The following is a 57,671-nucleotide window of genomic DNA, read 5'->3' as shown; positions in this document are numbered from 1 at the left end:
ATTTTAACGAAAGCTTCTTCGGCCGTTTTGCTGTCACGGATTTTTGCTGGGTCGTTTTTAGGGCCAAGTACTACGAAATCATTTTCCATAATGCCACGGGGCTCAACACCAAAACCATCGGCTACGAATTTAGCTTCGGCGCTAGGCGCGTGAGTCATGACTAAATCCACGTCACCTTGCTCACCTAGTTTCAGGGCTTTACCTGTACCTGTGGCGATGACTTGAACCTTGTAGCCTGATTCACTTTCGAACTTAGGTAACAGTTCTTTCAATAGGCCTGAGTTTTCTGTGCTGGTGGTGGTGGCTAACTTGATAATTTCAGTCGAGTGAGCGGGTAAAACAGTGAACATACTGGCTGCAACAACCAGTCCCAGTAATGACTTCATATGAGATTTCATGTTTAGCATGGGTACTCCTTGGCGGAAAATAGGATTCCAACTCAAATGCCTACTGAGTGGAAGGTCTCGTAAATTGTAATACGTTCGGTTGAAAGCAAGTTAGATGCCAAGCTGAGAATGCGGTCATTTTCTTCACAGCTTAACCTAATTTGTGAGCTTGATCCCAAGCTTAACAAATACTCTACAGACAAATTGTCTCAGGACAAACTTCTGATGGTTCATAGTGACCTATTCATCTATTTTCAGTGCTAGAATTGGTCGCAAATGAGTCAAAATGTCCAGAAGCAGACAATATGAGCCAGATAGATAATAACCTCAAGCCCCTTCCATCGGCAGTATCGGTACTGATTGTTGATGATGAACCCGGAATGCGGAGTTTTTTAAATAAGGCACTCTCGAAGAAATTTGCCTTAGTCGAAACGGCGGGCAGTATCGAAGATGCGGAGCAGCTGCGTAGCCGTTGCCATTTCGATTTGCTTATCGTCGACATTCGTCTGCCTGGTCGTTCGGGTATCGAATGGCATGAAGCGTTGGATGAGCAGGGGCGTCGTTCGGACATCATATTCATGACTGGCTATGCTGACATGGAAGTCGCGATTACTGCGCTACGTGCGGGTGCTTCTGACTTCATCATGAAACCTTTCCATCTCGAACAGATGATGACTGCGGTCGATCGCTGTATCGAACGTCGCTTGCTTAAACGTGAAAACTTGATGCTGCGTCGTGAGGTTTCAATCGGTTATTCATCGACCATTATTGGCAGCAGTGAAGCCATGAAGTCGGTGAAACATATCATCGAACGTGTGGCGCCGACCAATGCCGTCGTCTTGATCCAAGGTGAGTCGGGCACGGGTAAGGAATTAGTCGCACGGCAATTACATTTGCTTAGTGGACGTCAGGGACCTTTTGTCCCAGTTAACTGTGGCTCTATCGCCCCTGAACTGCTCGAAAGTGAATTGTTTGGCCATACCGCCGGTGCCTTTACGGGTGCGAAAGGCAATCGTGAAGGTTTATTCAGTTTTGCTTCTGGCGGGACGATTTTTCTCGATGAAATTGGCGAAATGCCACTGAAAATGCAAACGGCATTGCTCAGAGTATTAGAGCAAAAAGCGATTCGTCCTGTGGGCAGCGAGAAAGAAGTTAACATCGATGTGCGAGTGATCGCGGCCACTAACCGTACTCTGATTGATGAAGTGGATGCAGGGAATTTCCGTCGAGACTTATATTATCGGCTGAATGTGCTCGATATTTTAATCCCGCCATTACGTGATAGACCCGAAGATGTAGTGGAGTTAACCCATCATTTCACTCGCCAACTTGCCGCTGAATTAGGGGTAAGAGAAGTCGTGTGGAGCCATGAAGATATGGTGAAACTACAGCAACACGAGTGGCCTGGTAACATTCGTGAACTGCGCAACATGATTGAGCGTTGTATTTTGCTGGGCAAACCGCCAGCGGAATATTGGAAGCAACAGCTGAAGAGTGAGTCTTTATCTACATCGGGTTATCCATTGGATTGGCCATTGAAAGACGTGGAAAAACACCATGTGACCAGTGTTGTGGACTTACATTCTGGCAATAAGTCTGCTGCGGCGAGGGATTTAGGCGTATCGCGCAAGACCTTAGATCGCAAGTATAAAGAGTGGTTTGATTTTAGTGGCGAACAGGAGTCATAGGGTGTCATTCTTCACTCACTTTTTTGGTGTCAGTTGGCAGCAAATGCAGGCCAAGGTGCGCTATCGCATATTAATCCTGACGTTACTGCCCATTCTACTGACACTGGTGAGTTTAGTGTTTATCACTATTTACTGGAACATCAGTTATACAGGTAAGCAGCTGTTTATGAAGGTTAAAGCTGACTTGTCTGTTGCCGAAAACACTTTGCAGCAAGTGCAAGTACGCCAAGAAAAACAACTTGAACGTGTGGTGACGTCTTGGACCTTTCAAAATGACTTTAGGCCACTTTTCAGTGGTAAAGAATTAAGTGGCGAAGTCAGCTACCGAGCCAGTATTGATGCTTTTCTCCTTGAACAGAAAAAACAGCTAAATCTCGATTATCTGCGTTTAGTCAGTGTTGCCGAAGCGGCCGCAGACCCAGATTTACGCCAAATCCTTCCTAAGTTAGACGGTTTATTACCTTACTCCGGCTTGATGGTGCTGCCGCCCGAGCGTTTAGCACGTATCGACCCCGAATTGGCTATCACTGCGAGCATTCCGATAGTTGCAACCTTGCGGGCGCAGAGCCCCGTTAAAACCGTTGAAGAACGTGGTTTATTGAGCCGTAGCCTATTGCCCGTCCCTGATATGGAAGGCAAAGTGGCTTGGTATCTCGATGGTGGGATCTTGTTTAATCGCGATACTCGAATTGTCGACCACATTCGCGATCTGGTATACGACAAAGGCACCTTGCCCGAGCGTTCCATCGGTACTGTGACCATCTTCTTAGATAACATCCGTATTTCCACCAACGTGCCGCTGCATTTTTATCCCACAGGCAATGAGACGCTGGGCCGCGCGCTTGGCAGTTTAGTGTCGGAGGAAGTGAAAGACAAAGTGTTAACTCAAGGCGAGCAGTGGGTCGATCGCGCTTTCGTATTTAACGATTGGTTTATTTCCGCTTATGCCCCCTTGGAAGATGTTCGCGGCCAACGTGTCGGTATGATCTATACCGGCTTTTCTGAATCGCCATTTATCCATAATTATTTACTCAATATCATAGAGCTAGGCACGATTCTAATGTTAGTGCTGTTGGTCTCTGGCCTGCTGGTTTATCGCGGTGCTTATAGTTTATTGCAGCCCATTGAACGTATTCACCATGTTGTACAAGCAGTGCAGTCGGGGCGCAATATTCGTATCGGCGCCTTAGGATTAGATAGGGATAATGAGTTATCGAACTTAGCCGAGCAATTTGACAGTATGCTTGACTTGCTACAGCGTCGAAATGCCCAAATTCAAGCGGCGGCAGAACAGCTTGAAATGAAGGTTGAAGAGCGTACTCGTAGCCTGCAGGATAAAACCTTAGAGCTGCAACGTAACGTGGCATTACTAAACGAAACGCGTCAACAGCTCGTCACTAACGAGAAGCTCACTGCTCTTGGCGAATTGACCGCAGGTATCGCCCATGAAATCAATAATCCGACTGCCGTAATTCTTGGCAATATGGAGTTACTGCGCTACGAACTTGGTGATAATGCTGAAGTAGTAAAAGAAGAAATTGATCTAGTCATTCAACAGGTTGGGCGGATCAGCACTATCATCCGCAGCCTGTTGCAATACAGCCGACCTGGCGAATTCAACGCGCCACTAGAAATGCATCCGATGACTCCTATTATCGAAGAAATGTTGGTGTTGGTGCGACATTCGATTCAGAAACAAGAAGTCGTGCTGATCACTGAGTTAAACGCCAGTTGTCCTGTACAGGTTAATCGTCCGCAGTTGCTGCAAGTCTTGATTAATCTTGTAGTGAATGCGGCGCATGCGATGGACGGTAAAGGACGTATTTGGGTGCGAACCTATGACTGGGTGCAGCAAGATATGCCGATTGGCGTCAAAATCGAAGTGGAAGATGAAGGCTCAGGGATAGCGCCAGAGCAGCTTGGACGGATTTTCGACCCTTTTTATACCACACGTAAGGATGGCACTGGTTTAGGTCTTTCGCTTAGTTACGGCATTATCAAGCGGATTGGTGGCACGATAGAAGTGAGTTCAACTTTGGGTAAAGGGTCTTTATTTACCATAGGTTTGTATCATGAAGCGAAGGAAGATCAGCAAAATAATCCCTACGATGGCTTACACTTTGCGGGCAATTACAGCGATATGTCTGCAGATTAGTCTTATCCCGTTAGATAGACATTGTGTTATATTTGGCTGATTAGGTTTGAATTAAAATATGTCTAGCGATTGCTGGCTTTGTATTATGTGGCTTTGCATTACTGATTTTTAGGCAAAAAAAAGCCGGATGATGAGTCCGGCCACAAAGAGTGTGTGTGAGCAATGTCGTGCTTGCAAACTCAGGAGCTCCATAACAACGTCGATTACCAGTCATCGTTGTTAAAGATGAGTTTTGGAACGCACGTTAACGATAATCATTCTCAATTGTGTTTGCAAGCTATTTATTGCAAAAAGTGCACATCTTTACAAATATCGTTTTGCTCTCATCCATTAACGGTTTAGATCGACTTGCACAGATACAGTTTATGATCGACTAAGCTTTTAGGATCGGCTGTCAGTTCAGTAATTAAATATTGATTACTGATCAATAAATTAAGCATCGCAGGGAAGCGGTTCAGCGTATTCACTTGAATATGATTATATCCTTGGCGGCGCGCCCAAGTTTCTTGATATTCGAGTAGACTCTGCGCTAAGCCTAAACGTCTAAAGTCGGATGCAACGCCACCTAACCAGCTATAAAATATAGCCTCTTCTTGCTCATAACCCAGTTTAAACCCTGCCAATTCACCTTCTACATATGCGACTAAGATCAAACATGTCTTGCCCTGTAAGCGCTGGTCCAACACATCGTTTGTGAGTGGGTGATCGAGCTCAGGGATTTGTTGGCTAAGTTCGATAAGCTGAGCGGCTAACTCGGGAGTCAAACTTGACTCTGCTTTAATTTCAATAGAATACATAGTTTACTCTCATAAAAAATCAGCCCCACTCGCGCGTTAACAGGAGCAGGGCTGAGCTATTAACTGGTTAAATTATAACAGGTCTGGCCAGTTGAGTTAATCAGGAAATTGATTCTTGCGGATTGGCTCGCAAAATCTTGTCCTGTAAGACTTTTAGCAAAACACCGTATGCCGGTAGGAAAAGGCCTAAGCTCACAATTAGCTTAAAGCCGTAATCGACTGTAGCGATTTCGGGCCAATTGGCAGCCATAAAGCTATCGGAAGAGGCGTAAAAGGCGATACTGAAAAAGACTAGAGTATCGACCAGATTTCCGACTAAGGTGGAGGCTGCTGGGGCGACCCACCAAGAGCGACTGGCTCGAATACGGGCAAAAACCTTAATATCCATCAACTGACCAATCAAATAAGCCGCGAAGCTGGCAAAGGCAATTCGGAACACAAAGGTATTCCACTGTGCAAGTGAATCAGCACCTTGAAAGCTGCCTTGATGGAACATCACTCCCATCACGTAGGAGATCATCAAAGCGGGAATCATAGCTTTGAGTATGATGCTGCGTGCGGCTTGTTGGCCAAAAATACGGACAGTGAGATCTGTAGCTAAGTACACGAACGGAAAGCTGAATGCCCCCCAAGTTGTGTGGTAGCCAAACAGTTGAAATGGCAATTGTACTAAGTAGTTGCTGACGCAAATAATCAGTATGTGAAATCCTACTAATAGGAATAAAGCGCGACGAAGCTGCGCTGTGGTTAACATTAACATATGTGGCCTTTTTAGTTGTGTAGGGCGGGGTGAGGGAACCCGCTAATATTCAATTTATTATGTTTACGACTTTATTGCCGGTGACAGCGTGCTGAAATCGGGTCGCCATTATAGTGGTCGAGTTTTAAGATGCAAGTCTGCTGTTTAAATGTGCACATAGAATGAAAACTCTTCTACACTTTGAATACGTCGAAGGAGGATAGCCATGAGACGATTTTTTGCTACTTTTTGCTTATTTTTAGCTGTGTTACCTGTATCTGTTTCCGCCGCTCAGCCGATAGTGGTCAATGTTGCAACGTCAACGTGGGAGGGATTTGCCAATCGTGATAAAACGGGTTACTACTTCGAGTTACTTCAGCGGATTTTCCCTGAGCCAGAATGGCAACTCAATGTACAGTTTATGCCTTTTGCCCGCAGTTTATATCTTGTTGAGCACAATCGTACCGATATCACGCTCAGCGTTTATAAGGGTGATATTAAAAAGGGGCTATTAACAGAGAATATGGTTGAAGTGGACTCTATCGATGTGGCTGTTACTGCCGAGGTGGCAGCAGGCTGGACTGGTATTGAAAGCCTATCCCACAAGAAGGTTCAGGCCATGCTGGCCTACAGATACAATATGCTGACACCTGTGCCTATGTATTACGAAGAAAGTAGCGATATGTTGACTATGCTCAATAGCTTAAATGCTGGACGTATAGATGCCGTGCTAGATTACAAACCTAATTTACTTACGTTTGTTCCTAAATTAAAGGCGCCACAAAATTTTGTGATTATTCAAGGTGTACTCAAGGCCGAAACCTATTTTGTTTTCGCTAACACCGAGAAAGGCCAGATGTTGAAACAACATTTTGACCTTGCACATAAGCGCTTAATCGATTCGGGTGAACAGGACAGGCTTTACCTTGAAACGATTGAAAAACGAAGGGCTGATGGCGCTGAATAGTCTTAATGTTTACTAGGCTTATTACATTTCGAATAAAATCGACATTATGGTTGCGAGTTTATTTTCAAGCTCTTGCCACTCAGCTTCGGGCTCAGAACCTGCAATAATTCCCGCACCCGCAAATAGGTTAATCCGACCGGGTTCGATCAGCGCACTGCGGATCGCTACCGAAAACTCACTCTCATATTTATTGAAATAGCCGCAGGCACCGGCGTACCAACCACGAATATAACCTTCACGTTGACGAATAAAGTTTAGCGCTGAATATCGCGGCAAGCCGCCAACTGCAGGAGTAGGATGCAGGGCTTGCAACAGTTGGAAATCATTCACGCCCGGCTTCAATTCGGCTCGAATTGCACGGTGTAAATGTTGAATATGGTTCAGTTTAAAAATAGTCGCTAATTCATCGGCGCCAACATAATTGCTCAGCGGCGTGAGCATATTCACTATGTGGCTACGAACAAGTTGGTTTTCAACGCTATTTTTGTTGTCTTCTAATAAAGCGTTCGCCAGCGCAATATCTTCTTCTTGATTGAGACCGCGTACCGTTGTACCAGCAAGTGCCTCGGTAAATAGCTCCTGCTGACGGCGGCGGAATAAACGCTCTGGTGAGCAAGAGATAAAAGTGCGATCTGGGCTAAATTGAAAGCCAAACTGGAAACTATTGGGATTACGGCCCTGCCAGCAAGCCAGTACCATCCAAGGATCGATAGGTTCGTTGACTTCAAGTTGTGTTAAGCGGGATAACACGACTTTTGGGGTATCTTGATTGAACTTAGGATCCACCACTTGCTCGACTAATGTCTTCCAACGTTCAAAATCAGGTTTGTCACTGCGCCCAAGTGGAACGATCTTTTTAGGTGGCGAGAGTGGCTTAGCTGGCATGACGGCTTCGATAGCGCCGATGGCTTTATCTATCTCGCTATGGTGATCATTATCAGCAAAATTAAGATTCACTAATAGGTTAAATTTGTTACCACTGCGTCTAAATTCAATGCGCGGCAGGATAAAGCGGCTATTACCGAACTCAGGCCAAGACTCTATAGTGCGATCGAAGGCAACACCGCCATAGTAGCGAATATTCTGATTCGTCGATAAGGCTCGCTGCTCTTGGTAGGCCATGGCCAGTTGCTGATCATTGATTCCGGTTTCAAATCTAAAGTCTTTGCACGCCCCTATCGCCGCGACTTCTTCGATTCTGTCGCGCCCATGCCAGTAGATCCTTGGGTATTGAGTCTGGGATGCCAGCCATGAAATTAAAGGCATAGCGACAGTGTTTAGTGACAACTGCACTATCGGTTCCGTCGGTGGAACTTGCTTTAATTGAATGAGTTTGTCGATGAGAGACTTAAGGTCTTCAGACAGGGCGTGAGCGGGCAAATAGAACTCCAAAGATAACGGATGAAGGCGAAAGCTGAAGGTCACTCTGTCAGCGTCAGTAAATTCGACTCAGGTTAATGTCCTCTTTTACAAGCCATTTACCTGTAGTGATTTTAGTCTGTAAATAAGAATCTTTCGCTCAAATTAAAGGCCACGGTCGAGTGTGTCAAGATGTAAGGCCCTATCGTGTGACTTTCGCCATAGTCTCATTTTACGCTGATAAAAAATGTGACTTGAGTGGGTCTTTTTGTCGGGCAAGTCACCCTCGGTGGACATTTTGTCTCTTAGTCGCTAAATGTACTTTCCCTTTGTCGTGATTAGTCGATCTAGGTTGGTTTTTAAACGTTTTTCGGTTGAGACAGAATAATCGCGGTCCACAATAGCTGGCACATCTTAAATTTTCTACGTGACAAGTTAGATGTCTATTAACGTATGACTCGCCGTGGGAATGAAAAGACGACTAGGGTGAAGCCTTGTCATAGGCTGTTCGTTAGATCTTTATAGGCAGATATAGCATGAAACTCTTAGATCTCGAAGGCGTTAGCTTCAACTATGGCAGCCAGTTACCGACGGTATTACAGGAAATTAACTTGGCGATTGGTACCGGCCAATGCCATTGCGTGAGCGGTCCTACGGGCTCAGGAAAATCGAGTCTGCTAAACCTACTGGCGGGCGTGTTAAATCGCCCGCATGAAGGTGACATCTGGCGTTATCCTCAATTGGTTACGGGTCTGGTAATGCAAGACCCACAAACTCAGCTACTAAGGCAAACCGTTGGTGCCGAGGTGGCTCTCGCCTTAGAAAACCTCGGTATTCCCGCCGAGCAAATGCTACCTAAAGTGCAATTAGCACTGCGGCGTGTGGGCTTGTATCTGCGCCTCGATACCCAAGTCAGCACGCTTTCCCTCGGTCAAAAATATCGCTTAATGATCGCCGCCCAACTAGTGTCAGAGCCGCATTTACTGCTGCTCGATGAACCTTGGGCACAACTCGATGATCACGGTGTGAGTGAGCTGCTGGTCGTGCTTCGCAATCTTATCCAAGATGGTATGGCGCTAGTATTAGTTGAGCATAACGCCTCGGCATTCGCCGAGATTATTCAGCATTATTGGCAGTTAGAGGCTGGCAAGTTGTCCGAAGGCATCTATACAGTGAGCGATGCGCCACAAATTGAAGCGCCTGCGTGGCGACATCAAGCTAAATTTGAGCATTTAGGCAAAGTCTTGGTCAGCGCCGAAGCCTTTGATTTTGGGTTCGATGCTTGTCCCACGTTATTTGCGTGTCCGCAAGGATTCCAATTACAGGCGGGGGAGATCGTGACCTTAGTGGGCGACAACGGCTCTGGTAAAACGAGTCTATTGAAAACTATAGCGGGCGTGCACAGTTTAAGGCAGCGTCTTCCCCTTAAAGTGCTAGGGCGAAGGCCTAAATTGGGGATTTATGGCGCGGAATTGGGACTGTTGATGCAAAGGCCGAGTCGACAATTATTCGAGTCTAACGTGTTAGCCGAAATGCAGTTTAGCCTTCGGCGCTTTGAACTCCCCAAAGAGCGAGCGGTGCAAATGTTGGACGAGTTGGATTTATTTAGCTTAGCCCATCTGTCGCCCCACAAATTATCCTACGGCCAACAGCACTTGATTGCCTTAGCGTCACTCGCCTGTCTACGCCCTAAGGTGCTGCTTTTGGACGATCCATTGGCAGGGATGGATAAGCATTACTACGGCAAAGTATGGTACTTGCTAAAGCGGTTAAGCTCCCAAGGTTGCGCTATTTTGCTCAGCACTCACAGAAGCATTGAACACAGTGCTGTGTCACGGCAACTGAGTTTACGTAATGGTTTATTGGTGGAAGAGTCAACTGAAATGGCTGAGCGTTATGTGGGGTAGTTGTGAGCTTTTCGCGCGTGAGGGTCGCTGGTTTTGAATGCCTAGCCCTTAGGCATTTGTTGACATAATGAGAGATTGAAATGAGTCTAATCGACACCTTAAGCTCTGATTTCATCGTATCTTGTTTAAGCCCCTTTATTTACCAAGAAAGTCTATGGTGATTTTCTAATCCTCGTCTTAGAATGCCCCTCACGTCTGTTCTATAATAATCAAAAATAACAACAGAACATTTGAGCGTAAGTCGCTTTAATGTCGTATGGTTAAGTTGATATTTTATTCAGGCACATCATCCTTGGGGTTGTAGATATGAGTGAGTCGGCAGAATCAGTTGAACTTATCAAATTACCAGTGTCACAGCTGACATTGGGTATGTTTGTCAGTGCCATAGACAAAAATGATAAAGGTCAACTTGCTATTGCAAATGCAGGACAAATTAAACACAAGGATGCGATTTTAAAGTTAGCTAAAAGTGGTATTAAATTTGTTTGGGTAGACGCTGAACGTTCGGCTGAACATTGTGGGTTAAAGAAAAAAATCACTAACGATAATCAAACCGACAATAAAAAAGCACTCATTAGCCGCGATAAGCAACAAGCTCAAGCTAAAGTCATGCTTACCGAGGCGAAAGACCTCATTCGTAAAGTCTTATCTGAGACCTTCGAAGGTAAAGCCATCGAAGTTGCCCCCTTCGAAGCGTTAGCCGATACCATGATAGAGTCAGTGATGTTGGATGCTGATGCGCTTAAATGTATGTCTGCACTCCGTTCAAAAGATGCCTATCTACTTGAACATTCAGTGAATGTCGCCTTTCTACTGGTTACCTTTGGTAAATACTTAAAGCTAGATCGCGTCATGCTACGGGAAATGGCGGTCGGCGGGATTTTGCACGATATTGGCAAGATTAAAGTCGACAATAAAGTGCTGCACAAGCCGGGCAAACTGACGCCGGAAGAATTTGAACATATGAAGTTGCATCAAGTGTATGCGCTTGAAATTATGAACGAAACTACTGGTCTGTCGCAGATCAGTAAAGATATCTGCTTAATGCACCATGAAAAATTAGATGGCAGAGGTTATCCAAGGGGTTTGAAGGGTGATGAAATCCCCCGCCATGGCCGTATGAGTTGTATAGTCGATATCTTCGATGCTTTAACAGCAACGCGATGTTATAAAGAGGCGATGAGCCCTGCCGCGGCCTTTAAAATTTTACTCAGTCTGACGCCATTCCATTTGGATCAAGAATTGGTCTATGAGTTTATTCGTTGTATTGGTGTTTACCCTGTGGGTTCCTTAGTTGAATTATCGGATGGTCGTGTTGGTATTGTTTGGGCCTCGAAAGATAGGGATGCGCTACATCCAATCGTAAAGTGTTTTTATTCTTTAAAAGTAAAACGTTACACTGATGTCGCTATGGTGGATTTATTAAAATCTGAACTTTATATTGAACGCGGTGTGTCACCGAGTACATTAGATATCGATCCGACTCCTTTCTATTAATCCTCAAATCCTACCTTAAATGCCGGTCATCTGAGTCGATGGCTGGTGTGAATGATTGCAGAGCCTGCGCTAAAAACCGTAAACTGAAAGTATTTCTCTGGTCGAGCAATGCTATGAACAGTGCTATGAAATCTCTATTTCCTATTTTTATCATTATCTTATCCTTGGCTTTGTTAATCCCTGGGGTGACTCAACCTATTTTGAGTATCAGCGGCAGTATCGATAAGGCCAAGCTGGCGGAACAAGGCATAGAGCAAGTTGCCCAAAGCTTTGATGAGGACTCTGGACGTGACAGTGCCCGCGGTATGTTAAGCATGGTCAGTGGTTTGCTTGGGTTTAATAGCCTTAAAGGTGAAGTCCAAGTGCTGCAGAAGACTCGTAGTATTTGGGGGACGGTAACCGAGCTTTATCACTCTGGTAATGGGCTCGTCGCGGGATTAGTCATGTTATTCAGTGTGATAGTGCCAGCCATGAAGTTGAGCTTAATGCTGGCACAGCAATGTGTTAGCTCGATTGGCCTGAAACTGAGGATTAATGCCGTCGTCAACGCACTCGCCAAGTGGTCGATGGCCGATGTGTTTGTGGTAGCACTGATCATCACCTTTATGGCGGGGAACGCCTCAGGTGGCATGGGGGAAATGTTAAAAACACAGGCACAATTTGAAAACGGTTTTTACTTCTTTACCGCTTACTGCATTTTATCGATCCTGAGTGGGTTTTTAGTGCGGCGTCCAACGCCAATTCTTTAGCTATTTTAAAGGCATACTGACTTTAGTAACAAAGTCAGTATGCCTTGCTCAGTGAGATCGACATCAATCTAGATTAAGACAGAGTACCATTTTGATAGATGGGCATAATCCAATAGCGACAGGGATTATGTTTGCAGACCAACGCCAGCGCCGCGAGTAGCGCCGCTTGTTGTGCAGCGGGGTGCATGATTTCGAATTTGCAAAACTCCCGATAACCTTCCACTTGTTCCTTGATATTAAAATGGCTGTGTTCACGGCTAAAACCACAAATATTCCCTAGGCTAAAGCCCGATAGAAACTCCAGCTCTATCAAGGTATCGACTATGTCGTCCTTAATATCATTTTGGGCGATCAGTACTAACAGTTGTTCTGTGCTCATTTACGTTTCTCCAGCCAAAAATACAGAATTGGCAGTAAATACAGTGTGGTTATGGTTGAAGTGAGCAGACCGCCAATCACCACAATCGCTAAAGGTTTTTGAATTTCAGCCCCAGGACCTGAGGCAAACACTAGTGGCATAAGACCAAACATGGCCGTTGTCGCCGTCATCAAAATGGGGCGTAAACGCCGCGCCGCACCTTGTTCCACCCGTTCGCGCAGGTTGCTGAACATGTGCTTGGTTTGTTCGTAATAGCTGACCATTACCACGCCATTGAGCACAGCGACGCCGAGCAGGGCGATAAAGCCAACTGAGGCGGGCACGGACAAATACTCCCCCGATAAATACAGGCTAACTATGCCGCCCATCATAGCGAAGGGAACGTTGGCGAGGATTAAGCCCGCTTTGGCCAGTGAGCCAAATGTGGTGAATAAAATCAAAGTGATCAGTGCGATAGCAATGGGGATCACTAACAGTAAATTGCTGGTGGCTCGCTGCTGGTTTTCAAACTCGCCACCAAAACTCACGCTATAACCGCTCGGGAGTTTGATTTCCTTTGCGATTTTAGCGTTGAGCTCTTCTACAAAACTCACAATATCGCGACCCTGCACGTTGGTGGTGATCACTGAAAAGCGATTCCCTTGCTCACGCTCGATAAGGATGGGGCCTTGCTTATAGCTTAAGGTGGCGACATCACTCAGGCGTTTTAAGGAGTGATCTGGCATCACCAGTAACTGATTTTTAAGCTCATTAATGCTGCTTAAGTGGCTCTGATTATTAGCCATCAGTACGGGTGTGCGCTTCTTACCTTGCAGCACTTCGGTCACTATCACGCCTTCGAGTTGGCTTTTCAGGTAGCGAGCAAACTCCATGGTGCTCATGCCAAAGCCACGGGCGAGCTCGTTATCTAAGGTGAGGTTGATAAAAGGACTGCCTTCGATCATCGCCATTTTCACATCGACGCTGCCGCTGGTGGCATTAACGAGCTGTTGGATCTGGCTCGTGAGCTGGCCTAAGGTGTCGATATCATTACCAAAGACCTTAATCGCCACGTCGCCAATGCTGCCGGTGAGCATTTCGGACACACGCATTTGTATCGGTTGAGTGAAGTTAAAATTAACGCCGGGATAGTCCAATAACACAGCGCGGATCGCATCGATAAGCGCTTCTTTATTTGCAAAGCGCCATTCACTGCGGGGCAAAAGCTCTAAGAACACATCGGTTTCATTGAGCCCCATGGGATCTAAGCCGATTTCATCCGCGCCAGTACGCGCCACCATTTGTTTGATTTCAGGAACTTTAGCCAGCAAGGTTTGCTGAATTTGCTTGTCGATGGCAATCGAAGCTTCGAGTGAAATCGACGGGGATTTCTCCAGCTGCAGGATAATGTCGCCTTCATCTAAGGTCGGCATAAAGGTTTTTCCCACTAACCCGAACAGCCCTAGGCTGACGATAAGCAAGCTAAAGGCGATCACCATAAAGCGTTTTTGATGGCTAAACGTGCTCTTGAGGCTGGCCAGATAAAGCTGTTTAAGCTTTTCAATCGCCTTAGGTTCCTTGGCGGCTTTTTCGTTGACGAGATAAGAGGCGATAACCGGAATAACAGTTAACGACAACACTAGCGCTGACAGCATGGCAAACACGATAGTGACCGCAACTGGGGTGAAGAGTTTGCCTTCAAGCCCGCTCAAGGTCAGTAAGGGCGAGAACACTATCATGACGATCACTGTGCCCGACACCACGGGAATGGCAACGTCCTTGGTTGCGCGAAAAATCAAGTGCAGCCGCGGTAATCTCTGCTTAGTAGCGATGAGATTCACCATGTTTTCGACTACGACCACAGATGAATCCACCAACATGCCGATGGCAATAACCAGTCCGCCTAGGCTCATTAAGTTTGCAGAAAGATTGAAGTAATCCATCATCAAAAACGTCATCAACGCGGCAAGAGGCAGCGAGAGTGACACGACCAATGCGGCGCGCACGTTGCCTAAAAATAGCGCCAGCAAGATGATCACCAACACTACGGCTTCGAATAAGGCATTGGAGATAGTATCAATCGCGGTATTGATCAGATTAGCGCGGTCATAAAAGGTGTTGATCTGGCTACCTTCTGGCAAGGTTAGGCTGATTTGATCGAGTTTTTCTTTAATGTTTTTGACTACTTGTGCTGTATTGGCGTCTTTTAGGGCGATGATCAAGGCTTCGGCGGTTTCGTTGCCATCTTTAGTGACTGCACCATAGCGGGCTAAGTGGCCAATTTGAATATCGGCTAAATCCTGCAGTCGATACACTCTGGCATCATCGGCTTTGATCACTAATTGTTTGAGCTCGTCGATATCATCGATGCGACCTTCGGCGCGCACTATGATGGTATCTGTACCAATGGTGAGCTTGCCCGCACCTTCGTTGTGATTATTCTCCACTATCGCTTGTTGCAGCGCCGCAAAACTTACGCCCGCGGCCGCCATAGCCGCAGGTTTGGGGGTCACACTAAAGCTTTTGGCATAGCCACCGAGGATATTCACATCGGCGACACCTGCAACGGTTCGTAGTAGCGGACGGATTTCCCATTCGAGTAATTGACGCCTTTCCATCAGTGATAGATTGGGATTTTCGAGTGTAAACATAAAGATTTCGCTGAGTGGCGTACTCATAGGCGCTACGCCGCCCGTCACACCTTCAGGGAAACTGTCCCACACGGCGGCGATGCGTTCACTCACCTGCTGGCGCGCCCAATAGATATCTGTGCCTTCGTCAAAATCTAGGGTGATATCGCTGATGGCGTATTTAGTGGTTGAGCGCAGAATCGATTGATGGGGAATGCCTAGCAGTTCGGTTTCAATCGGCACGGTAATTTGCGCTTCGATTTCCTCCGGCGTCATGCCGGGCGCCTTGAGGATGATCTTCACTTGGGTGGGCGAAATATCGGGAAAGGCATCCAAGGGAATGGAAAACCAGGCTCGTGCTCCCGCTAACATGATGATCAGCGCCACAATCAGCACAAATAAGCGCTGCATAAGCGAAAAGCGGATGACTGAGGTCAACATCTTATTCGCCTCCTAGGCCAAGCATTATGCCTTTGACTGCGGCAACCGACTGGGATAACACTTGGATTTGGCTCAGATCTTGATCGCTTTCAACGATATATTGCTCAGGGGTTGAACCAAGAATATCGATCGTAATCGAGGTGAGCGTGTCGGCGGTTTTAGTGAAGACTTGGCTATCTTGCTCCCAACTAAAAACACTATTTTTAGGCAATAAATACACCGCCTTTTGATACTCGGGTATCACAGTGATCTGTTGTCCTAACAGTAAGTTACATTCCTGCGGTACGGGTGATGACCAAGCGGTCACAAAGGCACCTTCGGCGATGGCCGACACGGACTCAATGGCGATATGGCACTGATTGATATTCACCGCCGAGAGCGAGTGCGACTGACTCATTGGCACACTGACCTTGACGCGAATGCTGTCGCTGGGCACCAGTGAGAATAGCTGTGAACCCGCCATATAAGGCCCATTCACTTGGTTGAGTTTAACGATCCCCGCCACTGGCGTGCCTACCACTAGGGAGTCTGTGGTGGCATCTGTGCTTTTGACTATCTCCATAAAATGCTGCATGTGCTCGTATTCGAGGTGAGTGCTGAAGTAGTCTTGGCTGATCTCGCGCCATTTTTCGGCGCTGATACTGCCATTGTTTAATAAGGATTTATTGCGCTCATAACGGCTCTTTGCCAGTTGATATAAGCTGCCAGCAGCTTCGACTTGTGCGAGGTAGTGGAACACTTCTGGCCCAGTCAGTTTAACTATTGCTTGGCCTTTAGTGACGAGCTGGCCTTGGCCGACAAGAAAGCTGATCTGCTGGATATTCTCCGGCGTGCTGATCCAATAATCGTTACCGGGGAGGATTTCAACCTGTGCGGGCAACGGGCTGCCCTCATAACTGGCGACTTTCTGTGGTTGTACGTAGCTCAGGTCTAAATTACCGAGGGAGCTTATCGTTAAGGATTCAGCCTGCACTAAAGTGGCAACACTGGCGGATAAACAGAAAAGGCATGCGCCGTACTTGGCCATCATAATGAAATTCCTAAGGCTTGCAGTTGTTGGGAGTGCAGTTGTTGCTGCGCGACTTGGTTCAGTGCTAAGCGGGATTCGGTATCGAGGGCATCCATATAGCGGCGCAGCCAGACTTCGTAGCTAACTTGATTTTGGTCTTTGACCTTGGCCAGCTCTTCAGTGATGGTGCGGCTAAGGTGTAAGGCTTGGGTTAGCAATGTCTGTTGGTCGAGTAAGTTTTGTTGCTGTTGCTCTAGCTTTTTAAGCTGAGTTTTTAGCTCGATATAGGTACGGTCGAGGTTGAGCGTGTGCTCGGTATTGGCTTGTTGCCATTGGGATAATTCGGTTTGTGATAGGGCAGAACCTAAGGTCAGTGGTACAGAAACGGCGATGCCAAGCTGTTGATCATCGACTTGATTATCGGCGGTATTTTTGGCCGTGAGTGAGACTGCCCAAGGATCGTTATTCCCCGCTTGCTGACTCTGGATGATCAACAGCTGTTGCTGCTTCTGCAGGCTCAATAGTTGCCATAATGGATGCTGCGCGAGCATGTCATTGGGTTGGTTGTTGGCAGAAAGTGGCCGCGCGGTTTCGGCTATGTTCTGCGGTATTTGCTCTTGTCCGGTGAGTTGTTGATAGAGGGCACGCGCCTCGGCCTGTTGCTGATTAAGATCGACCCGCTCCAGTGCAATATCCACCAGTTCGCGTTCTAAAAAGAGAATGTGGGCAATCGGCAGTTCGCCCGCATCTGTGAGTTGCTTTTGCTGATTATGGAGTTTGTCGAGTAATTGGCTCTTGCGATCTAACTGGGCCAGTTTCACTGCGGCAAGACGATGTTCCCACAGGCTTTGTCGCAATAATCCCGATAAATACAGGCCTTGCAGCGCAGCTTGTTGCACCTGAATGCCTTGGGTGAGTTGCTTAATTTGCTTATCGCTGCTGTGCATAGCAGGGGATTTTATTGGCAAATTGAGTGAGAGTTCCTGCTCGTAGCTGTTACCATTATCTAGGCTACCTAAGTGACTCAAGCTAATGCTCGGCAGGCCATTGAGCCAAGATGAACTGCTTAAGCTTATTTGTGATTGCGGTAACTGACCGCCTGATTGAGATAGAGAATGTAATCTTGCTTGGCTGGTGGTGAGTGCTTGAGATAGCTCGGAATGCGCGGCGTGGCACAGGAAACTGCTGCTGACTAAGGTCGCCAACAGACATAACTTGATACAAGACGTACTGACAGACATAGGACGATTCTATGGTAATAAAGTGTGCTGTTAGTGTAGGGATTGGTGGGCGAAAGTCGTGGGGGACATGTATCATAAAACCGTCTATGGTACATATGTCCCATAAATTAATGGGTTGATTTTGCTTTTATTTAGGAGTTTTTCGATGAAGGATCTTGTCATTATTGGTCTGTTGGCCTTGATCATATGCTTTAAGCTTTTTGACATCACTTCCGACATTCAATTGGGCATTCCCCAATGGCATATTGCCCAGGAAGCCATGTTATTAGTGCTCACTGTGATTGGTGCCATGTACTTAAGTTATGACCTTATTCGTCGCTCCCGCGAAGTGAAAGCGTTGGCTAAACGGTTGGAGCATGCGGATAAAAAAATCGACAATATGTCGACGCAAATGCGCTCTGCCAGACAAGAATATAGCCAAGCGGTGTCGCAGCAATTCGAGACTTGGGGCTTTACTAAGAGTGAGCAGCAAGTGGCATTTTTACTGCTTAAGGGTTTAAGTTTTAAAGAAATTGCTGAAGTGCGCCAGACTAAAGAAAAAACCGTCAGACAACAGGCATCGACCATTTACGGTAAAGCGGCAGTCGATGGACGCCATACTTTTTGTGCTTGGTTTATGGAAGATTTTATTCAAGAACATAATCAAGATCTTGCTGCGAATGAAGCGGCATCAAGCCCTAAGGCGGCTTAATCAACGCAGGATTGGCTTAGCTGTTATAGCTATTTGTTATTGAAAATCGATATTTGCTGAGTTTTTAGTTCTAAACAATAATGAGCATCCCCTAAGTTTGCAGGAAGATGCAATTGAAAAACTGGCTGATTATCGTGTTTTGCCTGATTGCCTTGGTCGCTTCGACGCAAACCACAGGACTCGTGCGCTCACTTATCGAATTCTCCGCCTTTGTTGGCGTCCTCTACTGGGCTTGGCGAATGAAGCCGACAGCAGAGTAGATTGGCTTTGAGTTAAATCTTAGCTATTGAAAATAAAGAATATACACTAAAGACGTGATACCAATCGCTGCCCACAGCATCACCCCAAGCAACAAAGGTTTGGGGCCACTCGCCCGCATCTTCTGCACTGTAATTCCTGCACCAATCAAAAACAAACACAGGACTAATGCCCGTTTCGACACCATAAATAAGGTGTCATAAACAGCGTGGAATTGTGGCAACCAATGGGCCACGGCAATGGCTAAACAATAAAAACCGATAAAATACGGCAGGTTAAGCTTGCGCTTATTGCCACCAAACAACATAGCGCTGACCAATGCTATCGGAATAATCCACAGGGCACGGGCGAGTTTTATGGTTGTTGCGGTTTTTAAGGCTTCATCGCCGTAGGCCGAAGCCGCGCCGACTACCGACGAAGTATCGTGGATGGCGATAGCACTCCACACGCCAAAATCGTATTGGCTCATATTGAGCAAGTGGCCGAGTGCAGGGAATAAAAATAGCGCGACTGAATTGAGCACAAATACGCAGGCTAATGCAGTGGCGGTTTGATCGTTACGCGCATTGATGGCCGGAGCGACTGCGGCAATGGCGCTGCCACCGCAAATAGCGGTACCAGAGGCGATTAAGTGGCCCGTGACATGATCAAATTTCAGGGCGCGGGTGAGCATAAACCCTAAGCTGAGGGTGAAAAAGATTGAGCCAACAATCAGGCCGAAGTTGTGGGTGCTCGCCTCGATCGCCGCGTTTAAGTTAATCCCAAACCCTAAGCCAATGATCGAATAAGACAGGAGTTTTTTGGTGAGTGCGGCGATATTCCATTGCACTGGCACCCAACCAAGGCTGGCTAAGGTAAAACCGAGCACTAGCGCCATGGGCGATGAGATAAAAGGCGCGAGGCATAACAAACCCGCACAGATGAAAACGATGCGATGAGTCTTATTATCTTGCTGTGATGTCGATGAAGAATTCATAACGCCTTAGGCTCGAGCGATTCGGTTTATCGTTCCAACCACAGATCTTCACATTAAGCGACGGATACAAAATGGCGATCAATTGGATTGATCATGGAGACAGATGCAAGAGGGCATTATAGCTGTGTGTATGAGCCTCAATAAAATCAATTAAACTTATCTAGTCAATCAGTTTTATTGACTCTCAGAGGATTGTGCAAAGCAGGAGGGTAAATTGAAGAAGATGAACTGAGCTCAATTCATCTCCTTGGCGAAATTGTAAATGGCTAGATTATAAAGAGTGAAATTATAAATTTACGATACTTTTCAAGTTGTAATCGCTGCCATCCTTTGCGGTAAACAACTTATCTTGGGTGTCGTTGGCGCTGGACATTCCCGCATGTAATAGGCTGAGCCAATGGCGCGATGCGGCAGAACGTGACTCTGGTGTTCCGACTACCATGTTTAATGACGTTCCGATTTGGATATCTTCCAGATTGGCAACGTCTCTCGCACCTATCATGCCACTGCGGTCGAAACTGAGTTCAACGTGACAACCTAGGTCCTGTAACACTATGGCGCAAGGCGCATCTTTAGTGCCGTTAAAGGCCACAAACTGTTTTGGCTGACGTAAACCACTGTGGCTGCCGTCGGCAAAAAAGGCCAACAGGTGTTGGTAGTAAACCACATAGCTGCTCACATCTTGGTGTGAACCAGAGTTAAGTGGAAAGAGGCGGTCGAGGAATTGTTTCGCATTAGCGATCTTTTCGTGCTCGGCGACATTCACTTGCGCCACGGCTAGCACTTCTTCTGCGATGAGGCTGTTTAGATTCGGTTGGATCTGGTTGCTCTTGATAATTGATATATTCATCGCTTGTTCCTCTCACTCTTTCAATTTAAAAAAATTCAGGGTTTTGATTTAACTTTTGGCTTATCAAAGTTTGTCTTCAATTTGGTTTGTCCGCTTTGAGTGCTTAGCCACTTTTAGTGGGAGTGGTTAAGCATTTTTTGTACTGGAATGGCTTAGCTTGTTCGCATTAGCCTTTCCTTGATTGCTTGATTTGTAGTCTAGTCTTTTTTTGACTACAATTTCACAATAAAAATTTTACACTGTGAATTTTACAAAATGCGCAATGACCAGAGCTTGATGAGAAAATCACATTTCCTAGGCACAAAAATACGTAACCTACGGAAACGTAATAATTTAACTATGGAAGATTTGTCGGCACGATGCATTCGAGTCGACGCGGGAAGTGCGCCCTCTGTGTCATATTTGTCGATGATCGAACGTGGCAAGCGTGTGCCTAGTGCCGGAATGCTGGCTGTGATCGCCGCGGTTTTTCAAAAAGACGCCGAATGGTTCTTAGACGATGTGCCCGAAGAAAACGCCATTACGCCAGACAAGGGTCGACGTGGTGGCATAAGTGGTATGGCACTCGAACCCAGCTTTTTGTTTTCCAATGATATTTTACAAATAGCGATACCTGAGATGCTGTCGCAAACAGGGATCTCAGGTCGGCAGTTTGCCCATTTATTGATCCGCGCCCATCAAGAACACCATCAAAATCATTTCCCTGATCTTGAACGTGCCGCTGAAGAAGTCGGCCTCAAACGTATGCCCTTATCTCTGGACGATATGCTGGATATTGCTAAGGGAATGGGATTAAAAATTAAGTGGATAGACAGTACGCCGCAGGAAGTTATCGATGAAATGGGCGTGAGTTCGCGTCAGTTGGTCACCTCATTTATTGAGCCGCCGAGCACGATTTATGTAAATAAAATCCTCAAAAATCGCCCCAACAGACTCAAATATGATTTAGCCGTGCACATAGGTCATTGCGTGTTGCACAACAAGGATGGCCTCAAGAGTGTGATGATCTCAGGCCGCAAATTAGAAGTGGATGAAGAGGCGGGTATGCAGTCCAATACCTTGAACGCGCAGGATATCTTGCATGCGTGGCGCGATTTTGAATCGAGCTTCTTCGCCGGTGCGCTGCTGTGCCCTAAAGTGCCTTATCGCCAATTACTCGACCGCCACGGCTATGAGATTGAAGTACACAAGCAACTGCAAGTGTCAGCCTCAGTCGCCATGCGGCGCATGACAGTGGTATCTCCTTATCCTCATTGGCATTATTTCGACGCTTACGCTCCGGGCAAACTCAAAGCGGTTTATCGCGGCAATGGGATTCCACTGCCTTGGGGCAATATGCGGTTAGTGGAAGACCCTTGTCAGCATTGGGCCGTCTTTAGGATGATCAGCGAGCCGACGGTCGGCACTTCGGCACAGATTTCGATTTTAAACGTCGGCAACGAACCCCGCATTTACTGCTGCGAGTCGATTAAAGTCGAAGACTCGGCAGGCAATCCCCATGTTCTCTGTGCTGGCATAGATTTAAATCCGGCCATTGAAGCCCAAGGCAAAGATGCCCTGTCTATTGCCCACGATTTGAAGAATGCCTGTGTCGCCAGTGGCGGTTCAGTCGCTATTCCCAAACACATTAAAAGCGATCTGGTGAGCGTCGCAAAAATCCTCAATATCAACTGGATAGAGCGCGGGATCAAAAACGACGCCCGCCTTATTTGCTCTCGCGGCGCCGTATGCCCACGCCAACCAAGTTGCTATCAAGCAGGTAAGTCACAGTGTGATGGTACTGAATAAAGTATCGCAGATGGGATTGATGTTAAGCACTCTCACTCCAGTGACTCGCCGTAAACTCGTCCCTGAGGGCTCGACGGCGGCATCCATGCCGCCAACGGTCACTTCCATGAGAGTGCTTAACTCTGTGGACTCCTGTGTTTGTCTGTATCGCTCATTTAGTTGATAGTTAAACAAAATAACGACTTTATTCTGAAGTATGAGTAACTGATTAATAAAAAGGGATTTTATGTCTGATGATATTGTAGAGTTTAACTGGCAGAAGCCTATGTTATGCACTGATGGAACGGAATTATTTCCAAAAGACACATTAAATAGAGCAAGATACGCTTCATTTTTGCACAACTATTTGGCAAGTAATGCCATCGATGGCGGTTATGTATTAAACCTAAACGCTAAGTGGGGATCGGGTAAAACCTATTTCATTAACCGCTGGATAGAGAGCATTAAAGAGAGTCACCCTGTCGTTTATATTGATGCTTGGAAGCAGGACTATTCAGACGACCCAATGCTTACGGTGATTTCATCTTTGATAAACGCTTTAAGTGATCAATTACCTCATGGAAATAAAATAGTATCTAATATCAATGAAAAAACGGCTCGTTTTATCAAAGCTGCAGCACCTGCTTTACTCAAAGGATTGGTTAAAAAGGCAACTGGATTGAATTTAGATGACATTTCAATCGAAGACAAAATTACACATGAGCCTAAAAATGATGACAAAGGTTCATCAGATATTTTTAGTGAGTCTGCTGCAGCTATTGCACAATGCTTAGTGAAAGATCACAACGATAAACTGAAGTCGGTTGAATATTTACGATCCGAAATTAAAGAATTAATTACTGCGGTAATTGCACATAAAAATGATACTTTAAAAGCACCGGCTTTTATATTTATCGATGAATTAGATCGCTGTCGTCCAAGTTACGCAGTAGAGATGTTAGAAGTAGTGAAGCATTTCTTTGAGCTAGATAATATTGCATTTGTTGTTGCGACTGATACTGAGCAATTACAGCATGCAGTTAAAGCAGTCTATGGGGAAGGCTTTGATGCACAAACCTATTTAGGGCGATTCTTTAGGCGCCGTTATTCGTTAACTGAGCTTTCTCGCTATGAGTTTGTAAGCCGAATCGCAGAAAGCAAAGTGACTTATAATCCTAAGTGGAAAGAATATATTCCTAGATTAGATGAGATCGATGACTTCACAAGAGTTGTTTCTATTGTTGCCGATAGATTTAGATTATCGCTAAGGGAAACTGAGCAGTTAACAGATAGGTTTTTAGCTGTTTTAAGCAATACACCAAAGACATTTAATCCTTATTTATTGCTGACTTTATTTGTCTTGAGGGATAAGTATTTTTCTCTTTATAGTGAATGGGTTGAAGCAAATGATAAAAACCATGATTTTTCTATTTCAATATCAAATGTTGGTTATTTTATAGATGTTCTACCAATTTCTTTTCATAGTGATGAAGGATTTTTACCTAAAGTGGTTACATCACCATGTGGCCTTTCTTTTAATTTAGGATTAAATGGATTGCTGGCTGAAATGAATAAAATGTGCTCGAATTGGATACCTAGAGATAAGAGTATGTATATAAAGCATTTAGATGAAAAACATGGAAAAAGTATATCTTACTTTGATAAAATAGATTGTCACCGTCAAGAGCAATTATTAAATCTTTCTGCAAGTAAAACGGATTATAAAAACTGGGTAGAGTTAGCAGTGTCTTTTGATGAATAGAAAGAAGCGTTTATCTATACTCCTTAGTCATTTTAGAGCTATCCATTTATGAAATTTTGGTATTAATGTAACAATAGTAAGCTTCAAAAATATACAGAGATTAAGCACTCGCGTGTAAGTGACCGTTGGCGGCATAGTCGCTCTTTCACATCCATATGATCGCGACATTCGTAGGTCCTTCTATATCAGATGCCGCCGTCGAGCCTATAGGGATATATTCACGGCGAGTCACTGGAATGAGAGTGCTTAATCATTAGTTATGTCGTCACTCATGTGTTTATCGCTTTAAAAAGAACTCATCTCACAATCCCTACTCTATGATTTTTATCAATTAGCCTCGCTCATGGTCGATTTCATTCGTTATTTAATACAACAACCCGAGCAAACACACTACGGCGCTGGCGGGCAATATGGGCTGTAACCAGCGTGGCTTGTAGCTGAGTAAAATTACTAGGATTATTGAACTTAAACACACCCAGCCGAGCAGTAATACGCTGGCGTACGCTGGGCCGTAATGACGACTGGCAAGCCAATAGCACAGGACGAGCGTTGCAGTACCAGCGGTGCGAAATCCGCGTGCCTGTGCATCGGTTAACGGGCGGTTACGCACGGCGCGGTGGTGGCTAAAATAAGATAAGGCCAACAGCCCCATGGCGATAAAACAGGTTAACAATTCGCCTGTGGCTGTCATGATTCAACTCCTAATTCTGTCGTCGCTTTGGTTACCCTTGTAGCCAGCACTTTTTTAGGGCTACGCAAGCGTTTGGCTGCCATGTAAAACAGCGCTGCAAGTGCGAGCATCATGAGATCAAATCCTGCGAGAACATAGGCTTGGCGCTGTAGATTGCTTATCAGTTGATACTGCGAAGTCATGGCGTTGAGCAGAGGTAGCAGGCCATAAAGCAAGGATGTGAGTAAAAAGAGTCGTTGCCATGTTTGTTTATCTCGTTTGAAACAAGCGAGCAGTGCGACTAACGCCCAACTGATAAAGAAACAATGGATTTCCCAGTTCTCTCTATCCGCAAAGGTGACGGGTAAGAGTCGATTGGCATAAAAATAACAGGCTAACGCAATGGGCAGGCCAGCAAAGGTGGCGAGATTTAACATGTTCACTAGCGTGAGCCCGCTATGATTCTTATCTTTTTTAAGCTGCTTTTGTGCCAGTTTATCGGCCCACATAATCGCGCCGCTGGCGATCATCACGCAGCCTGTTAATCCCGCCAGTAAATACAGTAAACGTAGGCCTTGGCCTGCAAAGCGACCACTGTGCAGGGCTATCATGGCACTTTGGGTTTGATTCGCTCCCGAAGTCACAGCCGACTGCGCCAACACTGCACCTGTCACAGTAGACAAGTGATACCAAGGCGCTTGCTGATTTAAGCTGTGCTCAGGGGCGATTTTGACTGTTACGCTGGCATTGCTGTCGTTGATATTATCAAACTGCAAGCCTTCAAGTGGCGACTCACCCACGACACTGTGAATCGCACTGAGTAAACTCTGACTATCGAGCATAGTGGCTGGCGTGCCAGTGGCGGCGGGAGTTTGGTAAATGGGTTTCCATTGCGAATAAAAGGCTTGAGTTTCATCACCATATTGCGTGTTAAGTCCCCATGGCATATACATAAACATCAGGGTCACTAGGCCAGTATAAGTGATCATAAGATGAAAGGGCAATGCGAGAACTGAGCTGGCGACATGGGCATCTAACCAAGAGCGCGGGCCTTTTCCGGGGCGAAAACTAAAGAAATCCTTAAAAATACGTTTGTGGATCACTATCCCGCTGATGATGGCGACCAACATGAACATAGTGCAAAAGCCGACAATCCAACGCGCCGTGAGCACACTCATGTAGTACAAGTCGAAATGCAGTCGATAGAGAAAGTCGCCCCCTCGGCTTTCCCGTGCTTTAGGTAAGGCTTCACCTGTTGCAGGGTTAATAAAGCCTTGATGATAATCACCAAATCGCTGGCCTTCAGCGGCGGGATCGCTCCATGCATAGGTCAGTAATGGCACCCGTTGTGTGGGTAAGTAAATCCACCACGACTCAGCGTCAGGCGCTTGTTGTGCCAAGGACGTGAGGCCCTTGAGTATTAATTGTTGATTATCCGCATTGGCATCATATTGGCTGCCGTGGTTTTCGGGTTGCATCCACAGGTTGATTTCAGCACGGTAATAGGCCGCTGTTCCGGCGAAAAAAACCAGAAACAACACCCAGCAGGTGAGCAATCCAACCCAAGTGTGTAGCCAAGTCATTGAACGAAAAAAGGAGTCTTTCATAATCCACTCCCTTGAGCACTTGTAGCATCAAACGCTTTAGCGGCGAGGTAAGCTAAATACAGCAGACCGCTGAGCGCGAATAAATCCAGCCAGTATCGCCATGTTGATTTAACGCTGAACACCCAAATCACGGCGCAGGTGTACACAGTAAATGACAGCATCATGGCGGTTAACACCCGATCAACCTGAGATAACGGCAGGATTTGTGCGAGCAAAATAGTCGCTACCGCACTTAACAAATAGCCACCAAAGGTTGCTGCGAGGCAGCGATTGCCTATGTGCAGGCTATCGTTCCTGATGGCTGACGTTTTCCAGCGCATCAGTCTTTGTGTTAACGGTGGAGTCATGTTGGTTTTTTCAGTCATGATGGTGTGCCACTTCTGCTGAATTTGTTTTGTGAGTGCGGGATAGCACAGAGATTAACAGGGCGGGTAAAAAGGTTAAGCTGAGTAGCGTTGCCACGATAAGACCTGCCAATACCACTATGCCAACGCCGCGGTAGAGTTCGCTGCCAGCACCGGGGAATAACACCAGCGGCAATAAGCCAAACAAGGTCGTCGCGGTAGACATTAGAATCGGTCGTAATCGACTGGCGACGGCAGATTTGACGGCATCAACGACACTAAACTGACCCGATTGCAGGTTTTTACGGCTCTGTTCCACGATCAAAATCGGGTTGTTAACGACTGTGCCTAATAGGATTAGAAATCCAAGCATAGTAATCATATCAAAGGGTTGGTGCCAACCTTGGCCGCCAAGATACGCAAATAAGCTGCCAGTATAATTAAGCGCTTGTAAGCCGACTAAACCGCCCGCAAGTCCGAGCGGGATAGTGATCAGCACAAATAACGGATAACCCCAGTGATTAAAAATCGCGACTAATAACAAGTAGATGATCAACACGGCGACCAGAAAATTGCTGGAGAGTGCCGCTTTAGTCGCTTCGAGCTGATCAGCTGCGCCCGAAATATCCAAACTGACATCTTTGCCGACCGCACCCTGTTGATAGAGGATGGGGACTAATTCTTCCCGCACCTTAGCCACCGCGGTTTCTAACGCAATGGAACGCGGCGGAATAATGTAAAGAGTCACGGTTCTGCGGCCATCGACGCGGCGTAAACTGTCGCTATCCATTTGCTCGCTAATGTCGGCCAAGGCTTGCAGTGGCAGTACATTACCCTTAGGTGTGACTATCGGCGCGAGTGCCAATTGCGACAGACTCTGTTGATTGCCCGCAAGGCTAAATAGAAAGATATCCACCTTGTTATCATTAAGGAAAAACTCGTCGACATAGGCGCCATCGCTCAGTGCCGAAACCGCATAGCCAAACTCGCTACCGCTAAAATCTTGTTCTACAAGACGTTGCCAGCGAGGGGAAATCTGCCACAGCGGTTGATCTAGCGACAAGGTCGATGGGTCAGAATACAGCTGTGGTTCGGCAAATACTTTTTCCGCCGCTTGATACGCCGCTTCGGCAGCACGATAGAGGCTGGCTTGATTCGGGCCAGAAATATCCAAGGCGACAGCGCGGGTGCCACCATCGTTGCTGGAAATAATGGAACCCCGCGATGAATAGGCGCGCATGCCCGGATATTGCTCAAACAAGGCGGTGAGTGAACTCATCATGGCATCCATATCTTGGCTGCGAACGGGCTCGCTCATCACCCAAATACTGCCGACACCCACGCTGAGGGTATAGTATTTTAGCGGCGGGATCTTTTGCTCACCACGTTCAAAGGATGCCGCCTCGGCATTGACTCTCGCGGATAGCTGAGTCGTTAATTCTTCTGCAATTTTAGCCATTTCCGATAGGTTGTAACCCGGCGGCGCGACCATAGAAGTAAAGGCTTTTGGTTCTTCACCTTCGGGTAAATATTCGGCCGGGGGCATCAGCCAAGCAGCAAGCCCAATCGTCGAGACGAGTGACAGCACAATCACAAAGGTGCGGCGTCTTGCAGAGAGTACAAGTTGGCTAACTAAGCTCAATATGCGTGATGCTTTGGGGGGCTCACTTTGGTTTGTCTGCGCCGAGTGCATCTTACCGAAACCAAAACGGGCAATAGCGGCGGGTACGATGAACACCGCGACCAGCATAGAAGCGATAATGGATGAAGCGATGGCAATCGCGATATCCGAGTACAGTTGTCCCGCTTCTTGTTTGATAAATAGAATGGGTACAAACACTAGTACTGTGGTGAGCGTCGAGGCTAATACTGCGGGCCAGACATCGTAGATACCACTTATGGCTGCTTCGAGACGCTCTAATCCGCGTCTGCGCGCTTGTTCAATGCTTTCGAGCACCACAATGCTGTTATCGACCGTCATGCCGATGGCAAAGGCAACACCCGCCAGTGAAATGACATTAATAGTGCGATTAAACACCAGCAGCCCGACGAAGGCGGCTAAGGTACACAGCGGAATACCGATAACACCAATCAGGGTGGCTCGATTCGAGCGCAAGAAGAGGTACATGACCAAGGTTGCCAGCAATGCACCTAGGCCCAAATTAACCCACACATTTTCAACAGAATCTTGCACATAGCGCACATCATCACTGAATAACTCTAACTGCATGGCGTGCTGGGCGAGTTGATTTTGATTGATCTGCGCAATCACGGGCATCATGGCATCTTTGATGGCGATAACATTAGAACCGACATCCCGTTTGACCGCTAAGCTGAGGGTACGTTCTTGTTCGGCAAAGGACAGTTCTCGGATCTCGGCGTGGTCGAGTTTTATCTCGGCAACGTCTTGCAGCAGAATATTCGTATTACCTTGGCGTTTTAAAATCAGTTGCTTAAGTTGATTTAAATCCTCAAAACGGCCAATTACCCGCAGTAAATAACGTTTTTTACCACTGTCGATATCGCCCGCAGAAGTGTCCTTGTTGCGATCTCGAATGGCTTGGCGCACGTCCATAATGCTGATGCCACGTTGGGCGAGTTTGGCGGGATCGAGCCGTATTTGAATTTGCCGTTCAGCGCCGCCTTGAATAGTGACGGAGGAAACGCCTTTGACGCGCTCCATTTGTGGGCGAATAAAGTCGTTAGCAAAATCGCGCATCATGTCTATGTCTAGATTCAGCGGGTTCCCCGCGACAGGCACGAGGCGGAAATACATGAAAGCATTGTCTGAATATGAACTGCTGTAAAGCCTTGGTTGATCGACGTTTTCAGGGTAGGACGATACTTGGCTGAGCGCATTGCTAACACGAATAAGCGCATCGCTTATCTCAGTGCTTTGGGGGAATTCGAGTTCGATCCATGCCGAACCCGTATCAGCCCAAGATGTCATGCGTTGTAAGTTGGGCAGGGTGCGCAGGTAGCGTTCCTGCTCAAGCAGAATTTCTTTTTCGACGTCTTGCGGTGTTGCTCCCGGCCAACCTGTGGCGACACTGATGGTGCGCACATCTAAGTCGGGGATCATTTGGATTGGGATACGCAGTGCGGCAGCCGTGCCCAATACGCAAAATATCAAGACGATGACAGACAGTAAGGTGCCATGTTTAATTCCAAACTTCAGCATCCCACTAACCTCCTACTGCAGAGTTGAGTACAGAGACTGGCTGTTGGTCTTGTAGGCCCTCGTTACCGCGGATCACCACGGGCGCGTCTTTAGGTAATGGGCTAAGGATTTCAATCCCGATGGCGCTCGTGTGGCCCACTTGAACGGTATGCCGTTGGGCTATGTTGTTTTGCACGGTAAAGACACTGAACTGGCCGTCCGGGTGACGGACTAGCGCATCTTGCGGCACGACAACACTGTGTTGCGCCCGCTGTAAGTGGAAGGTCGCAGTGGCCGATGTGCCGGGCATCAAAAGTCCACTCGCATCAGGAATGGTTAAGCGCACCAAGAAGCTGCGAGCATTGTGGTCGCTCACGGGGACGAGTGCATTCACATGGCCGATAAACTGCTGTTCAGGCAGCATATCTGCGGCAATATCGACTTGAGTTGCAGTGGCTATGTTTTGGAACATTTCCTGTGGGACTTGAATATCGAGCCAGAGCTGTTCTTGGGATACTAAGGTGAAGATTTCAGTGCCGACATTGACCCATTCACCAGTTTCAGTTTGTTTGCTTGAAATCACTCCCGCAAACGGCGCGATCAGTTGGTGGCGGGCGACCACCTCTTTTTGGTGTGCTAATGCCGCCGTTAAACTCTGCAGATTAGCTTCGGCTTCGGTTAACGCCGCTTGGCGAATCGCGCGCTCAGTTTCGGGGAATAATTGCTGAGAACTGAGTGTTTGCGCTTCGGTGAGGAGTCGCTGTTTTTCTGCCAGCATGGTCTTAGCGGCCATTACATCGGCCTGACGCTGTGCTAATTGGTGTATGGCTAAGGTGTCATCGAGTGCGAGTAGAGGCTGGCCAGCGTGGACTTGCGAGCCCGCATCGACCAGCACTTTGGCGACTAGGCCATCGGTACGTGCAGATAAGCGGGCTACCCGTGCGGATTTAATGGAGCCACTGAGTGGCAAAAGTTCATTGGTACTGCCTGTTTGGGGCAAGGCGACTGTTACAGGTGCTGTGCTTGCGTGGACTGCAGAACATAGCATGTATAAACCTATCATTAAATAACGCACGTTAACTCCATCTCACTATTAAGATTATTACTGAGTGATAAAACTCGTGGTGGTGATGTGTAAAACGCTATCAACCTCGTTACCTGCGAGTGTTTGTTTACCTTCTGTGGTGTGATTACTGACGAGTAAGTAGCGGCCCGCATCTGGGGTATCGAGGGCGAATTTACCTTGGGCATCGGTGGTGAAAGACTTGCTCCAAAAACCGGGGCGATACACTTGCACTGGATGATTCACCAGTGGCGCGCCTTTATAGCTAAGCACAAACTCGGGAACGCCTGACTTTACTGGCGTAAATTCAAAATCTTGCAGCGCTTTTGTGTGTTCTTGTCCCGTGCGGGCATAGAGTATTGCGGCCTGCAATCCGGTCTCGGTTTTCCATGGTTGCCACGCGGTATCGGCATAGAAACTGATGTCACTCTTGCTATCTTGGGTTTTGACCAGTAGATGATCGGCCTGTGCTGTGGCGGTTAACGGGGTCTTGGCATTGGCGGCGAAAATACGCGCCGCGCTTAACGATGCTAACTCTTCTGCCGAAGCCTGCTCTGAACCCGGTTCGCCAAATTGCACTTTAACCGAACCATCGTTATTACGCTCAAGCCATACTTCATGTGCTTGAGCCGAAAAAGCGATACCGCCGAGTAAAGTGAGTATTACAAGTGCTTGTTTCATTTGATCATCCTTAATGTTATTTCTGGTTAGGGCTATGTTTTAGAGCGTCCAACGTAGTGACAGTGTGGCATTACGTGGCTCGCCAAAGTCGGCGTAACCCCAGAGTGAACGGTTGTAGTTCTTGTCGAAAATATTGTTAATGTTCAATTGCATAGAAATAGAAGGTGTGATTTGGTAGCCAAACATTAAGTCAACGAGTGAGTAGGCGGATTGTGTTTGGCGGTAAGCCACATTCGGCGCGCCATCGACACCCCAAATAGTGCCTTGATAGAAGGTGCTGCTCTGCCAGCGCCAGCTCGCACCTGCAGTAATGCCCGGCAGAATATCTTCAAAGTTATATTTAGTGGTGAGTTTGAAGATATCTTCGGGCAGATAAGTTTGACGACGTAGGCCATCTTTATCTTCTGCATTGTTGTGGGTATAACCACCGCTGATATCCCATAAGTCGGTAAGACGTCCGGCTATTTCTAACTCATAGCCTTTGGTGGTAATCCCATCCACACTTTCGTAGATAGAGTCACCGGAAGGTAGCTGACCTTTACCTGCATACTCGGGTTCGTTGTCTTTATTGGTTTCGTAGACGGCGGCTGACATGTTTAGCGTGTCATCGAACAGCGCGACCTTGACGCCGCCTTCGACGTTTGTGCCTTCTGCAGGTTCGAGCAGTTGGCCATCTTCACCAAAATAGGTGCCAGGTTTGAAGATTTCAGTACGGCTAGCGTAGACAGAAATCTGCTCGGTCACATCGTAGACTAGGCCGTAGTAGGGGATGAAAATACCGGTTTTTTCCATGGTTGCATCTGTGCTGTTACCCACGAGATCATGCTTTTCATAGGACCAGTTACTTACGCGTCCACCGACCATTAATTTCAGTGAATCCAACAGATTGACACGGACAGTGCCGTAAACACCCGATTGGCTTTGCTCATTGGTTTGGCCATTGGTGGGTGAATTAGGAATATTAGGCTTGGGGTAATTGCCCTGATCCGCGACGTTATAGCGACGTTGGGGGGCGGAGTTCGTGTTGATGTTATCGAACTCGTTGTCACCATAGTTAAAACCGATCACAGCGCTATGTTCACGGCCGAGTAAGTCGAAGTTACCCGTTGCATACAGGTTGAAACTGTTGGTATCGGATTCACGATCATGTTGGGCTGCATAGGTATCGCCCCAAGGGCCAACAAATTCGCCGGTTGATTTGACGATATAATCGCCTGGGTAAAAGGCCAATGCATCTATGGTGGCGTTAGCGATACGATAGGCACTGACGAGTGACCAGTCGTTATCGAATCTATGTTTAAATTCGGCCATGAGACTCTTTTGGGTCACGTCCCAATGGGTCCAGTCCTGTGAGCTAGAGTAGTTGCGGCCAAAATCGACAGCAGTGCCATCGGTATAAAATGCGGGATTAGAGTTCCAGTTATACACACCGTCGGTTTGTGATTTTTGATAGTCCGCAAACAGCGACAAGCTAGTATCTGTGCCGAGACTCGTTTCAACTACGCCATAGAGCACAGTGGTATCGCGCTGATAGCGATCGATAAAAGAATCGCCTTTCTTCACCGCACTCACGAATCGACCTTTCACATTGCCTGAATCCGTGAGCCAGCCAGAAACGTCGGCCTCAAGTCTATAGGTATTCCATGAGCCATAACTTGCACTTGCGGTGGCGCGGGTGTCATCCGTTGGACGTTTACGAATAAAATTAACCGTGGCAGAAGGTTCACCTAAACCGCTTAAAATCCCTGCCGCTCCTTTTAATACTTCAACTCGTTCGGCTATCACAGGGTCTAAACCTTGATCAATTGAGCCGCTGTAAACATGGGATGAAGAGGTTGTGATTAAGCCGTCAATTTGGACACCGCTGTCGAGTGCATAGCCGCGCACGAATATCTGACTATTTTCAGAGGCATCGCCCACCATAGTGACGCCAGGAGTGTGATTTAACACTGACTCCATAGTGACTAAACCTTTGTCGCTGATCATCTCTTCGGTAATCAAAGTGACGCTTTGTGGGGTTTCTTTGAGTGACATAGACAAACCCGTGGCGCTATTCATTGCCGCGCGGGTGTATGTTCCTACCACGTTCAATCTTTCTATCTGTTCTGTATCTTTTTTCTCATCTTGCTTAGGGTCAGTATTGGCTTGAACCGTCAGAGTAAGTGTGCTGAGAAGTACAGGGATCAATGGCGAGCGCCAAGACGTTAAAACAGATAGGGGAGGCATGGTATTTCAATCCTTTCAGGCGATTTCAGATTAAATAATGATTGGTGATCCTGAGTGCAAATAAAGTGTTTAGGTGCAAATGAGAATCGATCGCATGATAGGTTTGTTTAAAATAAATGCAATATGCTCAATGTGTAAATTGTTTAAGCTGGGTTGTAACTTATTGGCGAATAGCTTGTCAGCGAGCTGTGACAAGCCGTCGCAGTAGGATCTGCACTTTTAGCGCATGCCTTACTATAACTCGGTTTCAGGGTATTGACTGGGAACTCAGGCTGTTGTGGTTCGAGTCGATTTAGCCAACAAAAAGGCCACAGTCGTTACCGACTGTGGCCTTAAATCTTTACAATTGAATCGAAATCCAACGGACTTGTTAAGCCTAAAAGTGTGATTTACAGCTTAGGTTTACGCCCGCACTTGGCCTGTGCCTGAGACTAAATACTTCTCAGCGGTCAAGGATTCGAGTCCCATTGGGCCATAGGCATGTAGCTTAGAGGTCGCGATGCCGATTTCTGCTCCAAGGCCGAGTTCGCTGCCGTCGGAGAAGCGCGAAGAGGCATTGACCATTACCACAGAAGCATCGACCGCACGTTGGAAGTGTGCGGCTGTGACTTCGTTTTCGGTGCAAATTACTTCTGTGTGCTGGCTACCAAAACGGGCAATATGTTGGATAGCATGGTCAAAGTGATCGACTTGGCGAATGGCAATTTCGAGATCTAAATACTCTTGGCCGAAATCGTCTTCTTCCATATACGTACAGTTTTCGAAGTAGCCACCGGATTGGGTACAAGCATTGATTTTAACCTTATGCTCGGCCAGCGCTTTGGCTACTTTAGGCAGGAATTGCGAGGCAATTTCTTGGTGTACTAATAGGGCTTCGAGGGCATTACATACGCCAGTGCGCTGGGTTTTACCGTTGAGCAGTAAGTCCATAGCAATATCCAGATCGGCATCTTTATCGACGTATAAATGACACACGCCTTTAAAATGCTGGATCACTGGGATTTTACTGTTGTCAGTCACAAAGTTTATCAAGCCTTCGCCGCCGCGGGGAATGATCACATCGATATAATCTCGTTGCTGCAGCAGTTCTAGCATGAGGGCGCGATCTGGGTCGGGCACCACTGTGATTAACGCCTCGGGCAAGCCGTATTGTTTCAATACGCTTTGCAAAATAGTGGCGATAATTTTACTGCTGTGCAGCGCCTCTTTACCACCGCGCAGGATCACGGCATTGCCGGATTTAAAGCACAGGGCACCCGCATCGGCGGTGACATTGGGACGCGCTTCATAAATCATACAAACCACGCCTAAGGGAACGCGCATCTTACTGATGGATAAGCCGTTAGGTCGCTGACCAATATAGCGTTCGTTGCCAATCGGATCGGGCAAGGCGGCGATGGTTTCAATGCCTACCGCCATAGCTTCGATACGTTCTGGCGTTAGCGTTAATCGGTCGAGCATGGCTGGGCCGACGTTATCGGCGGTCGCTCTGTGTAAGTCGATTAAATTTGCGCTTTGGATTTCATAGGACTTTTCACGTAATGAGCGTGCCATATCGAGGAGTACAGTATTTTTAAGCTGTTCGTCAACTTGGGCGAGGATCAGAGCCGCTTTGGCAGCTTCTTGAGATAAATTTTTGATTAAAGTCATATTTACTCCGCTTAGATGTTTACTCGCTTAGTTTTATTCGGCTGATGCTTATTCGAGAATGGCGATGTTTTTCTCGGAAATAATCGGTCCAGTCTTTTGCTGAAATTCACTGGCAAACTCGCGATCGTCTTGGTCCGTAATAAAGCTAAGTAAACAACTGCTGTAATTGGATTTGGCCTTGGCCAATTTAGTGCCATCGTCTTTGCGTACTAAAATGGTGTCACCGACAGAAAAGTCCCCATTGATGGCAACGACATCGTCACTGGTCAATTGCTCGCTATGGATATCAAGGGCGATATTAAAGTCATTTTCAACAATGACTTCGCCTTGAGCCTGCGAGGTATGTGTCATCCAGTGCAAGTGATCCTGCATTGGCTTCTCATCGGGGGTAAATAAGGTTCCTGGGTTTTGGCCCTTCAACAATTGGTTGAATGAGTCGGCATCAAAACCATTAATAATAAAGGTTTCGATCCCGTGGGAAATCGCCTTCTTGGCGGCTTGTATCTTAGTCCGCATTCCCCCTGTACCGACGGCACTGCTGGCGCCGCCCGCCATGGCGTAGATCTCGGCATTAATCTCGGTCACCTGCTTGATAAGCTGTGCATCGGGATATTCATGGGGGTTTTGCGTGTAAAGCCCATTCACATCCGAACAGATAATCAGCGTATCGGCATCGGCCGCCGCGGCGACCATGGCCGAGAGATTATCGTTATCGCCAACTTTGAGCTTGTCGGCGGTGACGGCATCGTTCTCGTTGATGATTGGCAGTAGCCCATGTTCGAGTAGGCTGAAAATCGTGTCTTTAATACTGATGTAACGATCTCGATTGCGTAAATCACCGTGGGTTAACAGTAGCTGTGCGGTTGGGAAATCAAATAACTTGTTCCATGTGGCCATCATATCGGCCTGGCCCGCTGCAGCCATGGCTTTCTTCACTGTGACGCTCGGTTTATCAACCTCGCCAAAGTGATGCCATCCTGCAGCGACTGAGCCCGAAGAGACCAAGACAACTTGGATCCCTTGGGCACGACAATAAGTAATAAATTGGGCAATGCCGAGTAAGTAGTGGCTGCTGCAACCTTGTTTGTGTGGAGCAATCAGGGCACTACCTACCTTAACGACAATGCGTTTCCAGGGTAAGTCAGTCATACCTGCGCGCCTCATCTGTCTTCGGCTAAAACACGGCCAGCCTTATGGAATAATTTAGTGGTTTTGGCACAGGGATCAGTATCGAGTAACGAGACTATCCAAATCACCACACTGCTCACGGCAAAGCCGGGGATCATCTCATACACCACTGTGGTTAAAGCTTTACCGTCAGCAAGTACTGGTGCATAAATCCAAAACAACACTGTAGCTGCGCCTGACACTATGCCGGCAATCGCGGCTTTGTGGGTTAGGTTAGCTTTATACAAGCTAAACAAGACTAACGGACCGAAGGCTGCACCGAATCCTGCCCATGCATTACTCACCAATGACAGCACACTGCTAGAGCGGTCAAGCGCTAGTAGACTTGCGACAATTGCCACGCCAGCTACGCCAAAGCGTCCCATTTTCACCATGTCTTTTTCGCTAGATTCTTTCTTCGACATCACGCGATAGATATCTTCCGTTAGCGAGCTTGATGACACTAATAGCTGCGATGAAATGGTGCTCATGATCGCGGCCAGAATTGCGGCTAATAAGAAGCCACTAATGATCGGATGGAACAACAACTCAGAAAACACAATAAAGATGGTTTCAGGATCGGTCAGCTTCATGCCAAATTTATTGGCGTAAGCGATACCGACAAGACCTGTTGCCAGTGCACCCACAATGGTCACTGTCATCCAGCCCATACCTATGTGTCTGGCGGTTTTAATGTCAGCGACTGAACGAATTGCCATAAAGCGCACAATAATATGCGGTTGGCCAAAGTAACCGAGTCCCCAAGATAAGCTTGAGATAAGCCCTAACATAGTGACGTTCTGCATGGCATCGGTGAAGTGTGGAATCGATTGATACGCAAAGTTCAGCATAGTGTCAGCGCTGGTAAACTCTTGATATGCCACCACAGGCACTAAGATTAAAGCGACAAACATGATACAGCCTTGGACAAAGTCAGTGAGGCTCACTGCTAAGAATCCGCCCAACAAGGTATAAGAAACCACTACGCCGAGGGTGACGACTAAACCTATGTCGTAGTTCAGGCCAAATGCTGACTCAAATAACTTACCGCCAGCCACTAAACCCGCTGAGGTATACAAGGTAAAGAAGATCACAATGATCACGGCCGAGATAATTCGGATACTGCTGTTGGCATTGCCGAAGCGTTTAGCAAAAAACTCCGGGATAGTAAGGGCGTTATCCGCGACTTCGGTATAGACCCTTAATTTGGGTGCAACGACCAAGTAATTAATTAGAGCACCAATCAATAGTCCAAGTGCGATGTAAATGGTTTCGAAACCAACCAAAAACATTGCGCCGGGAAGACCCATTAGCATCCAGCCACTCATGTCAGATGCACCCGCTGAGAGTGCGGTGACCTGTGGGCTCACCTTGCGGCCGCCCAAAATATAGCCGGACACATCGCTGGTGGATTTTTTATAGGCGAATAAGCCAATAGCAAGCATGGCGATAAAGTAAATCGCTAAGGAAACGTAAGCCAGGTAATTCATGGGTTATTTATCTCCTAACGCTTTGTTATTTTGAATAATACTCGGTTTCAAAATGACAAAGAGATAGGTGCTTAATATTGCGCATAAACACATAAACTGCATGGTTTCCTTGGCGTGTAATCGGGTAAAGCTTGCTACTTGCGAGATAAGATTTTCCTCTGGTGGGTTTTCCGTAGACATAATTGCTCCTTGGTTGATAATTGAATTTATATCACCAATATAGTTAGTGATCTAATTATATTAAGGCATTTTATCGGCCAAATATCAAGCTTCTATTGGATTTAAATGGTTTTGGCGGCAGTGCGAGAGTGGCTTTTGGGGCGGGAAATAGTTTGAGAACTGACTATTTTTCAGCGGTGTTTTTCTGCTCGGCGATACTGTGGGCAGTGCGTTCGAAGGTTAAGGTGATGCGTTCAAACATCCCAGTAATCAGAGTGAATTGTTCGTGGGGTAACGGGCATTGCGCCAGCGCTTGTAATAAGGCTTCGCTGCTGGTGTTAAACTCTTCTGCGGCTTGGCCGTGGGCGCAGGCGATAAATGCCTGACCTAAATTGTGTTGCCAGAGGTTGAGTGCATTTTCTAAGTCTGAGTGCGTATCTGAAATCCCCTGCAACATGCGCCGCATTCGAATCGACACATGGCCTAGATTAAGTGCAGTGAACACCAGATCGGTAAATACCCTCGAACTCTTGCCCGAGCCTTTTTCGTAACTGGCGATCCGCAGGAGTCGATCGCCCATGCGGGCGTTAAACCAAGGCTCAGGATCATCATGTTGCGCGATATGCACTAGATCTTTTTGGATAGATTGCAGCAGACGATATTGCATCAGCCGCTGGCTAGGTTCGGTGATCAATTTAAATAGCCAATACAGCACAGTAACGCCAACAAAAATCGCTAAGGCATTGCTGACAGTGTTTTCTATCGCAAATGAAATGGTATTACTGGGCTGTACTAATACCGCAAACGGCACGCAAATCCCGAGACCATAGGGCAAGGTCGGTCGATTCGCTAAGGCGAGTAGCCCAATAAAAAAGGGGCCTGCGAGCACTAAAATGAGGATTTCGAAATCGCCGCTACTCTCTGCCAGCAAAGGTAAAGCGTAAAACACTGTGAGGGGCACAGCGATAGTGATACCGACAAGAATACGGCGCAAAATCGTGGTTAGTATCGGCAGTGGCTGGCGCGCCATCATGATGGAAAAGACTACAGGCATCAGGATCATCATGAGTACCGCACTCGATCCTGTGCCGATCCACAGCGAAGCCCCAATGACAAATACCGCCATGCTGCGTAGACCGGTCGTAAACCCTATCAGTGGATCTCGGTGAAATTCCATTGGCGGCGCGTTGAGTTGTACCGCAGAATTGCTTGTCAGTACGTTATAACTCTTGAGCACCATGATCAGATCGGCGCTTAACTCCATCGCAACTTTGAGTAAGCGAGTCTCTAATGGGTTTCGGTCGCGGTATTGCATCAGGTTTTGTTGGAGTTGATACCTTAAAGTACGCGCCATTTTGTAGCATTCTTGGTCATCAGTGGATTGCGCCATCAGGGTAAAACTGCTGCGCATATTGGCTAAGGTTTTCGCGAGCGGTTCGCTGACCAGATGGGAATGATTACGTTGTAGTCGGCCAAATATTTGGATTGCCGCCAACAGCGAAAGGGTTTTATTGCAGAGAAAGTTCGCCGCATGGCTCTGCCCGCGACCTTCGGGACCTTCATAAATCACCGCGCTGGAGTCGTCACTCAGCGCCGATACTGATTCCATAATAGTGTCGATATGTTCATGGCGGCTCGCATGTACGCCCTGTAAATCTAGTTCTAATGCAAGATAGTTAAGCGTTTGATTAATTGTGTTTTTAGCATGCAGTTGCAGACCATGTTTTACCTTAGTCGGCCAAAGTAGCGAGCTGACCAAGACGGCGCATATCGCCCCGACGACAATCTCGCTGATCCTCGACTGTGCCACATCGAATATTTTTGCACTATCGGCCGTGCTTGGGCTCGCCATCACAATGAGCACTATCAAGCAGGCTGTCATGCCCGCCATAGCAAAGGCATAGACAAAGTTTTGCTGGCGCACCATGGCCGACAACCCAGAATTTAGCCCTATCCAGCAGGCGAGTAATCCTAAGGCGAGTTCGGGATAGGGCGTAAACCCGTTGAGTATGGCAATCCCCGCGAGCGCGCCGACTAAGGTGCCGCCGATTTGGCATAAGCCCTTTTCGATCACGAGCCCGCTTTCGGGGCGGATTTGCAGAAATACCGCCGACACCAGCGCCCAATATGGTCGTTCTAGATTTAAGAACATGGCCACATATAAGGCGAGCGCCATCGAGATCACGCCTTTAATCGCGAAGATAAGGGTTCGTCGGTCGGGAAAAAATAAACTCTTCAGTAACAGCGTCATAATGACTATTTGTCAGTCTGTAGCTGGATGGAAACTGTCATGCCGACGCTCAGCTCTATGTCCTTAGGAATGCTGTCTAGCTGGATATCGACCGGAATACGTTGTGACAATCTCACCCAATTAAAGGTTTGGCCGATTTGCGGTAATAACTGCCCATTAGCGGTGACATTGGTATTGGCGATTGCCTTGCCTATGCTGGTCACTTTGCCGTGCAAGACATGGCCGCCACTCATCAGGCTGACATCGGCGTTTTGACCTATGTGAACCAAGGGGATTTTGGTTTCTTCAAAATAGCCTGTGATATAGAGAGAATCTTGTTTGACCAGCGAAAATACTGAGTTGCCTTTGCTGACATAGTTGCCATTACGCAGGCTTAAATTGATCAGTGTGCCGTTTTCGGGAGCGTGAATTTGCGTTCGCGCTAAGTCAATTTTGGCGGTATTCAATTGCGCCTGTGCGAGCTCATAACTGGTTCTTGCCAGTTCGGTATTGATAAAGGCTTCGTCGAAGGTTTCTTTGCTGACCAAGTTGTCATTGGTCAAACCGATACGGCGTTTGTACTTATGCTTTGCCAGTTCCCATGCCAATTTTTGGCTTTCCGCTTTGGCATTCAATTCGGCAATCGTGGCCTTGTAGCGGGTATCGTCCACAGTGAACAACACATCACCCTTATTGACGACTTGATTGTCTTTTACATTCAGTTGGTTCACCCAACCGGACACATCTGGCGCTATGGTAATGATTTCGGCGCGAACTCGGCCGTCGCGAGTCCAAGGAGAATAAAGGTAGTGCGACCATATCCAATGTCCGGCGATACCTGCAATCGCGACCACAATAAGGGTGAGGCTGATACGAAAGATTTTTCCCATGAACAATCAACTCCCAAGCAAGTAAATGACCAAAGCCAGATAGCAGATAAACAGCCCAACTTCGAACCAAGCTGCGCGCCACAGCGTGTGATAGAGCCCAGTTTGATAGAGTACCAAGCGAGTGATGCAGGAAAGCAGAAAAGCTAAGGGGATAAAGATAATTAATGGACTAAATAACAAACCATCGAACGCGAGTTCTTTAAGCATTACGCTATTCATCCCGATAACAGTGGCGCAGCGATAACCGCGCTAGGTGTTTAAAATGCAAAGTACTCAGTCGAGATTATAGGAAAGTCGCGTGAGAGTTAATGGTTTTATACTATCTGTGATCAATTAGGGCCAGCATAAGCTGGCCCTAAATATGATGAAATCAAAGCGAAAATCGCTTCTACCTCATAGTAACAAACTCTTCGGCGCCCGTTGGGTGGATAGCAACGACCGCATCGAAATCGGCCTTAGTTGCCCCCATTTTCATGGCGACGCCGAAACCTTGAAGGATTTCGTCCATACCAAAACCAATACCATGAATACCGACGACTTTTTCGTCCTTGCCAGCGCAGACTAGCTTCATCTTACAGGCTTGGCGATGGGCCGTAACGGCGGTGTACATTGAGGTAAACGTCGACGTATACACTTTGACTTTATCGTCGCCGTATTGAGTACGGGCCTCTGGTTCGGTCAAGCCCATAGTGCCGATAGGTGGATGGCTGAATACAACTGTTGGGATCAGGCTGTAATCCATTTTGGCATCTGTCATACCGTTAAATAAACGCTCGGACAACAAACGGCCCGCTTTAACCGCAACAGGAGTGAGCTCTACGCCGCCCGCCATAATGTCGCCGACACAGTAAATCCCTTTGTGAGTCGTATTTTGCTGCTCATCAGTGATGACATAGCCTTTGTTATCTAATTGCACTTCGGTATTTTCTAGGCCGATATTGCCTGTTGCAGGTGAGCGGCCAATTGCCCAAATCAAGCAATCGACTGTAATGCTTTCACCGTTTTCTAAGTTTAATGTCAGGCTGTCATCGGCATTTTTAACCACGGCTTTTGGCACGCTATGGGTGTGCAATGTTGGGCCTTCGGTTGCCATCGCATCGACGAGAGCATCGACTAATATAGGGTCAAAGTTACGCAGCGGCGCATGTTTACGCACTAATAAGTGAGTTTCACTGCCCAGAGCGTGTAACACGCCAGCGACTTCAACAGCGATATAACCCGCGCCAACAACGGCAACGCGCTTAGGTTGCTCGCGCAGGGTGAAGAAACCATCGGAATCGATACCGTATTGCGCGCCAGGAATATTCGGAATCGTCGGTGCGCCGCCAGTGGCGATAAGGATATGATCGGCGGTGTAATGTTCGCCGTCCACTTCGATGGTGTTGCCATCCACAAAACGGCCGTAGCCATTTAACAGCGTCACTTTGTTGTTGGCAAAACCACGGCCATAGGCATCGTGAATACGACCAATGTAGGCTTCGCGGTTTTCGACCAAAGTGTTCCAATCGAATTTATTAACAGTGACGTCGAAACCATAATCTTTGGCGTAAAGGTTCATCGCTTCGGCAACGTGGGCGCCATACCACATGACTTTTTTGGGCACACAACCTACGTTTACACAGGTGCCACCCACGTGTTTGGCTTCGATGAGTAGAACCTTAGCACCACGCATTGCCGCTCGGTTTGCTGAGGCGATACCGCCGCTGCCTGCACCTAGGCAGATATAGTCAAAATGTTGAGCCATGAGTTTCTCCGTCTTACTTCAAGGATGAGATGCTTTACAGCAGAAGGTCATTGTAGGGGGCTTTGCGGTAACAGACCAGCCTATTGCATCACTAACGTATAAGGCATTGCTTTTAATAAAAATACTCCTAAAGTTGCATTCAGTTGTTATCGCGTGGCTGTTTCGCGGCGATATTGGCACTTAGAGTGATCGTTTTGAGCTGGGCCTTCTGCACCACATTTCAAACATTGCCACTCCTTTTGGCGGGCGCTGAGTTCATCGGCTTGATGCTTAGCAGCGTTATCTTGTTTGTCGCCGAGTAGGGACTCTAGCTGATCCATACGTTTATCGAGCCAACGGCAGTTAGGATCATTGGCGACATGTGCACGACTGGCGAGCTGTTGCTTGCGACTGAGTTTTTTACTCTTAGCGGCTTTGTTCGATTGAGTGGCTTTAGTTGATTTAGTGGTTTTGGATGGCTCTGCGGGTGTAACAGTGGGGGGCGAATACTCGAACGCACTTTGCACTTGGTTAGGCACATTAATCGGCTTGCCCTCATTGTCGAGTAAAGTGCCTAGGGGCAAAGGCGCGGTTTGTGTCGGTTGCGCTAAGGATTCTAGACTCGGTTCAGGTTCAGATACCTGTTGCGCATTAGTCGAGCTTGTCACTTGGATAAAAAGCAGGGGCAAGGTAATGACAGCGGTTCGGATAAGATAGAAATGATGCGTTAACATTCCCTGTTCCTCGGCAAAATCGATGTGAATAGTGAGTCGCTCCGTCGACATTTTGAGTTTAGTTAGTGAGCTTTGTTTTTGCCAAATGTTGCGGGATAAATTGACTGAGGAAGGTTGTAATACGGCGCTAGAAACACAGGGCTAAAACGACATTAAAACGTTACCGCAAAGTGGATGCCAGCATAGGTTTGATTCTGTGAACTTATATCGCCATTGGCTGAGGCTTCTTGCTCAATATCACTCTGGGCAATGCTGTGGCTAATGTGTCCGCTAATACTCATGCTTGGGGTCAGTTGATAATTCGCTTCGAGGCCAAACTGCAGGTTATTACTGCCATCGTGTTCTTCTGTGCGGTATTTAAAATCAAACCCTTGAGTGATATAGGGCGTGAGGCTGAACTGGTCTGTGATATTCCAATAACTGTGCAAACTCACTTCAACAAAGTAGCCTGCCGCCTCTGTGGAATAGACATAACTCATCGATGGTACCAACCAAGCTGTGGCGCTGTAGGCGAGTTCTGCAAATAGCTCGTTATCTTGGCAGCGGCTATTGCTATAGCCTTCAATGCGCTGATATCCCAGATTAGCCTCTAGGTTTTCGGCTAAGTTGAACCCATATTCAAGGCCGATATTCCACTCTGTATAGGCTTGGCTATCACCGCGTCCGACTAAGGCATAAGTGGTTAAGTTGCCGTGTTGAACGGTAGCATTGAGCCAATAAATACCCCCATTTTGCAAGTTATTGCGACCCTGTGAGACATATTTGCTGTCCCAACCTAAATCCAGCGTCACCGCCAAAGGTTCTGTTATCTGGCGGGGTAATATGGTGTTTGAAATACTATCGACTTGTTCTAGGCCCTCATTAGCAACTGCGTTGTGACTAAGGCAGTTGATCCCTAATGTGCAGAGGACGCTGGCGATAAGTTTCACTGAGTGTGTTGCCATATTTTTGCTGATTTTGGTCGAGGTACGTTAGTTATGCAGATAATACCTTGCCCACATACAAACATTAATGCGAATTGATTCGATTTGCGATCGAGATTGCAACAATGTGTAGGTAAATAAAACGTAAATCCTAAATGCGAACTAGTTCACTTTTTTTCAGGGGAAATAGGGTTAAGTAAGGCGTTCGAAGGGGACAATCGGTTTTCTCGCCTTGATAAATAGGCCATTAGCCCTTATTTATAACAGATACAGATTGTTGAGGAGTCAATATGAGCAACCCTTTGCTTAGCGGCGCAAAATTACCGCTTTTTTCACAGATTAAACCGGAACATATTCAAGTCGCCGTTGAGCATGCCATTGCTCAGTGCCGCACTAAGATTGATGAAGTGCTGCAGAACCAAGGTCCTTTTACGTGGGACAACTTGGTCGCGCCATTAGAACAGGTTGACGATGAGCTAAGCCAAATTTGGTCGCCCGTTTCTCATATGAATTCAGTGACTAGCACAGATGAGTGGCGTGCCGCCCATGATGCTTGTTTACCTCTTTTATCGGAATACGGTACTTACGTTGGCCAACACCAAGGTTTGTATCAAGCCTATAAAGCGCTGCGAGCATCCAATGAATTTGCACAATTGAGCCAAGCCCAGCAGATGGTGATAGAGCACAGCCTGCGCGACTTTGAACTATCGGGTATTGGTTTAGATGACGCGCAAAAAGTGCGTTATGGCGAGATTGTAAAACGTCTTTCTGAACTCACCAGTGGTTTTTCGAATCAATTACTGGATGCGACGCAAGCTTGGACTAAGTTGATCACTGATGAAGCTGAGCTTGCTGGTTTGCCTGAGTCTGCCAAAGCCGCCGCTAAAGCGATGGCGCAGTCGCGTGAGTTAGAAGGTTGGTTATTTACCTTAGATTTTCCATCTTACCTACCCGTCATGACTTACAGCGAAAACCGCAGTCTTAGGGAAGAATGCTACCGTGCGTTTGTCACTCGCGCTTCAGACCAAGGCCCCAATGCCGGAGAGTTTGATAACAGCCCGCTGATGGACGAAATTCTTGCTTTGCGCCACGAACTCGCATTGTTACTCGGTTTTGACAGTTTTGCTGACAAATCTCTGGCGACGAAAATGGCTGAAACGCCGGCGCAGGTGATGGCATTTTTAAATGAATTAGCGCTGCGCTCAAAGGATCAAGCTAAGGCAGAACTGGCTGAGCTGAGAGCGTTTGCAGAGGCCGAATATCGCGTGACTGAAATGGCCTCTTGGGACTTAAGTTTCTATGCTGAGAAGTTGCAGCAGCATAAGTATGAGATTTCACAGGAAATCCTGCGTCCGTATTTCCCCGAAGATAAAGTGCTCTCGGGTTTGTTCTACACAGTATCGCGTTTGTTCGGCCTTAAAATCCTTGAGCAAAAGGATTTTGACCGATGGCATAAAGACGTGCGTTTCTTCGATATTTTCGACGAAACTGACGAACACAGAGGCAGTTTCTACCTCGATTTATATGCCCGCACAGGTAAACGTGGTGGTGCTTGGATGGATGACTGCCGTGTGCGCCGTCAAACCGCCAATGGATTACAAAAGCCAGTGGCTTATTTGACCTGTAACTTTAATGGTCCGGTCGATGGCAAACCTGCGCTGTTTACCCATGATGAAGTGACAACCCTGTTCCACGAATTTGGTCATGGTATCCACCACATGCTGACAAAAATCGATGTTGCAGGCGTGTCGGGTATCAATGGTGTGCCTTGGGATGCGGTCGAGTTACCGAGCCAATTTATGGAAAATTGGTGCTGGCAGGAAGAAGCCTTAGCCGAAATTTCTGGCCACTTCGAAACGGGCGAGCCATTACCTAAAGCCTTGTTGGATAAAATGCTGGCGGCGAAAAACTTCCAGTCTGGCATGATGATGCTGCGCCAACTCGAGTTCTCGTTGTTCGATTTTAGAATGCACCACGAATACGACCCCGCTAAAGGCGCGCGCATTCAAGAAACCTTAGACGAAGTGCGTCGTCAGGTGGCCGTATTAACACCGCCGGATTTTAACCGTTTCCAACATGGATTTGCCCATATTTTTGCGGGCGGTTATGCCGCAGGTTATTACAGCTATAAATGGGCAGAAGTGCTGTCGGCGGATGCGTTTTCTCGCTTCGAAGAGGAAGGTATTTTCAACCCTGAAACGGGTCGTCGTTTCCTGCACAATATCCTCGAAATGGGTGGTTCAGCCGAGCCGATGGACTTGTTCAAACAGTTTATGGGACGCGAGCCGAATATCGATGCCCTGTTAAGACATTCAGGCATTGCTGCATAAGCAATTGTGAGTTTTGATAAATCAGCCCCTTTTAATGGGCTGATTATCTGAGGGTATTTAGCTTAATCGAACGATAAAAAGACGCCCTAGGGCGTCTTTTTTGTGAGCTATATCCCGCTTGCCCTGTGGTATGACCTCTGTTAGCCTGTGGCTCTTATTTCAAGGGCGGCGCGTTATGAATCTGTATTTTCGTTTGTTTTGGTTGTTATTCTGGCGCACGCGCCATTGTCGTAAGATCGATTTTCTAGGGACAAGCCGTATCACTTATCGTGCTTTACCGAGCGATTGCGATATCAATTTCCATCTCACTAATTCTCGCTATCCCGCGTTTATGGATCTGGCGCGGACCTATATGTTGGCTGAGATGGGTCTGCTGAAACGTTTCTTAAAGTTGAAGTGGATGCCGATAGTTAACGCCGCCGAATTTACCTATATTCGCGATATTAAGCCGCTGAAAACTTTTGAGATTGAAACCAAAGTCGTCGGTTGGGATGAAAAATATTTCTATATTGAACAACGCTTTGTGAGCGAACGTGGCCTACATTGTATCGTGCATGTGCGCGGTGTGTTTGTGTGCAAAGGTAAGCAAGTGCCGTTAGATGTACTAGTGAAAGAGGCGGGTTATACCGATCCTGCACCTGAGTTGCCGCCAGAAGTCGTGAAGTGGAAAGCGTTTTTGCAGTTGAAGAAAGAACGCAATATGTGATTGTGTTGAGGCATGACTTACTCGCTAAGGTATGCCTCTTATTCCTGCCGTTTCCTCCATCTCAGCCAGTAACACCTCTTCTTGTACTAACATCCAAGCGCCACGCAGTTGTGCCTGCTGCCAATAGCGCACGATTTCATCTAAATCCAACAGGTTTAGATGTTGGAAGCTATAGCTTAAACAAGGGATGAGTGCACAGTCGGCTAAGGTAAAACTGTCGCCACAGACCCAATGATGTTGTGTGAGTTGCGCGTCTAAGCGTTGAAACTGTGTCAGTAGTTGCTTCTCTAATTGTTTGATTTCGAATTCATTGCTGTCTTCTATGTGCTTTAACTTTTCTAATTGAAATAATGGGTTGTTAATATCATTGTCTATGATGCGATCGAACAAACGTACCTGTAAGTTGCGTTGTGGTTCTTGTGGCAGCAGCTGGGTACTGTTTTCAAAATGCCTATCTAAGTACTCGATAATAATGCTGGATTCGGGTATCAGCTGTTCATTTTGGGCTTTAAGCAGGGGGATTCGCGCTTGCGGATAACGTTGGTGAAATTCCTTGCGGGACAAAGGGTCGCGTAGATCTATGGTTCTGGGGTAGAAGTTGGCCTGCTTTTCATAAAGTGCGATGAGCACTTTCTGTGAATAGCGTGATAACGGGTGATAAAAAAGCTCCATAGGCACTCACTCCAAACCCAGTCTTTTACGGACTTTACGTTTTAACTTTAGTCGTAATTGAAGCGCTTGCTGTAAGAGTTTTCTTAAAAAATGCTGGAATAAACACAATTTTTCTTGGCAAAGCCAAGTGATCCATCAGGGGTAAAAATAGGTATTATGAGCCCATATAGGAAGTGTCGGGATTTAATCATTTTAAAGGTAATAATATGAGCCAGTTAGAGCGTTTTTCATCTATTTATGCCAGAGCCAGTGAGCGCAAAGGCGGACCTGCTGGACTCGAAGCCTTATTGTCTGGTTGCCTGTCTGATGATGAAATTCGCCAATATCGGGATGCTGAATTATTGTCGGCGATGAGCCGTCAGGTGTTTCAAAGTGGTTTTGTATGGCGGGTGGTTGTGAACAAATGGCCCGAGTATGAGAAGTCTTTCTTTGGGTTCGAACCGCATAAAGTATTAATGTTATCGCCTGAGCAAATTCAAGCGCGGGCAAGTGATGCGACCTTGATTCGCCATCTTAAAAAGACTCAAGCCATTTATGATAATGCTCTGATGATCCACGATGTTGCTCGCGAACATGGCAGCTTGGCGCAGCTGATCGCCGCTTGGCCGACGCAGGATATTATCGGGTTGTGGGCATTTTTAAAGAAACGAGGTACTCGATTGGGCGGGAATACGGGTCCCTATTTTCTGCGCGGTATTGGCAAAGATACTTTTTTGTTAACCGATGATGTACAAGGTTATTTTAAAGCACATAAGTTAGTCGATGCGGGCTTTTCATCACAAACGGCGCTTAAGCAAGTGCAAGCCGTATTTAATCAGTGGCAACAGGAGTCGGGTCGTTGTTTGGCTGATATCAGCCGTATTTTGGCTTGCAGCGTGGGCGATAATCGAATTTAGTCCTGTTAAGTTGTGATTGAAGATGAACAAATTAGTTTTAATAGACAAATATTGCTTTGCTAGCAATATTTGTCATTACAGAAGCATTATTTGTGGGAGTCTGAGTTTCATTTAATGGGGTATTAATCTGAATTTCGGGTTTGCTCCGTTTTGGGGTAACCACTAAAATAGCCCGCTAGCTATTATTTGTGACTGTTTAATTGTGTGGCGTTACCTCATAACGCTGGCGCTGCCTTTTAGCCGTGCACAAATAGTAGATGTAATAAACTGCACAGCAATCCGCTATCGGATGTATTCATGTTTTTACGCACAAGCAGTCTGAAGCCAGCTCTTTGCTTACTCTCTTTCGGTATTGTCAGTCTTGATAGGGTCGTTTTTAACGACTTGATGCTGAGAGTGGCCTGAGTAAAAACAAGCGCGCTGCGTTTTCGTCTCTATGTACAAATTATTGCAACAAGTGACGGTTAAGCTAACGTCATTGAGCTGTGGGCCTTGGCCTGCCGCAAGTCTAGAATATGAACAGATTTGCAACATATTCAATATGGAGTAGGCTTATTGGGTGTTTTACGGCATATCTCCCTAACAATGCCACTCAAAGTTAACCGATTTTTTAAATCGAATAACAATTCGATGAATATAGTAATGCTGAATGAGTGAAAATTTTCATTAGTTTACAATTTAGTTTCGTTATCTTCCTTGTTGATTCATATAGGCTATGAGATAAATAACGGATTTGATTTTAGTTACAATTACGGCTCGTGTCAGCGCAATAAGTGTACTGGTATGTGGGCAGTTAATATTTGAAGGAGTTCTCATGCGGCAGACAATTAAACTTGCCTCAGTTATAAGCGTGGCGTTATGGATGGCAGCTTGCAGCCCTCAAGAAGAGAGCGCTCAGGCGGGTGCTGGTCCACGTAGTATGGAAGTGGGAATCCTTAATGTTGTTGCCCAGCCACAAGTGATTCAGGTGGAATTACCAGGACGCAGTAAAGCTTTCCTCGAGGCTGAAGTTCGTCCACAGGTTAACGGTATTATCACTAAGCGTAGTTTTGTTGAAGGTGGCAATGTGAAACAGGGTGAATCCTTGTATCAGATTGACTCTTCAACTTATAAAGCTGCTTTAGTGAGTGCCAATGCTGATTTAGCCAGAGCGAATGCGGGCTTAGCCTCAGCAAAAGCTAAGGCGGCACGTTATCAGCAATTGGTAAAAACCAACGCCATCAGTAAGCAAGAGTTCGATGAAGCTGAAGCGGCTTATAAAGAAGCATTAGCGAATGTAACCGTGGCTGAAGCTGCGATTAACACCGCTAAAATCAACCTGCAATATACTGAGGTATTAGCACCTATCTCTGGTCGTATCGGTAAATCGAGTGTGACTGCGGGTGCGTTAGTCACTGCCAACCAGAGCCAAACGCTGGCGACGATTCAACAACTTGATCCTATCAATGTGGATATCGCGCAATCGAGTGCTCAGTTGTTACGTCTTAAAGCTAAGTTGCAGCAAGGTAAACTACAAGCTTCAGAAAATGCAGACGTGAAATTATTGCTTGAAGATGGTACTCAATATAGTCATCCGGGTAAGTTGCAGTTCGCTGAAGTGAGCGTGGATCCAAACACTGGCTCAGTTATTCTGCGCGCAGAATTCCCTAACCCTGAAGGTATCTTGTTACCTGGCATGTATGTTCGCGCTATGTTAAATGCGGGCACTGATCCACAGGCTATCTTGGTTCCACAAAAAGCGATTACGCGTAACTCTAAGGGTGAAGCTGTGGCTATGGTGGTGAATGACCAAGGTTTAGTCGAAGCGAAAACAGTGACGACCGCAGAAGTGATTAACAACCAATGGCGAGTTACTTCTGGTTTAACTGTGGGCGACAAGTTGATTGTGGAAGGATTACAGAAAGTTCGTCCCGGCGCTCCAGTAACCACCAAAGTTATTTCTGAAACGCAAGCACAATAGGGCATAGCTATGGCACGTTTTTTTATTGATCGCCCCATCTTTGCGTGGGTGATCTCCTTGATTATTATGCTGGCGGGGATCCTTTCGATCCGCTCGCTGCCAGTGTCCCAATATCCTAACATTGCACCACCGACCGTGGTGATCAGTGCTAACTATCCTGGCGCTTCCGCTAAGATTGTTGAAGATTCTGTGACTCAGGTGATTGAGCAACGTATGACGGGTATCGATCACCTCCGTTATATCGCCTCAGCCAGTGACAGTTTTGGTAATGCTGAGATCACTTTAACCTTTAACGCTGAAGCCGATCCGGATATTGCACAGGTTCAAGTGCAGAACAAGTTACAGGGCGCTATGACCCTGTTACCGCAAGAGGTGCAGGCGCAAGGGGTTAACGTTAACAAGTCGAGTTCAGGCTTCTTAATGGTATTAGGCTTCGTATCGACCGATGGTTCGTTAGATAAAGGCGATATCGCCGACTATGTTGGTGCGAACATTCAAGATCCTATGAGTCGCGTACCGGGCGTAGGTGAAATTCAGCTGTTTGGTGCCCAATATGCGATGCGTATATGGCTAGATCCGTTGAAATTGACTCAATACAACTTGACCAGTTTAGACGTTATCGCTGCGATTCGTTCTCAAAACGCTCAAGTTTCAGCTGGACAGTTAGGTGGCGCGCCCTCTGTGGCAGGCCAAGAGTTGAACGCAACGGTATCGGCTCAAAGCCGCTTACAAACGGCAGAAGAGTTCCGTAAAATTATCCTTAAATCGGATATTTCAGGCGCAAACGTCTTCCTAAGTGATGTGGCACGGGTTGAATTAGGTTCTGAAAGTTATGCTGTGGTGTCACTGTATAACGGTCAACCTGCGACAGGGTTAGCGATTAAGCTGGCAACGGGTGCTAACGCGCTTGATACTGCTGAAGCTGTTCGTGAAAAAATTGCTGAGATGAAACCTTTCTTCCCGCAAGGGCTAGAAGTTGTTTATCCTTATGATACAACGCCTTTCGTTGAAAAATCGATAGAAGGTGTAGTGCATACCCTGCTTGAAGCTATTGTACTAGTGTTCATCATCATGTACCTCTTCTTGCAAAATTTCCGCGCAACTTTGATCCCGACTATTGCAGTACCTGTGGTATTGCTGGGAACCTTTGCGATTCTGTCGTTAGCGGGTTTCTCGATTAACACTTTAACCATGTTTGCTATGGTGCTCGCCATTGGTTTGCTGGTGGACGATGCGATTGTGGTGGTGGAAAACGTCGAGCGGGTAATGGCCGAGGAGGGCTTAAGTCCACTGGAAGCGACGCGTAAGTCGATGGATCAAATTACTGGTGCTTTAGTCGGTATCGGTCTGACCCTCTCCGCAGTGTTTGTCCCTATGGCATTTATGTCAGGTTCAACGGGGGTTATTTATCGTCAGTTCTCTATCACTATCGTATCTGCGATGGCGTTGTCTGTTCTAGTTGCTTTGATTTTAACTCCTGCACTTTGTGCGACTATGCTCAAACCGATTAAGAAGGGCCATGCTCATATCGAAACTGGCTTCTTTGGTTGGTTTAACCGTAGTTTCGATAAACTGACTAATCGTTATGAGTCGAGCGTTGCTGGGATCATCAAGCGCGGCTTTAGAGTGATGGCGATTTACGTTGTGCTGGTTATTGCAGTGGGTTGGATCTTTATCCGTATGCCTACGGCGTTCTTACCAGATGAAGACCAAGGTATTTTGTTCACGCAAGCCATTTTGCCGACTAACTCAACTCAAGAAAGCACCTTAAAAGTATTGGAGAAAGTGTCTGATCACTTTATGGCTGAGGAGGGCGTGAGATCGGTGTTTAGCGTGGCGGGCTTCAGTTTTGCGGGTCAAGGGCAAAACATGGGTATCGCCTTCGTTGGTTTGAAGGATTGGTCTGAGCGTGAAGCGCCTGGTATGGATGTGAAGTCTATTGCTGGTCGCGCTATGGGTGTGTTCGGTCAGATGAAAGATGCCTTAGTATTCGCCTTCGTACCGCCTGCGGTAATCGAGTTGGGAACAGCGAACGGTTTCGACATGTACCTGCAGGATAAGAACGGCCAAGGCCACGAGAAGTTAGTGGCGGCACGTAATCAACTGCTTGGTATGGCGGCACAGAATCCAAATCTGGTGGGTGTGCGTCCAAACGGTCAAGAAGATGCGCCAATTTATCAATTACATGTAGATCACGCTAAGTTGAGCGCGTTAGGCATTGAAATCACTAATGTGAACAATGTGCTTGCAACGGCTTGGGGCGGTTCTTATGTGAATGACTTTATTGACCGTGGCCGCGTGAAGAAAGTATATGTGCAAGGTGATGCCCAGTATCGTATGCAACCGGGAGATTTAGATTCTTGGTACGTGCGCAATAACAAGGGTGACATGGTGCCATTCTCTGCGTTTGCCACAGGTGCATGGGAATACGGTTCTCCACGTTTAGAACGCTTTAACGGCTTACCATCGATGAACATTCAGGGTGCCACGGCTCCTGGTTTCAGTACCGGTGCAGCTATGACAATTATGGAAGACTTAGCCAAGCAGCTTCCTCCTGGTTTTGGTGTCGCGTGGAACGGTCTATCGTATGAAGAACGTCTATCGGGTAACCAAGCACCAGCGCTGTATGCTCTGTCAATCTTAGTGGTCTTCTTAGTATTGGCAGCACTCTATGAAAGCTGGTCGGTACCCTTTGCAGTTGTGCTCGTGGTTCCGCTTGGGATCATCGGTGCCTTGATTGCAATGAATGGTCGCGGCTTGCCAAACGACGTGTTCTTCCAAGTGGGGCTGTTAACCACAGTAGGGTTAGCGACTAAGAACGCCATCTTGATTGTGGAATTCGCCAAAGAGTTCTATGAGAAAGGTTCAGGCTTAGTCGAGGCGACCTTGCATGCGGTGCGTGTGCGTCTTCGCCCCATCTTAATGACGTCTCTAGCCTTTGGTCTGGGTGTTGTGCCGTTAGCTATCAGTACCGGTGTCGGCTCTGGTAGTCAAAACGCCATTGGTACAGGTGTACTCGGCGGTATGATGAGCTCGACTTTCCTAGGGATCTTCTTCGTACCATTATTCTTCGTGATAGTGGAGCGTCTCTTCAGTAAGCGCGAGAAGAAAGGTAAAGAACAGAAGCCAAACTCAGCTGAATAAGCTCGATCATTTCTAAACTTCTAAACTAAAGCCCTGCAATTGCAGGGCTTTTTGTTATTTTAATGCTGTTAGTTATAAAGATGGATAGGCACTGTGCGCGAGTTCTGGCATATTGCGCTGAGGCAGTTAAGAGGACGAAACATGGATGATGCTGCGTTGGAATTGCAAAAACTAGATGCACTCATTGCTAAGGGTAAGATGTACGTCATTTTGGTCTTTGGCGTATTTTTCTGGGGTATGCTGACGTCCCTCGTGGTCACCTTAATACATTATTTTATATCGGGCGATCCATTCTGGGCGGAACTGCAAAGAGCGCTCTATATTTATCCCATTGGCGGTATTTTATTTGGTTGGTTTGTGTGGGTGCAGATTAATCGTAAGCGAGATAAACTGCGCGCCCAATAGTATCAATAGTTCTGGTTAAGCTGAGTGTAGGAGTGACATGGTGTTTTCGTGGGGTAATCTTGCCACTAAGCAACTTATCGTGGGAATGGTATGCCATGGCATAGCGCTGGCATTTTTGGCCTATGGCGTTTATGCATTTTACTTGCAGGAGCTTGTACTACCAGAGTTAACTCGCTGTGTCGGTGCTGCAGTGTTATTTGTGGGCATGGGGCTAGCCCCTCAATTATTTTTTATGTCAGTGAGCCAGATAGTATCGCAAGCTGAGGACACGACATTAAAATCTACCCTACAGACCTATGTGTTTAATCTAGGTATTTTTTTGATGATCTGCAGTCTGTTAATGGAATGGCTATACGACTAAAGCTATTGAATAAAGAAAGGGCGTCGACTTCATCATCGACGCCCTTTTTATTGCGGTTAAGGCGTGTAGTAAGTCGCGGCTCCCGGCCCAACGGGCAGACCAAAGCCAAATACCCACAGGAAGAAGAACGCTGTCCAACCCACGAAAAACACGAGCGAGTACGGCAGCATAGTGGCGATCAGCGTACCTATCCCTAGGTTTTTCTGGTAACGACAGGCAACCGCTAAAATCAAACCAAAGTAGCTCATCATAGGTGTGATTAAGTTAGTCACCGAATCCCCAATACGGTACGCCGCTTGAATCGTTTCGGGCGCATAACCAACCAGCATCAGCATAGGCACAAAAATAGGAGCGGTAATGGCCCACTGGGCCGAGGCACTGCCAAGCATCAAGTTGATAATGCCGCAGAGCATAATAAAGAACAAAAATACGATCGGGCCCGTCAAGCCAATGGATTGCAGAGCATCGGCACCTAACACCGCCAATACTGCACCTAAATTACTCCAGTTGAAGAAGGCGACAAACTGCGCGGCGAAAAAGACGAGGACGATATACATGCCCATAGTGCTCATGCTGTGGGACATGGCATTGATGACATCTTTATCATTTTTGATGCTGCCCACGACTTTGCCGTAAATAAAGCCAGGTATGGCAAAACAGATAAAGATAAAGGCGACTATGCCCTTGAGGAATGGCGAACCTGAGATGAGACCGGTTTCAGTATGGCGCAGCGGTGCGCCTTCTGGTACGACTGAAATCGCTAAAATAACCGCGAGCACTAACATAGATAACCCAGCCCATTTTAAGCCGCGTTTCTCAATAGCACTGATGCTCTCCATTGATTGCAGTACGGTTTCGTCTGCATCATCATCTTGGTATTGACCTAACTTAGGTTCGACGATTTTTTCGGTGACAAAGGCGCCAAGGAAAGTGATCACAAAGGTGGAGACAAACATGAAGTACCAGTTTACTTCTGGGCCGACGTTGTATTGAGGATCTATCATGCGCGCCGCAGCTTCGGTAATGCCCGATAGCAAGGGATCGACAGTACCAAGCAATAAGTTAGCGCTATAACCTCCTGAAACCCCGGCAAAAGCGGCAGCTAAACCTGCAAGTGGATGGCGGCCAAGGGAGTGGAAAATCATCGCCGCCATAGGGATAAGTACCACATAGCCAAGCTCGGCAGCGGTGTTGGACATTATGCCGGCAAATACTATGGTCACAGTGACTAATCGTTTAGAGGCACCCATGACTAAGGCGCGCATAGCCGCAGATAATAAGCCAGAGCGTTCGGCAATCCCGACGCCGAGTAGCGCCACGAGCACAGTGCCGAGCGGTGTAAAGCCAGTAAAGTTGGTCACCAGATGCGAGACTATCATCCGCAAACCTTCGGCGTTCATTAGGCTCACCACATGGATTAAACCGTCTGCACTGCGGCCGTGTGAGCCAATAGGTCTAGGATCGACCACGGTTAACCCAAAGTAGCCCGCAATACCTGAAATAATGACCACGGCAACACAGAACAGTGCGAATAAGGTGATTGGATGGGGCAGCAGATTGCCTAAGCGTTCAACAATATTGAGAAAACGTACAAACCAACCACTAGAGCTGATATCGCCCTGTTGTGGATTGGGTTCAGAAGCTTTTTTTGGGGGAATATCGCCGGAATTAAAACTCATCGTCCTTCCTTTATGTCGACCTTTACGCAGCGCAATATTTGGATCCTATAACAGACTCGAGACATTGCCGACGGCCGATTGTGGATGACGTGGCTGAGGGGATAACTCTAGGTGCCAGACTCGGAGTGAAAGCTAAGGTAAAAGTTAAAAAATTAGCGGCAAAGTATGATTGTTAAGTTTTAATTGAAACTTAAATGTTGCTATTGACTGCGTTGAGGCGAGGAGGGCTAAAATTAGGATAAAAAAATGGACTCTCGAGGAGTCCAGTATTCACGAGCAAAATTGGATGCTCTAATGTTGTGCCATATCACTATAGACGTTGTTTGCTGTATCGGAGCTGAATATCGATAAATTTATAGGTTAAATGCTGTTTTTTATGCAGATGATCACTTTTCATCGTTGAATATGGCCAGCTTCGTTGATGATTGCTCGTTAGATAACATCGCCAGCTCTGACCAGCGAGTAATTTCATTGTCTTAATCAGCCCGCAGGTGAAATTTTCACTCATTTATGGTTAGCTGTATCCTATTAACAAGAATAAGAAACCTAAGGATGGAAGATGGAAAAATTGTTA

Annotated in this window: 47 protein-coding genes (2 of these 47 cut by a window edge); 18 read left to right on the top strand and 29 right to left on the bottom strand. The window is 46.9% G+C overall.

Going from position 1 to position 57,671, the window contains the following annotated elements; translation table 11 throughout:
• Positions 1–407, bottom strand: partial view of an ABC transporter substrate-binding protein gene (locus RA178_RS21795; protein WP_105250739.1) — the 5' portion only. 418 nt of this gene lie to the left of the window's left edge; 407 of the gene's 825 nt are visible here — the first part of the coding sequence; it begins with the start codon at positions 405–407; its stop codon lies off the left edge, out of view.
• A gap of 284 nt (positions 408–691) precedes the next feature.
• Here RA178_RS21795 and RA178_RS21790 point away from each other — a divergent pair, with 284 nt between their 5' ends.
• Both RA178_RS21790 and RA178_RS21785 read left to right on the top strand, forming a co-directional pair.
• Positions 692–2,074 carry a sigma-54-dependent transcriptional regulator gene (locus tag RA178_RS21790; RefSeq protein ID WP_105250738.1) on the top strand — a complete coding sequence of 461 codons (1,383 nt, stop codon included), beginning with the start codon at positions 692–694 and terminating at the stop codon, positions 2,072–2,074.
• A gap of 1 nt (position 2,075) precedes the next feature.
• Positions 2,076–4,229, top strand: coding sequence for a sensor histidine kinase (locus tag RA178_RS21785; RefSeq protein ID WP_105250737.1), 2,154 nt, complete (start codon positions 2,076–2,078; stop codon positions 4,227–4,229).
• 338 nt (positions 4,230–4,567) lie between these two features.
• Here the strand turns inward: RA178_RS21785 and RA178_RS21780 are convergent, their stop codons facing one another.
• Together RA178_RS21780 and RA178_RS21775 are read right to left on the bottom strand one after the other, a co-directional pair.
• Entirely contained in the window at positions 4,568–5,026 is a 459-nt protein-coding gene (locus RA178_RS21780; protein ID WP_306683896.1) for a GNAT family N-acetyltransferase, read from the bottom strand.
• 100 nt (positions 5,027–5,126) lie between these two features.
• The gene (locus tag RA178_RS21775; RefSeq protein WP_105250735.1) at positions 5,127–5,786 is read right to left on the bottom strand and encodes a 7-cyano-7-deazaguanine/7-aminomethyl-7-deazaguanine transporter; all 660 of its coding nucleotides are present in this window, start codon (positions 5,784–5,786) and stop codon (positions 5,127–5,129) included.
• A 205-nt stretch (positions 5,787–5,991) separates the two neighbouring features.
• Between RA178_RS21775 and RA178_RS21770 the strand changes: the two genes are divergently transcribed.
• Complete coding sequence (locus RA178_RS21770; protein ID WP_219254425.1) at positions 5,992–6,732, top strand: substrate-binding periplasmic protein; 741 nt, start codon at positions 5,992–5,994, stop codon at positions 6,730–6,732.
• 21 nt (positions 6,733–6,753) lie between these two features.
• Here RA178_RS21770 and RA178_RS21765 read toward each other — a convergent pair whose 3' ends face one another.
• Positions 6,754–8,112 carry an isochorismate synthase gene (locus RA178_RS21765; RefSeq protein WP_306683894.1) on the bottom strand — a complete coding sequence of 453 codons (1,359 nt, stop codon included), beginning with the start codon at positions 8,110–8,112 and terminating at the stop codon, positions 6,754–6,756.
• A gap of 515 nt (positions 8,113–8,627) precedes the next feature.
• Here RA178_RS21765 and RA178_RS21760 point away from each other — a divergent pair.
• The 3 genes from RA178_RS21760 to RA178_RS21750 all read left to right on the top strand — a co-directional run bounded on the left by RA178_RS21760 (position 8,628) and on the right by RA178_RS21750 (position 12,244).
• The gene (locus tag RA178_RS21760; protein ID WP_263198573.1) at positions 8,628–9,998 is read left to right on the top strand and encodes an ATP-binding cassette domain-containing protein; all 1,371 of its coding nucleotides are present in this window, start codon (positions 8,628–8,630) and stop codon (positions 9,996–9,998) included.
• Between the two features lie 306 nt (positions 9,999–10,304).
• Positions 10,305–11,495: an HD-GYP domain-containing protein gene (locus RA178_RS21755; RefSeq protein ID WP_263162609.1), complete on the top strand. Its 1,191-nt coding sequence runs from the start codon at positions 10,305–10,307 to the stop codon at positions 11,493–11,495.
• A gap of 113 nt (positions 11,496–11,608) precedes the next feature.
• Entirely contained in the window at positions 11,609–12,244 is a 636-nt protein-coding gene (locus RA178_RS21750; RefSeq protein ID WP_306685438.1) for a paraquat-inducible protein A, read from the top strand.
• A gap of 73 nt (positions 12,245–12,317) precedes the next feature.
• Here RA178_RS21750 and RA178_RS21745 read toward each other — a convergent pair whose 3' ends face one another.
• From RA178_RS21745 to RA178_RS21730, 4 genes are read right to left on the bottom strand one after another with little or no spacing between them, the layout of a single operon-like run.
• Positions 12,318–12,623, bottom strand: coding sequence for a DUF3240 family protein (locus tag RA178_RS21745; protein ID WP_006079422.1), 306 nt, complete (start codon positions 12,621–12,623; stop codon positions 12,318–12,320).
• Positions 12,620–15,673: an efflux RND transporter permease subunit gene (locus RA178_RS21740; RefSeq protein ID WP_306683888.1), complete on the bottom strand. Its 3,054-nt coding sequence runs from the start codon at positions 15,671–15,673 to the stop codon at positions 12,620–12,622. The genes RA178_RS21745 and RA178_RS21740 overlap by 4 nt, the downstream gene beginning before the upstream one ends.
• 1 nt (position 15,674) lies before the next feature.
• Complete coding sequence (locus RA178_RS21735) at positions 15,675–16,703, bottom strand: efflux RND transporter periplasmic adaptor subunit (protein WP_306683886.1); 1,029 nt, start codon at positions 16,701–16,703, stop codon at positions 15,675–15,677.
• The gene (locus RA178_RS21730; RefSeq protein ID WP_306683885.1) at positions 16,700–17,923 is read right to left on the bottom strand and encodes a metal transporter; all 1,224 of its coding nucleotides are present in this window, start codon (positions 17,921–17,923) and stop codon (positions 16,700–16,702) included. The genes RA178_RS21735 and RA178_RS21730 overlap by 4 nt, the downstream gene beginning before the upstream one ends.
• A gap of 145 nt (positions 17,924–18,068) precedes the next feature.
• Between RA178_RS21730 and RA178_RS21725 the strand changes: the two genes are divergently transcribed.
• Positions 18,069–18,614 carry a helix-turn-helix transcriptional regulator gene (locus RA178_RS21725; protein ID WP_105250726.1) on the top strand — a complete coding sequence of 182 codons (546 nt, stop codon included), beginning with the start codon at positions 18,069–18,071 and terminating at the stop codon, positions 18,612–18,614.
• 113 nt (positions 18,615–18,727) lie between these two features.
• Positions 18,728–18,874: a hypothetical protein gene (locus tag RA178_RS21720; protein WP_105253023.1), complete on the top strand. Its 147-nt coding sequence runs from the start codon at positions 18,728–18,730 to the stop codon at positions 18,872–18,874.
• A gap of 23 nt (positions 18,875–18,897) precedes the next feature.
• On the opposite strand, the gene RA178_RS21715 is transcribed toward RA178_RS21720, so the two are convergent.
• Together RA178_RS21715 and RA178_RS21710 are read right to left on the bottom strand one after the other, a co-directional pair.
• Positions 18,898–19,848, bottom strand: a complete 951-nt coding sequence (locus RA178_RS21715) for a YeiH family protein (RefSeq protein WP_306683882.1) — start codon at positions 19,846–19,848, stop codon at positions 18,898–18,900.
• Between the two features lie 286 nt (positions 19,849–20,134).
• A complete protein-coding gene (locus RA178_RS21710) occupies positions 20,135–20,698 on the bottom strand; it encodes an aldolase/citrate lyase/malate synthase family protein (RefSeq protein ID WP_168826156.1) in 564 nt (187 codons plus the stop codon).
• A 255-nt stretch (positions 20,699–20,953) separates the two neighbouring features.
• Between RA178_RS21710 and RA178_RS21705 the strand changes: the two genes are divergently transcribed.
• Both RA178_RS21705 and RA178_RS21700 read left to right on the top strand, forming a co-directional pair.
• The gene (locus RA178_RS21705) at positions 20,954–22,486 is read left to right on the top strand and encodes a DUF3612 domain-containing protein (RefSeq protein ID WP_263141342.1); all 1,533 of its coding nucleotides are present in this window, start codon (positions 20,954–20,956) and stop codon (positions 22,484–22,486) included.
• A gap of 226 nt (positions 22,487–22,712) precedes the next feature.
• Entirely contained in the window at positions 22,713–24,227 is a 1,515-nt protein-coding gene (locus tag RA178_RS21700; protein ID WP_306683880.1) for a KAP family P-loop NTPase fold protein, read from the top strand.
• A 364-nt stretch (positions 24,228–24,591) separates the two neighbouring features.
• Here the strand turns inward: RA178_RS21700 and RA178_RS21695 are convergent, their stop codons facing one another.
• The 17 genes from RA178_RS21695 to RA178_RS21615 form a co-directional block, all read right to left on the bottom strand.
• Positions 24,592–24,918: a DUF3325 domain-containing protein gene (locus tag RA178_RS21695; RefSeq protein ID WP_011845407.1), complete on the bottom strand. Its 327-nt coding sequence runs from the start codon at positions 24,916–24,918 to the stop codon at positions 24,592–24,594.
• Positions 24,915–26,504: a PepSY-associated TM helix domain-containing protein gene (locus tag RA178_RS21690; RefSeq protein ID WP_306683877.1), complete on the bottom strand. Its 1,590-nt coding sequence runs from the start codon at positions 26,502–26,504 to the stop codon at positions 24,915–24,917. Before RA178_RS21690 ends, RA178_RS21695 begins: the two co-directional genes overlap by 4 nt.
• Entirely contained in the window at positions 26,501–26,869 is a 369-nt protein-coding gene (locus RA178_RS21685; protein WP_198572461.1) for a hypothetical protein, read from the bottom strand. Before RA178_RS21685 ends, RA178_RS21690 begins: the two co-directional genes overlap by 4 nt.
• Positions 26,862–30,029 carry an efflux RND transporter permease subunit gene (locus tag RA178_RS21680; protein WP_306683874.1) on the bottom strand — a complete coding sequence of 1,056 codons (3,168 nt, stop codon included), beginning with the start codon at positions 30,027–30,029 and terminating at the stop codon, positions 26,862–26,864. The genes RA178_RS21685 and RA178_RS21680 overlap by 8 nt, the downstream gene beginning before the upstream one ends.
• A 4-nt stretch (positions 30,030–30,033) precedes the next feature.
• The gene (locus tag RA178_RS21675) at positions 30,034–31,083 is read right to left on the bottom strand and encodes an efflux RND transporter periplasmic adaptor subunit (RefSeq protein WP_306683872.1); all 1,050 of its coding nucleotides are present in this window, start codon (positions 31,081–31,083) and stop codon (positions 30,034–30,036) included.
• A gap of 27 nt (positions 31,084–31,110) precedes the next feature.
• A complete protein-coding gene (locus RA178_RS21670; protein WP_105250717.1) occupies positions 31,111–31,752 on the bottom strand; it encodes a nickel transporter in 642 nt (213 codons plus the stop codon).
• A 39-nt stretch (positions 31,753–31,791) separates the two neighbouring features.
• The gene (locus RA178_RS21665; protein WP_306683870.1) at positions 31,792–33,978 is read right to left on the bottom strand and encodes a TonB-dependent siderophore receptor; all 2,187 of its coding nucleotides are present in this window, start codon (positions 33,976–33,978) and stop codon (positions 31,792–31,794) included.
• A gap of 402 nt (positions 33,979–34,380) precedes the next feature.
• Positions 34,381–35,628 (bottom strand): glutamate-5-semialdehyde dehydrogenase, encoded by a 1,248-nt coding sequence (locus tag RA178_RS21660; RefSeq protein WP_263237040.1) that lies wholly within the window; start codon positions 35,626–35,628, stop codon positions 34,381–34,383.
• Between the two features lie 48 nt (positions 35,629–35,676).
• Positions 35,677–36,777: a glutamate 5-kinase gene (gene proB, locus RA178_RS21655; RefSeq protein ID WP_105250714.1), complete on the bottom strand. Its 1,101-nt coding sequence runs from the start codon at positions 36,775–36,777 to the stop codon at positions 35,677–35,679.
• A gap of 11 nt (positions 36,778–36,788) precedes the next feature.
• A complete protein-coding gene (putP, locus tag RA178_RS21650) occupies positions 36,789–38,285 on the bottom strand; it encodes a sodium/proline symporter PutP (protein WP_263192755.1) in 1,497 nt (498 codons plus the stop codon).
• Positions 38,286–38,288: 3 nt separating this feature from the next.
• Positions 38,289–38,465, bottom strand: a complete 177-nt coding sequence (locus tag RA178_RS21645; protein WP_168826181.1) for a hypothetical protein — start codon at positions 38,463–38,465, stop codon at positions 38,289–38,291.
• A 163-nt stretch (positions 38,466–38,628) separates the two neighbouring features.
• A complete protein-coding gene (locus RA178_RS21640; protein WP_306683868.1) occupies positions 38,629–40,695 on the bottom strand; it encodes an FUSC family protein in 2,067 nt (688 codons plus the stop codon).
• 5 nt (positions 40,696–40,700) lie between these two features.
• Complete coding sequence (locus RA178_RS21635; protein ID WP_168826185.1) at positions 40,701–41,564, bottom strand: efflux RND transporter periplasmic adaptor subunit; 864 nt, start codon at positions 41,562–41,564, stop codon at positions 40,701–40,703.
• 6 nt (positions 41,565–41,570) lie between these two features.
• Complete coding sequence (locus tag RA178_RS21630; RefSeq protein WP_173248380.1) at positions 41,571–41,771, bottom strand: DUF1656 domain-containing protein; 201 nt, start codon at positions 41,769–41,771, stop codon at positions 41,571–41,573.
• Between the two features lie 181 nt (positions 41,772–41,952).
• The gene (gene gorA / locus RA178_RS21625; protein WP_306683864.1) at positions 41,953–43,308 is read right to left on the bottom strand and encodes a glutathione-disulfide reductase; all 1,356 of its coding nucleotides are present in this window, start codon (positions 43,306–43,308) and stop codon (positions 41,953–41,955) included.
• A 146-nt stretch (positions 43,309–43,454) separates the two neighbouring features.
• Positions 43,455–44,021, bottom strand: coding sequence for a hypothetical protein (locus RA178_RS21620; RefSeq protein ID WP_219254464.1), 567 nt, complete (start codon positions 44,019–44,021; stop codon positions 43,455–43,457).
• 152 nt (positions 44,022–44,173) lie between these two features.
• Positions 44,174–44,965: a hypothetical protein gene (locus RA178_RS21615; protein ID WP_306683862.1), complete on the bottom strand. Its 792-nt coding sequence runs from the start codon at positions 44,963–44,965 to the stop codon at positions 44,174–44,176.
• Between the two features lie 269 nt (positions 44,966–45,234).
• On the opposite strand from RA178_RS21615, the gene prlC reads away from it, so the two are divergent.
• A complete protein-coding gene (prlC, locus tag RA178_RS21610) occupies positions 45,235–47,274 on the top strand; it encodes an oligopeptidase A (protein WP_306683860.1) in 2,040 nt (679 codons plus the stop codon).
• Between the two features lie 175 nt (positions 47,275–47,449).
• Positions 47,450–47,980, top strand: coding sequence for a thioesterase family protein (locus RA178_RS21605; protein WP_011791203.1), 531 nt, complete (start codon positions 47,450–47,452; stop codon positions 47,978–47,980).
• Between the two features lie 24 nt (positions 47,981–48,004).
• On the opposite strand, the gene RA178_RS21600 is transcribed toward RA178_RS21605, so the two are convergent.
• Positions 48,005–48,652 carry a glutathione S-transferase family protein gene (locus RA178_RS21600; RefSeq protein ID WP_306683854.1) on the bottom strand — a complete coding sequence of 216 codons (648 nt, stop codon included), beginning with the start codon at positions 48,650–48,652 and terminating at the stop codon, positions 48,005–48,007.
• Positions 48,653–48,858: 206 nt separating this feature from the next.
• Here RA178_RS21600 and RA178_RS21595 point away from each other — a divergent pair, with 206 nt between their 5' ends.
• The 5 genes from RA178_RS21595 to RA178_RS21575 all read left to right on the top strand — a co-directional run bounded on the left by RA178_RS21595 (position 48,859) and on the right by RA178_RS21575 (position 55,418).
• On the top strand, positions 48,859–49,548 hold the full coding sequence (locus RA178_RS21595; RefSeq protein WP_173497830.1) for a DNA-3-methyladenine glycosylase I: 690 nt from the start codon (positions 48,859–48,861) through the stop codon (positions 49,546–49,548).
• Between the two features lie 814 nt (positions 49,549–50,362).
• Positions 50,363–51,508: an efflux RND transporter periplasmic adaptor subunit gene (locus RA178_RS21590; protein WP_105250703.1), complete on the top strand. Its 1,146-nt coding sequence runs from the start codon at positions 50,363–50,365 to the stop codon at positions 51,506–51,508.
• 9 nt (positions 51,509–51,517) lie between these two features.
• On the top strand, positions 51,518–54,652 hold the full coding sequence (locus tag RA178_RS21585) for an efflux RND transporter permease subunit (protein WP_105250702.1): 3,135 nt from the start codon (positions 51,518–51,520) through the stop codon (positions 54,650–54,652).
• Positions 54,653–54,793: 141 nt separating this feature from the next.
• Positions 54,794–55,057 carry a hypothetical protein gene (locus RA178_RS21580; RefSeq protein ID WP_306683852.1) on the top strand — a complete coding sequence of 88 codons (264 nt, stop codon included), beginning with the start codon at positions 54,794–54,796 and terminating at the stop codon, positions 55,055–55,057.
• A 37-nt stretch (positions 55,058–55,094) separates the two neighbouring features.
• Positions 55,095–55,418, top strand: coding sequence for a hypothetical protein (locus RA178_RS21575; protein ID WP_219235070.1), 324 nt, complete (start codon positions 55,095–55,097; stop codon positions 55,416–55,418).
• A gap of 56 nt (positions 55,419–55,474) precedes the next feature.
• Here RA178_RS21575 and RA178_RS21570 read toward each other — a convergent pair whose 3' ends face one another.
• Positions 55,475–57,097, bottom strand: a complete 1,623-nt coding sequence (locus RA178_RS21570; protein ID WP_263208480.1) for an AbgT family transporter — start codon at positions 57,095–57,097, stop codon at positions 55,475–55,477.
• Between the two features lie 559 nt (positions 57,098–57,656).
• Between RA178_RS21570 and RA178_RS21565 the strand changes: the two genes are divergently transcribed.
• On the top strand, positions 57,657–57,671 hold the 5' end (the start) of the coding sequence (locus tag RA178_RS21565; RefSeq protein WP_105250697.1) for a LemA family protein. The gene runs 552 nt beyond the window's last position; only the first 15 of its 567 coding nucleotides appear in the window; the start codon lies at positions 57,657–57,659; its stop codon lies beyond the right edge, outside the window.

Origin of the sequence: Shewanella oncorhynchi, assembly GCF_030848765.1 — a bacterium.
Lineage (GTDB): Bacteria > Pseudomonadota > Gammaproteobacteria > Enterobacterales > Shewanellaceae > Shewanella > Shewanella oncorhynchi.
The sequence above is the reverse complement of the archived record's forward strand: the minus strand, read 5'-3'. Positions and strand labels throughout refer to the sequence as shown.

Excerpts from the sequence above, each read along its gene's own strand:
- RA178_RS21685 (WP_198572461.1), bottom strand. The coding sequence starts at position 26,869 with ATGACTGAAAAAACCAACATGACTCCACCGTTAACACAAAGACTGATG.
- RA178_RS21615 (WP_306683862.1), bottom strand. The coding sequence starts at position 44,965 with ATGGCAACACACTCAGTGAAACTTATCGCCAGCGTCCTCTGCACATTA.
- RA178_RS21730 (WP_306683885.1), bottom strand. The coding sequence starts at position 17,923 with ATGTCTGTCAGTACGTCTTGTATCAAGTTATGTCTGTTGGCGACCTTA.
- RA178_RS21630 (WP_173248380.1), bottom strand. The coding sequence starts at position 41,771 with ATGCTTAAAGAACTCGCGTTCGATGGTTTGTTATTTAGTCCATTAATT.
- RA178_RS21570 (WP_263208480.1), bottom strand. The coding sequence starts at position 57,097 with ATGAGTTTTAATTCCGGCGATATTCCCCCAAAAAAAGCTTCTGAACCC.
- putP (WP_263192755.1), bottom strand. The coding sequence starts at position 38,285 with ATGAATTACCTGGCTTACGTTTCCTTAGCGATTTACTTTATCGCCATG.
- RA178_RS21770 (WP_219254425.1), top strand. The coding sequence starts at position 5,992 with ATGAGACGATTTTTTGCTACTTTTTGCTTATTTTTAGCTGTGTTACCT.
- RA178_RS21660 (WP_263237040.1), bottom strand. The coding sequence starts at position 35,628 with ATGACTTTAATCAAAAATTTATCTCAAGAAGCTGCCAAAGCGGCTCTG.
- RA178_RS21590 (WP_105250703.1), top strand. The coding sequence starts at position 50,363 with ATGCGGCAGACAATTAAACTTGCCTCAGTTATAAGCGTGGCGTTATGG.
- RA178_RS21745 (WP_006079422.1), bottom strand. The coding sequence starts at position 12,623 with ATGAGCACAGAACAACTGTTAGTACTGATCGCCCAAAATGATATTAAG.
- RA178_RS21735 (WP_306683886.1), bottom strand. The coding sequence starts at position 16,703 with ATGATGGCCAAGTACGGCGCATGCCTTTTCTGTTTATCCGCCAGTGTT.
- RA178_RS21750 (WP_306685438.1), top strand. The coding sequence starts at position 11,609 with ATGAACAGTGCTATGAAATCTCTATTTCCTATTTTTATCATTATCTTA.
- RA178_RS21780 (WP_306683896.1), bottom strand. The coding sequence starts at position 5,026 with ATGTATTCTATTGAAATTAAAGCAGAGTCAAGTTTGACTCCCGAGTTA.
- RA178_RS21740 (WP_306683888.1), bottom strand. The coding sequence starts at position 15,673 with ATGTTGACCTCAGTCATCCGCTTTTCGCTTATGCAGCGCTTATTTGTG.
- RA178_RS21600 (WP_306683854.1), bottom strand. The coding sequence starts at position 48,652 with ATGGAGCTTTTTTATCACCCGTTATCACGCTATTCACAGAAAGTGCTC.
- RA178_RS21585 (WP_105250702.1), top strand. The coding sequence starts at position 51,518 with ATGGCACGTTTTTTTATTGATCGCCCCATCTTTGCGTGGGTGATCTCC.
- RA178_RS21760 (WP_263198573.1), top strand. The coding sequence starts at position 8,628 with ATGAAACTCTTAGATCTCGAAGGCGTTAGCTTCAACTATGGCAGCCAG.
- RA178_RS21790 (WP_105250738.1), top strand. The coding sequence starts at position 692 with ATGAGCCAGATAGATAATAACCTCAAGCCCCTTCCATCGGCAGTATCG.
- prlC (WP_306683860.1), top strand. The coding sequence starts at position 45,235 with ATGAGCAACCCTTTGCTTAGCGGCGCAAAATTACCGCTTTTTTCACAG.
- RA178_RS21635 (WP_168826185.1), bottom strand. The coding sequence starts at position 41,564 with ATGGGAAAAATCTTTCGTATCAGCCTCACCCTTATTGTGGTCGCGATT.
- gorA (WP_306683864.1), bottom strand. The coding sequence starts at position 43,308 with ATGGCTCAACATTTTGACTATATCTGCCTAGGTGCAGGCAGCGGCGGT.
- RA178_RS21670 (WP_105250717.1), bottom strand. The coding sequence starts at position 31,752 with ATGAAACAAGCACTTGTAATACTCACTTTACTCGGCGGTATCGCTTTT.
- RA178_RS21695 (WP_011845407.1), bottom strand. The coding sequence starts at position 24,918 with ATGACAGCCACAGGCGAATTGTTAACCTGTTTTATCGCCATGGGGCTG.
- RA178_RS21725 (WP_105250726.1), top strand. The coding sequence starts at position 18,069 with ATGAAGGATCTTGTCATTATTGGTCTGTTGGCCTTGATCATATGCTTT.
- RA178_RS21580 (WP_306683852.1), top strand. The coding sequence starts at position 54,794 with ATGGATGATGCTGCGTTGGAATTGCAAAAACTAGATGCACTCATTGCT.
- RA178_RS21715 (WP_306683882.1), bottom strand. The coding sequence starts at position 19,848 with ATGAATTCTTCATCGACATCACAGCAAGATAATAAGACTCATCGCATC.
- RA178_RS21640 (WP_306683868.1), bottom strand. The coding sequence starts at position 40,695 with ATGACGCTGTTACTGAAGAGTTTATTTTTTCCCGACCGACGAACCCTT.
- RA178_RS21705 (WP_263141342.1), top strand. The coding sequence starts at position 20,954 with ATGCGCAATGACCAGAGCTTGATGAGAAAATCACATTTCCTAGGCACA.
- RA178_RS21575 (WP_219235070.1), top strand. The coding sequence starts at position 55,095 with ATGGTGTTTTCGTGGGGTAATCTTGCCACTAAGCAACTTATCGTGGGA.
- RA178_RS21645 (WP_168826181.1), bottom strand. The coding sequence starts at position 38,465 with ATGTCTACGGAAAACCCACCAGAGGAAAATCTTATCTCGCAAGTAGCA.
- RA178_RS21605 (WP_011791203.1), top strand. The coding sequence starts at position 47,450 with ATGAATCTGTATTTTCGTTTGTTTTGGTTGTTATTCTGGCGCACGCGC.
- RA178_RS21620 (WP_219254464.1), bottom strand. The coding sequence starts at position 44,021 with ATGTTAACGCATCATTTCTATCTTATCCGAACCGCTGTCATTACCTTG.
- RA178_RS21690 (WP_306683877.1), bottom strand. The coding sequence starts at position 26,504 with ATGAAAGACTCCTTTTTTCGTTCAATGACTTGGCTACACACTTGGGTT.
- RA178_RS21595 (WP_173497830.1), top strand. The coding sequence starts at position 48,859 with ATGAGCCAGTTAGAGCGTTTTTCATCTATTTATGCCAGAGCCAGTGAG.
- RA178_RS21665 (WP_306683870.1), bottom strand. The coding sequence starts at position 33,978 with ATGCCTCCCCTATCTGTTTTAACGTCTTGGCGCTCGCCATTGATCCCT.
- RA178_RS21775 (WP_105250735.1), bottom strand. The coding sequence starts at position 5,786 with ATGTTAATGTTAACCACAGCGCAGCTTCGTCGCGCTTTATTCCTATTA.
- RA178_RS21710 (WP_168826156.1), bottom strand. The coding sequence starts at position 20,698 with ATGAATATATCAATTATCAAGAGCAACCAGATCCAACCGAATCTAAAC.
- proB (WP_105250714.1), bottom strand. The coding sequence starts at position 36,777 with ATGACTGACTTACCCTGGAAACGCATTGTCGTTAAGGTAGGTAGTGCC.
- RA178_RS21755 (WP_263162609.1), top strand. The coding sequence starts at position 10,305 with ATGAGTGAGTCGGCAGAATCAGTTGAACTTATCAAATTACCAGTGTCA.
- RA178_RS21680 (WP_306683874.1), bottom strand. The coding sequence starts at position 30,029 with ATGCTGAAGTTTGGAATTAAACATGGCACCTTACTGTCTGTCATCGTC.
- RA178_RS21700 (WP_306683880.1), top strand. The coding sequence starts at position 22,713 with ATGTCTGATGATATTGTAGAGTTTAACTGGCAGAAGCCTATGTTATGC.